This is a genomic window from Ruegeria sp. HKCCD4884, assembly GCF_013110855.1.
In the GTDB taxonomy this organism is placed as follows: domain Bacteria; phylum Pseudomonadota; class Alphaproteobacteria; order Rhodobacterales; family Rhodobacteraceae; genus Ruegeria.
In genome coordinates, this window is the sequence record NZ_WVRJ01000003.1 from 172669 (window position 1) to 227793 (window position 55125).

Below are 55125 nucleotides of genomic sequence, written 5' to 3' on the forward strand. Positions count from 1 at the left end.
CGCGAGATCAGCGACTACTTCGAAGCGGTTCGCGGACAGTATGCGGCGTTTGAATCCAGCCTGCAGGCCCCGGCGTCCGAAGTGTATCTGCACGAGATGCCCGGCGGTCAGTTCACCAACCTCAAGGCGCAGGCGCGCAGCTTGGGTTTGGAAGAGCGTTGGCACGAGGTCGCCCAGATGTATGCCGACGTGAACCAGATGTTCGGTGACATCGTGAAAGTGACACCGTCTTCCAAGGTTGTCGGCGACATGGCGCTGATGATGGTCAGCCAGGGCCTGACGCGCGACGATGTGGAAAGCCCGTCGACTGACGTGGCCTTCCCCGACTCGGTCGTGGACATGATGCGTGGCAATCTGGGTCAGCCTCCGGGCGGATTCCCTGACACGATCATCAAGAAGGTTCTGAAGGACGAAGCCCCCAACACCCAGCGCCCCGGCAAGGACGTGCCTGCGGTCGATCTGGAAGCCACGCGTGCCGAACTGTCCAAGCAATTGGAAGGCAAAGACGTCGATGACGAAGATCTGAACGGCTACCTGATGTATCCCAAGGTGTTCCTGGACTACATGGGTCGCCACCGGATCTATGGCCCGGTCCGTACTCTGCCCACGCGCACGTTCTTCTATGGAATGGAGCCGGGCGAGGAAATCACGGCCGAGATTGACCCGGGCAAAACGCTGGAAATCCGCTGTCAGGCGATTGGCGAAACCGATGAAAACGGCGAAGTCCGTGTGTTCTTTGAACTGAACGGCCAACCGCGCGTGATCCGGGTTCCGAACCGGATGGTTGCATCAAGCACACAAGCCCGGCCCAAAGCCGAAGTCGGCAACCCCAACCATGTCGGAGCCCCGATGCCTGGTGTTGTGGCCACCGTCGCCGTGACTGCCGGTCAACAGGTCAAGGAAGGCGACATGCTGCTGACCATCGAAGCGATGAAGATGGAAACCGGCATTCATGCCGAGCGTGATGCAACGGTCAAGGCCGTTCACGTCCAGCCCGGCGGCCAGATTGACGCTAAGGACCTGCTGGTCGAACTGGAATAACCGGTTTAGCATTTTAAGATTACAAGGGCCGTACGGGGAACCGGGCGGCCTTTTTCATTGACGGAAAGGAGACACACCTTGCTTTCAATCACTCCGATCTATGCGGCCCTGATCGCAGTTCTTTATGTGACGCTCAGCGTCAAAGTGATTCTGCAGCGTCGCAGTGACAAAATCTCGGTCGGGGATGGCGGCAGCAAAATGATGATCAAGGCGATAAGGACCCATTCCAATTGCGCCGAATACGCGCCTATCGGCCTTTTGCTGATTGCGATGGTTGAGTTGCAGGGCGCGGGTGGCTGGCTTGTGCATCTGCTGGGCCTGACGTTGCTGGCTGGACGTCTGTTGCACGCTTACGGGTTTGGCAGAACCCCGCAAATCATCATCCTACGACAGATCGGGATGGGGCTGACTTTCACTTCGATATTGATAGCTGCCATTGCGAATCTGGTTTTGGCGCTCTGACCATCTGCGGGATCAACTTGCCAAAACTCGCGTATCAACCGCCGGAGCTTGAATCAGAACCGGCTCGATCTCTGCCACCCTGTTTTCGTCCTGCGTGCAGATCACCGTTGTCAGCACGATCAAAACAGCCAACACCGCCATTTTCAGGTCTGTTGTTTTCGCCATTTCCTTCACTTAGCCCCTCTTGTTTTGTGATGCTCTGAAAATAGAACGCGCCTGAGGCGCATTTCCGTCGAAAGATTTTTCCTCTTTTTTGTGTTTTTCCGCTTGCAGCCCCGCGTGGGAATTTATACATCCCTCCTCACTCAAAGGCGCGGGCGTAGCTCAGGGGTAGAGCATAACCTTGCCAAGGTTAGGGTCGGGCGTTCGAATCGCCTCGCCCGCTCCATTGAGAGGTCTTTGGACCACATATGTATCTGATGCGGGCGTAGCTCAGGGGTAGAGCATAACCTTGCCAAGGTTAGGGTCGGGCGTTCGAATCGCCTCGCCCGCTCCAGATACCAAACTTTCTCAACATGCTGGTTCTTTACGCCACGTTGCGCCATTCTGATTGCATTACGCAATGCAGGATTACCCCATGTCTGATTATACCATTCGCCCGCTCACTGCCGCCGAAGTCCAGCACGCCGTAGATTGGGCCGGGCGCGAGGGATGGAACCCCGGCGTACATGACGCCGAGTGCTTTCGACCAACAGACCCGGACGGGTTCCTGGGTGGGTTCCTGGAAGGAGAGATGATTTCGTCGGTCTCGGCGGTGAATTACAACGCCGATTTCGCGTTTCTGGGCTTTTACATCGTGAAACCCGAGTTCCGGCACCATGGTCACGGGCTTGAGATCGCACAACATGCGCTTGCTCATTGCGGCGGTCGTAACATGGGTCTGGATGGGGTTGTCGAGCAACAGGACAATTATCGCAAGTCAGGCTTTACCTTTGCTTATAACAACTACCGATTTGCCGGAACAAAAACGCGGATGCTGGCGAAGCTGGGTACATCATCGAATGATCACGTCGCGGATCTGAGCAGCGCGTCAGATGAATTGAAAGCCTATGACCGCGACATGTTTCCCGCTTCACGCGATTTGTTCCTTGAAAGCTGGCTCAGCGCTTACAATCACGTATCAAAGGTCTATTCCGACAATGGCAGAATCCGAGGCTACGCAACGCTGCGCCCTTGCCTCACCGGGTACAAGGTTGGTCCGCTATTTGCGGACAATGCCGACATTGCAAGGGTTCTGTTAGCGGCGCTGCTGACGGCGATTCCCGAAGACCACAACGAGCATGAGGTTTTTGTGGACATGCCACAGCCCAACACATCAGCCTTCGCTTTGGCCGACGCGCTTGGGTTGGACAAAGTGTTTGAAACCGCCCGGATGTATTCCAGCCATCAGCCGGATATCGATCTGGACCGAATCTTTGGCGTGACGACGTTCGAGCTGGGCTAGAACGCCTTGAACGTCATGGTGGTCAAGGAGCGTTCGATGTTGGGAATAACCAACAGATGTTCGTTGATAAAATGGCCCACATCCTCGGTTTCGGGGATGTAGAGCTTGAGCAGAAGGTCGTATTCGCCGCTGGTGGAATACAGCTCGGAATGAATTTCGCGCAGGGCGATTTCCTCGGCCACCTTGTAAGTGGTGCCGGGTTTGCAGCGGATCTGGATGAAAACGCAGGTGGACATGGTGTGACCCCATCGGTTCGTGTTGCTTGCAAGCTGACACGGGGCACAGCCGGGCGCAATCCCCTGCAACAGTTTGGCCTGAATGCCACCTATGGTCTGGATAAGGCTACCCAACCCCGTCTATAAGCGCGCCTGTAGCAAAAGGAATTCGCCCATGCGCAGCGCTTCGATCAGCCGCAAGACCGCCGAAACCGAGATCTCGGTCCAGGTCAATCTGGATGGCACCGGCACCTATGACAACCAGACCGGTGTTGGCTTCTTTGACCACATGCTGGATCAGCTGGCGCGCCATTCGCTGATCGACATGACGATCAGCGCCAAGGGTGATTATCACATTGACGACCATCACACGGTCGAAGATACCGGCATCGCGCTGGGTCAGGCACTGACACAAGCTTTGGGCGACAAGAAAGGTATCCGCCGTTATGGCGAATGCCATCTGCCCATGGATGACGCGCAAGTGCGCTGTGCGCTGGATCTGTCGGGCCGTCCGTTCTTGATTTGGAATGTAGACTTGCCGACGCCTAAGATTGGCTCGTTCGACACCGAACTGGTGCGGGAGTTCTTTCAGGCCCTGAGTACCCATGGTGGCATCACCCTGCACATCGACCAGTTGCACGGCTTCAACAGCCACCACATTGCCGAGGCTGCGTTCAAAGCCGTCGCGCGTGCGCTGCGTGATGCGGTCGAAACAGACCCCCGCAAGGCGGATGCAATTCCGTCGACTAAAGGCGCGCTGTAAATGCTGACTGCCATTATCGACTACGAAAGCGGCAATCTTCACTCGGCAGAAAAAGCCTTTCAGCGCATGGCGCAAGAGGTCGGCGCCGGTGAGGTTGTTGTGACCTCGGACGCTGATGTTGTCGCCCGGGCGGACCGTTTGGTTTTACCCGGAGATGGAGCCTTTCCCGCATGTGCAGCTGAACTGCGTGGGCACAAGGGCATCTATGACGCGATGGTCGAGGCGGTTGAACAGAAAGGTCGCCCGTTTCTGGGAATATGCGTTGGGATGCAGCTGATGGCCTCTAAGGGCCATGAGTACAGCGAAACCGAAGGTTTGGGCTGGGTTGCGGGCGATGTTGTCCTAATCGAGCCTTCGGATGCTACCCTGAAAGTCCCCCACATGGGCTGGAACAATCTGGTCTTGGAAAGCGATCACCCAGTGTTCAACGGGGTGAAAACTGGCGATCACACTTATTTCGTCCACTCCTACCATTTTCGTGTGAACGACCCAGCACAGCGGCTGGCTTACGTGGACTATGGGCAAGAGGTCACGGCCGTGATCGGCCGCGACACGATGGTTGGGATGCAGTTCCACCCCGAGAAAAGTCAGGATGTTGGTCTGCGTATGCTGGGCAATTTCCTGACCTGGACACCCTGAGGATTACTGGACGCGCGTCCAGGTCTGACCCCGGCAGATCAAACCGCCAGCCACACACCCCTTGACGGTCAGCTTGTTCTGGCCGTCCAGCGACATTTTCGAATTGTAAGTCTTGTCGCGGTCCGGGGCCCAGATCTTACCGCTGTCATAGCTGCCGCCACCTTCAGGGACCATGTCCCAAATTATCTGTTTGCCCAGATTTTCATATTCCAACTGCTGGTTGCCATCTGCGTCAAATGCGCTGTCGATGGTGCCGCAAATCGCGCTCCCGCATTCAGAAATCGTGACATGCAGGTAACCGCCCGTGTCGCCAGGTGCGGTCTTCCACAAACCGTCGACAGGATCTGCTGCCAAAGCGCCAGTCGCAAGAAGCGACAAGCCCGCTGCAAAAGTGAATTTCTTCATGGTTTTCTCCCTGTTTTGAGGGCAGTCTGACCCGCCAAGGACCGACGGGCAAGAATGACCCAGCGTCGCGTTGCATCCCCTGCCCTGCCTGTGCGATATCCCACGCGTGTAACACAGATATAGGGCCGCTCGACATGATCCTCTACCCAGCCATCGATCTCAAAGACGGCCACGCCGTGCGCCTGCTGCGCGGTGAAATGGACAAGGCCACTGTGTTCAACGAAGACCCAGCCGCACAGGCTCGTGCCTTTTTCGAGGCCGGATGTGAGTGGTTGCATTTGGTGGATCTGAACGGCGCATTTGCGGGTGAGCCGGTCAATGCCGCCCCGGTTGAGGCGATTCTGAAAGCCTGCGACGTGCCTGCTCAGTTAGGCGGTGGTATCCGGGACATGGCCACGATCGAAACATGGATTGACAAGGGATTGGCGCGGGTCATTTTGGGTACAGTTGCGGTTGAAAACCCTGATCTGGTGCGCGAAGCGGCCAAAGCCTTCCCCGGCAAGGTCGCCGTGGGCATCGATGCGCGCAACGGCATGGTGGCGACCAAAGGCTGGGCCGAGGAGACTGATGTTCAGGTCACCGATCTGGCCCGCAGTTTCGAGGACGCAGGTGTCGCAGCCATCATTTATACCGACATCAACCGGGACGGCGCGATGCAGGGACCGAATGTCGAGGCCACCGCCGCGCTTGCACAGGCCGTATCCATCCCAGTTATCGCCTCGGGCGGTGTCAGCTCACTGGAAGACCTGATTGCTTTGCGCGATTGCGGTGTCGAGCTGAACGGCGCGATCTCGGGCCGGGCGCTCTATGATGGCGCGATCGACCTGGCTGAGGCCATTCGCGCCCTGTCTTGATGGATTACTGCGCGGCGGCGGCAGTCAGCTTGGCCAGTGCGCCGCGCATCTTTTCGATGACGGGTGAGTTTTCAACATCATCCAGTTCATCCATTGTTTCCTTGGGGTCTTCATAGGCCAGCCAGACCTGACCGTTGGCGTCCTCATAGGCCTGAACCTTAAGCGGCAGGAACAAACCGGCGCGTGGGTCGATCTGCATCGCGGGCGTGCCCAGCGCTGGATTGCCAAAAATCAGCACCTGATTGGCGGGAATGGGTGTACCGACCTTTTCCGCACCAGCTGCGTGGTCAATGCGGGCAAACACAGTGGCACCGGCATTGCCAATTGCAGCTTCCAGCGCATCCAGCGCTTCAGAAACGGATTTATCTGTTTGTACTTTGATGATGTCGTCAGCCATGGCGGACAGCGCGCCTCCGAACGTGAGAATTGAAGCAAGTATCAGTGTTCGCATATCGGATTTCCTTTTGTGAAATTCACCCCAATTGTCTCAAGTTTCACAATTCTCACAATCACAAGTCTGGCATCGGCAAAGCTTTGCCTGATTAAGAACGTCAAATTTACCCTCAAATTCGCGAACAATCCGGGCGAAAGTCCAACATTTCACCCACTCAAGCCCCAATTCAGCCGGAATTCGCGCCTAATTTACGCCTCAAACGATCCAATTCAGGTGGCGCGCGTGAGTTTTTCCAGCATTGATGTCCCGAACACATCCAGATTCAAAACCGCAACGGTTGCGATCTTCTGTGCGGCGATCTTTACAAGCGCGAGCTTGCTGTTCTTTGTGCAGCCCCTGTTTGCGAAACTGGTTCTACCCAAGATCGGAGGCGCACCGGCAGTCTGGACAACTGCGATGCTGTTCTTCCAGATCGTCCTGATTCTCGGCTACGTCTATGCGCACCTTTTAACCAAATACCTGCCGTTGCGCTGGCAGATCATTACACATTTCGCCTTTTGGGTCGCAGCGCTGACCTTTTTGCCGCTGTCCACCAGCGATATATGGAGCTACGACGCATCAACATCTACCGCGCTGCAAACGCTCGGCTTGTTTGCCATGGGCGTTGGTGTGCCATTTGCGGTTCTGTCTGCAAACGCGCCTTTGTTGCAGGCGTGGTACGCCAAATCGGGCGGGCCGTCGGCTGATGATCCCTATTTCCTGTACAGCGCCAGTAACGTTGGGTCTTTGCTGGCCTTGTTGGCCTTCCCTCTGGTCGCTGATCCGTTCTTCGGGGCAGGTGAAATCAGCTTTGCCTGGTTGATCGGGTTCGTCCTTTTCGGGGCACTATTACTCGGTAGCGGGTTGATCGCACTGCAAGGGTCTCGACAGGCCGAGACTTCAACGCGAGCAGCGCTCAAAACCAGTTTTCCAGCTCTGAAACAGATCGCCGTCTGGGTGTTTGTTGCCTTCATCCCCTCGTCTTTGATGTTGTCCTTCACGACACGGGTCAGCACGGATCTTGGCGCACTCCCACTAATCTGGGTTGTTCCTTTGGCGGTTTACATCCTATCCTTCGTCATTGCATTCGCCAAGTGGAAACACTTGACCCTGGATGCGTTGAACGTGCCAATGCTCGTTGCACTGGCTGTTGGCGTCGTGCTGGTGTCCAAGGTGGTCAGTGAACATGACGCACCTGTGGTCATCCTGCTCTACGTCCCCGTTCTATTCGTTGTCGCACTCTTCGCACACCGCATGCTCTACGACATGCGCCCGTCAGCCGAACAATTGACGGTGTTCTACATCGCCCTGTCCGTGGGCGGCGCAATCGGTGGGTTATTCAACTCGATTGTAGCGCCACTTGCCTTCACCCGAGAGCTTGAGGCGCCGATCACCATGATTCTGGCAGGGGGATTGTTCCTTGTTCGAGCACCCGTTTTTGCGTTGCGCCATGTCATCATTGGCGCCGCGGCCAGCGTATTCATCCTTGTCACCGCAGGTGCAACTCGCAGCATTGCGGCCCTGAGCGAAGACATTCCCCGCGCAGGCGCGCTGTTCGTGCTTATCTTTGCGGTTCTGTATCTATTCCGGGCTCAAGCCCTGCGCATCCCGGTCGTACTTGCCATCGTTTTGCTACCAGCCTTCGCAGTCAAGAACGATCCGGTTTTCGAAGATCGCAGCTTTTTTGGCGTGCATTCGGTCTATTCCAGCGCCGGCTACCGCGTCTACAAAAACGGCACCACGGTACATGGCTGGCAGCGCGAATCGGAATACGGTACACGGCCAACGCCGCTGTCTTATTATCACCCCGAAGGCCCGATGGCGCAGGTGATCACCTCTGAGTTTGGCAAACAATCTGACAGCATCGGAATTGTTGGCCTGGGCACAGGTGCGTTGGCCTGCTACCGCCAACCTAGCCAAAATTGGGATTTCTTCGAGATTGACGCAACCGTCGATCAGATCGCGCGCGATCCGTCGCTGTTCACTTACCTGTCTGAATGCACGCCCGATTCAGAAACACATCTGGGTGACGCCCGGATCGTACTGGAACAAATGCCGTTTGCCTTCGATATCCTTGTTCTGGATGCCTACAGTTCAGACGCGATCCCTCTGCACTTGATTACGCAGGAGGCGGTTGAGATGTATACGCGTCGCCTGAGTGAAGACGGAGTTCTGGTGTTTCATATCACCAACCGCTTCTACGATCTGGTTCCGCCATTGGCTCGCATTGCCGACAGCCTGAACCTGACAGCCGCGCATCAGCGGCTGGCCGTGGGCGAAGAGCAGGTTGAAACCGGGGCCGCCACCAGCAGTGTGGTAATCCTGAGCCCCGACGCGACCCGGATTAACGGTTTCGTGCAAGGTGGGAACTGGCAAATCGTCGAGACTGACGGCGCGCAACCCTGGACCGACGACAAGGCCAACCTGCTTTCAGCACTTAAGTTGCTGAAGGAAGGGGACAGCTAAAGCGGTTCTTCATGCGCCCGTGGCCCGCGCAATCCGGGCCATAGGCGTCAAAACGTCTGTGGCATCACTGGCGCTTTGCCGGTAAAGGTCCGGCAACAAAGGACGCCCACATGCTAAAAACCCGGATCATCCCCTGCCTTGATGTTGCTGACGGCCGCGTGGTCAAAGGCGTGAACTTCGTCGGCCTGCGCGATGCAGGAGACCCTGTAGAGTCAGCGAAAGCGTATGACGCCGCTGGAGCGGACGAAATCTGTTTTCTGGATATCCACGCGACGCACGAAAACCGCGGCACTATGTTTGATGTGGTGCAACGCACGGCCGAGCAATGCTTTGTGCCACTGACAGTGGGCGGTGGCGTGCGCACCAAGGATGATGTGCGTGCCCTGTTGCTGGCAGGGGCGGACAAGGTCAGTTTCAACTCGGCAGCCGTCGCCAACCCGGATGTGATCGCGGAATCGGCGGACCAGTTCGGCAGCCAATGCATCGTTTGCGCCATCGACGCCAAGACCGTCAGCCCCGGAAAGTGGGAGATTTTCACCCATGGCGGACGCAAGCCCACCGGTATTGATGCGGTCGAATTTGCCAAAACAGTTGTTGCCAAAGGGGCCGGGGAAATCCTTTTGACCTCGATGGATCGTGACGGCACCAAGGCAGGCTTCAACCTGCCCCTGACCCGCGCCATTTCCGACGCGGTGAATGTGCCGGTGATCGCCAGCGGCGGCGTCGGTAATCTGGACCATCTGGTCGAAGGTGTCACCAAAGGCGGTGCAAGCGCCGTACTGGCTGCTTCGATCTTCCATTTCGGCGAATACACCATCCGCGAGGCCAAGGAACACATGGCCGCTGCGGGCATTCCCATGAGGCTGACATGAGCATCCTGCACGATCTGGCCCGGACGATTGAAGACCGCAAAGACGCAGACCCGGACTCCAGCTGGACAGCCAAGCTGCTGGCCAAAGGTCCCGAGAAATGCGCCGAGAAGTTTGGCGAAGAAGCCGTTGAGGCGATCATCGAGGCCGTCAAGGATGACAAAGCCAAGCTGACCTCTGAGGCGGCTGATGTTCTGTATCACCTTCTGGTCATGTTGGCCGCGCGGGACGTGGCGCTGGATGATGTCCTGACCGAACTGGCACGTCGTCAGGGCGTCAGCGGCATCGCAGAAAAGGCGTCCCGCCCCAAGGGGTAACGCCTGGGTTCCGCGCTGCTGTTTAGGCCGCTATACTCGGACGTCAGATTGGCAGGCCGAGGGCGCGACATGATCCGAGTTTTGATGCTTGTGGCAACGCTTGCCATTGCTGCGGCCTGCTCTGCGCCACCACCCTCGACCGGGGACGAGGTTCAACGGCTGGCAACTCAAATCCAAAGCTTGGGTCCCGATGTAGATCCCGACGAAGCCCAACGCGCGGCGCAAGTCGCTTATGCCTACACCGCGCAACTTGTCGATGAATACCAGATCACCGATCCGCCATTGATCCACAATACAAAGGTCAACAAGGGTCTACGCCCGCGCGGCTTATGCTGGCACTGGGCCGAAGACATTGAGCGCCGCCTGAAACAGGAAAACTTTCAAACGTTGGAGATGCATCGCGCGATCGCCAATGCCGACAATCCGTTTAGGATCGACCACAGCACGGCAATCATCAGCCGCAAGGGGGAATCGCTGTACGACGGTGTTGTGCTGGACCCGTGGCGCTATGGTGGAATTTTGTTCTGGTCTCCACTGGTCGAGGATACCCGATACGAGTGGGTGCCGCGCGACGTGGTGCTAGAGAAACGGCGGCAGGAACAGGTGGCCCGGTTGAAACCCTATCAGCCCACAACGCCCTAAAGCTTGGACGAGATAATCCCAGTCGAAAACCCGCCCATACGCAGTTCGCCAAACAGGCGCTGATATTCGATCTTGGGACAGCGGTTCATCACCACCTCCACACCGCGGGCTTCGGCGAGGGCGGCTGCTTCGGGGTGTTCGACACCGATTTGCATCCAGATCGTGCTGAGGGAAGGGAAGGCCGCCAATGCTTCGTCAACAATAGGCGGCACAGCTTCGGACCGCCGGAAAATGTCGACCATGTCCACTGACCCGGATATCTCTGACAAACTGCCACGCACCGTCTGGCCAAACAGTTCCTTGCCCGCGTGTCCCGGATTGACGGGGATCACATCGAACCCCTTCAGCGAAAGATAGCGCGCCACGTAAAAGCTGGGCCGCACAGGGTTCATTGACACCCCAACAACGGCAACCGTCTTGGTCCGTTGCAGAATGTTCTTGAGGTGCTGATCGGAATAGTCTGGCATACCCTATCCTTAACAGGGTTCCCAAAAGAAAAAAGCGCCCAAGAAACCTTGGGCGCCAGTTGTTGGAACGAGGGACAGTGAAATGACCCGCGGCAGTTCCGTTCCGCGGTCACTGTGACATTTAGGCATGAGTTGGTTAAAAAAAAGAGGGGGCGCGCATTTTTGTGATGACTTTTCACAATTAGCTGATTCTCGCCTATTTCTGATACAAGATCACAGGCCAGTTTTCTTCTGCCATTTCAATGTACTCGGCCCTGTCTTGCCGCCACATCACTTCGATCTGCGGTGAATGCGTCAGGTACAGTCGACCATCGACAACCTGCCATGCGTTGGGATCCGTACTTTTCAGGACGCCGTTGGCCATCGCGTAAGAACAATATCCACCAAACTGCGGAGCAAAAGCGCGCGGGTTGCTTTCAAAACGCTCGCGGTTTTCGGCTGACGAAAAGTGCCATTTTGCCCCTTTCCACATCACCGCGTTTTCCGGGGCACCCATCACAGGCGTCGCGCCTTCGAAATAGGTCACGGGGTCATACCCGGCCAAGGCCACGCCTTCGGTGGCGAAATAAACGGGTTTATCCTGCGCAAACGCGACAGAAGAAAGGAAAAGGGCGCTCAGCGCGCCAAGGATGGTACGTCGGATCAGCATCGTCATGTCAGAATCTGCGTTCTTGAGAGTATCAAGATGCAAGTTTTCACGGGCAACGGAAGCCCTGTTGACAAGGATGTGATCGAGTTTCAACGCCAGGGAGATCAGTCGAAAATATCCTCAATCACATCCCAAGCCTCGTCGAACACGCGCGAGAACATGCTCTTTTTCTTCTTTTTGCGTTTCGCCTTAGGAGGCACCACATGAGACACAGCAGGTCGCGCCGGTTTGGTCTTCCCAGCCTTGCGCTTTGGCAGCATCTTCAAATCATGCAGCGGCGCACCGCAGCTTGAACAACTAAGCTCATGCCGCTCTTTTCCTTTCAGGACCAGAGCCGCACGGGTCCCGCAATAACAGCAGGTGGCGATTTTGGATGGGCCGGAAATGACGCTCTCCTTTGCTCAGGGACGAGATGCATATAAGGCGATTGCCGCCGCGTTTGAGACGTTCAGCGACCCAAACCCACCTGCTGCGTCAATTTTCACCAACTGATCCACCGTCTCTTTGGTTTTTTGCCGCAAGCCTGGGCCTTCCGCGCCAAGCACAAGGGCCACAGGGCGATCACGCCCCTCGCCCAGCGCGCCTTCGATCGTCACCTCGGCTTCGCCGTCCAGTCCAAGAACCAGAAAACCCATGCCCTGAAGTTCGATGATCGCATCCGCAAGATTGCGCACCCGCAGATAAGGTTGACGCTCAAGTGCGCCGCTGGCGGTTTTGGCCAGTGCGCCCGTTTCAGGTGCAGAGTGATGGCGCGTACCAATCACGGCGCTGGCCCCCAGAACTTCGGCTGAACGCAGAATCGCCCCGACGTTATGCGGATCGGTCACGCGATCCAGCAGGATGACGCGCGGGTTTTCCCGACCGATACAGTTTTCAGCCAGACCGCCCCAATCCAACGGTTTGACCTCAAGCGTCGCACCCTGGTGAACCGATCCCGCATCGATGGGCGCGGAAAACTTGCGCGGATCAACCACTTCGGCCTCGATCCCTGCAAAATCAATAGCTTCCGCCAGCTTGTCCCGCGCGTTTCGGGTCACGATTAAGCGCAATTTCTGACGATTTGGATTCATCAAAGCATCCCGAACCGCATGCAAGCCAAACAGCCAGACGGTTTCGGCGGCAGCAGCTTTGCGCGCCTGTTCCTTTTCGACGACCCATTTGGGTTTCTTCATTTTAGGGGCCTCCGGGCCGAGAATTCGGTTTCCTGCGTCAAAGCGGAATTTTCCTGTTGACGCTCCTTTGGTGCGCTAGTAATCACGCCTCCACGTCAGGTGCAACGCCTGACAGTGGGCGACAGGCCGCAAGGTGTGGCAGGGGACTGTAACTCCCTCGCGGAGACGCACGCCTGGTTCGATTCCAGGGTCGCCCACCATCTTCCAAAGATGCGTGATTCATTGCAACCTGCTGTTAATTCGGCAGGGTTTCCCATTCCTGTACAACAGCGCCGTCGCGCACAGCCAAAACCTTGCCGAATTGGTTCAACACCGCCTCGCTTTGTGTCGGGCGCAGCAAGGCAATTTCGCCGGGTTGTACAATACTTGACGCCGGGCCTGTCCAGACCTCCTGATTGCTGGATCGACCGAAGATTGAGGAATAGGAAAATCCCTCTGGATAAACCGGTTGCGCAAGAAAATGCCCGCCAAACACGGCAACATCCGTCTTGCGTCGCGGTAGGAACTCTAACCCGGGCAAAGCATTGCCGGGCATGGTCTTGAGTATTGGCGTCGCGATAAAAGCTGCAGGTTGAAAAGCCGCTGTCGAAGGATGGTCGAAATCCGAAGGCTTGACGAGAACCGAACCAAAGGCGACCTCGGTTGCGGAACCGGTTGCGCCATAAGCCTGAAAGGTCAGGCTGCCACCTGTATTTAGGCACAGCCCTGCGCCGCTGTGGGGCAGAGCTGCAACGGCTTGGCGATAGGCTTCGGCGCAGCGCCGCTCGGCTTGGGGCCTGAACAAATAAGGCAGCTTCGCCAGATGCGCCTCATATCCCATCGCGCCGCTCAACTGCGCCAACGGGTGTGCGACAATCGTTTTTACTACACTGGCAACCTGATCCGCGCTCAGGCCACCGCGATGCAACCCAATGTCCAATTCAAGCGACAAACGCAAAGACAAGCCGGTCTGGTCCGCAAGCGTCAGATAGTCCTGCAAGCGTTCTGGGGTGTCGATCAGCCACTGCACCCGTTCTGCGGCATCGGGGTTTGCCTGAAGCACACGCGCAGCAGAGCCAACGGGCAAAGGCTTGCCAATCAGGTGATCGGTGCCACCTTCGGCTTGCAACAAGGCGGTCAACATTGGTTCTGAGAACGTCATAAGCCCCGAGGTTGGGATCAGACTCCGGATTTGATCCAAAAGCGGCAAGCAGGGCAAAGATTTAGCAACCAAGCGTTTCTCAAGCCCAACATCAACACCGGCCATGGCCATCGCGCAATTGGACTCGAGCCGGTTCAGGTCAATTGCGATGACCGGATGATCCACACCGTAGTTTCGCAGCGATTGCGACAGACTGGCGACATACGGGTCGTTCATGGCTGAATCAGCTTCGACAAGGCAGGTGTCAGGAACTTGCCCTGCGGATCAAGCTGTTCACGCAAGGCGCAGAAGCGGTCGAAATCGGGGTAAAGGCCGGATAGTTCCCGGTATGTCAGGCTGTGCATCTTGCCCCAATGCGGGCGACCTCCGGCCTCGACAAAAAGCGGTTCCAGCGCGTTGAAATAGCGACTGTGGTCCTCATCCGCATCCGTGTGAATAGCAACAGAGATACGCGGGCCGCCCTGAAACGGCGAAAGGCACGCAGTGTCGCCTGCGGTCTGTCGTACCTCAATAGGGAAATAGATGTCCTTGTGGTCCCGTTCGAGACGGCGGAACACCTCAGCCAACACGTCGCTGGCGACCTCAGGGGGCAAGTGATACTCCATCTCTTTAAAGCGGATATGCCGGTCACTGCACAGAACCCGCCAGCTTTCGCCTACATAATCCTCGTCGGATTGCGCCATCGTCAAAAGTCTAAGCAATGCTGAGCGCAAACCACCGCTGAACCGCCCTGCGTTTCGGGCAAGTTTCAGAACCTTGACCGCCAGCATATCCAGATCACGCGGGGCCTTGGTTTCGGGCGCGTCGACCACTGAATGGCGAAGTTCGACGGCCTTGCCAGTAAAAGGAATGTAGAAAAATTCGAAGTTTCGGTTCTCAGCCCAGTTCTTGTGCATGTTCGCCAGACACTCAGGTAAATCGGTCAGTGTGACCTGACGGCGCAGATTGTACTTGGGCACAACATTGATGCGGGCTTCGGTCAGAACACCCAGCAACCCAAGCGTTACCTGTGCGATGTCCAAAGGAATATCGGCTGAGGTTAGGGTCTCACCGCTTGCACCGACAAAGCGCACATCCGTGATTTCTGCGGCAAGACAGGGCAACTCGCTCCCCGTGCCATGGGTCGCGGTCGAAACCGCCCCAGCCAGCGATTGAGTATTGATGTCGCCAAGATTGCGAAAAGCCAGCCCCCGGTCAGCCAAAGCAGGGGACAGATCGCGCAGGCGTGCGTTGGCGTTCACCCAGACCTGCCCGTCCTCAGCCGCACCGATTGTTGGGGCCTCAAGCTGCGACAGGTCCAGAATACGCTCGGCCCCTGCCACAATAGGTGTGAAAGAATGGCCCGCGCCAACGACCCTCAGGGTCTGAGGCGACATTACAGCGCGTTGCAACGCATCCAGTGTTGTCGGACGCATGACCGCAGTATTTGTGTTTTCGTTTCCTGCCCAGTTTGACCACATTCAGCTCATCCTCCGTAATGCGAGGATTGCAGCCCGAAGTCAGCGAAACAAGGCAGGGAATCAGCGTGTTACGTGACGTGACTTGGCTTAGGCCGCGGTGGCCTGCTGCGCGTTTACGCGCTCGAACCAAGCGACGATTGCGCTCAGGTCCGAGTCCAGCTGTTCCGCATCACCACCTGTGAAGTCCTGAAACTTCTCACTGTTCAGACCGTTCACACCCACTAGGACCGGGATGTCCTGTGCCAATGCTTCAGCGATCACCGGGCGAAACCCGCGGCCATCGGCCTCGTGCTTGCCGAACTTGTTGATGATCAACAGTTGAGGTGCGTCAGACAACGACGACGTTACATAGCCAACCGCCTGCTCCAGTGCAGCCGGATCCAGACGGCAACCGCGCGACTGTGTTCCCAGCGATTGCGAAATGCGGATGGTCTCTCCTTCGGGCAGCACGCGCACATCCATATCGCATTTGCTGCTGTCCGCACATTCGGTGTTGGTTTGAACAACGCCCGCCAATTTCGCGCCCGAAGCCAGCAGGTGTTCTGCTACAGCGCTTAACAGGCGATCAGTGGCACCGCGATCGGTGGTGGTGACATAGGCCAGATTCATCTTGGACCTCTTGTTTTTCATTGCGACATTTCAAATAGCACGCTCAGGTGCGTCCGACCACTCCCCCAGCTACGGAAGCGGAGACAGGCCGATCACAGGTGCGTGCAGGTGAAGTAGAACCGCATAAGCGGCCAATGCGGACAGCCAAACCCAGGGGCGCGGCCAAGGACGCGGCGCGCGGAGTGAAAAGCGCGCAGTATTTCGCGACAAACGAATCCATTCCATGCCCATTTCGCTATGTTTGCGGCGGTCGATCAAGGCCATGCCCATGGCCGCGAAACCGGCAAACAGGCCAAACAGGATGACATGCGACAGGCTGCCATTGGCCAGCAAGTGCGCCAATGCCCACATCATCAACGCGGCAAGGACCGGATGGCGGGTGGTGCGCAAGATACCAGGCTTCTCAGGATCAAAGGTCCGGTTGCCAAGCCCGCCGAACGAGAACGGATTTTGAATGGCAAGCCCCGCAAGGGCCAGCCAACAGACAACCGGCATGATCAAGACCGGCACCCAACGCAATACAGGAAACGGTGGAATGACCTCCACATAAGGTGCGTTTGCGGCTGCAATGATCAGCCAGGCCAGCACAGCCAGCGACAGGATGGAATACCCTGCAAAGTACCCACGATGCCCCAGCGTTCCGATCAACCACCCGCGCACCGTCGGCCGCACGGGAATCGCGTGACTGAGAAGAAATGTGACAAGCGCTGCAAGGAATAGAATCCAACCGGTCATGGTGATCTCCGAACGTATTGGGATCGGTCTAGATCAGGATGGCGGTGGGTTCCTTGTCCGAAATCAAGTTTTGCGCGGGGGCGGACATGCCGCCCATGCCCTGTATTAAAGGCCAAGTGCCGCGCGGCGTTCTTCGGCAAAGCCCTGCACGATGCGGTCTGCGATCAGTGCCAGAATCGCCATCGCAGCCCCGGCTGAGATCCCCAGCCCGACATCCGCCTGACCCAGCGCCAGATAGATCGACTGCCCCAAGCCAGTGGTCCCGATCAATGCCGCGATGACCAGCATCGCAAAGGCATAAAGGATGGTCTGGTTCAGCCCCAGCAGTATGGTCGGTGCAGCATAAGGCGCACGAACGTCTCGCATGATCTGCCACTCGGTCGCGCCGCTGGAGATTGCGGCCTCCATCATTTCCTCTGGCGTGTTGACCAGCCCGTGCCGTGTGTAACGGATCATCGGGACAATCGCGTAGGCACAAATTGCGAGGAACGCTGAAAATTCACCGATCTGGAACACCATCAGCACGGGGATCAGGAACACAAACAATGGAATCGTCTGCAACATATCGCAGATCGGGCGAACCACTTTCCAAACCGGCTCCCAAACAGCGCTGGCAAGGCCGATCAGACCGCCGACGACTGCGCAGGAAAACACTGCCGCACCACTGAGGTAGAGCGACAGAAGCGCCCTTTCCCAAAGACCCGAAACGAGAATGGTGCAAAGAAGCCCCACGCAAAGCGCCGCAAGACGCCACCCACCTGCGACCCAGCCCAAAGCAGCTGCGCCAGTCAGCACAAAGGGCCAAGGCAGGTTGGCAATGCCTGTTTCCAGCATGCCAATCAGGATCAGAACAATCAGCCCACCCGTTAGCCGCCCGCGCCACGCCATCAAAAGCACAATCACGGCACCTACGGCGAACAGGCCATAGCTCATGCCCGCTGTCCACTGAAAGCCCCAGGTGAAAGGCAGAACTGCCTGATCCAGCCCGATCCGCAACGGCAGCAGCACATAGAACAGCGAGTTGTTCTTAAGCGCATCAAGCCACGGGCCGTTGTTTTGCGTAAACTCCGTCAGGCCGCTGTCCACAGCTTCGGCCATTGGGTCCAGTAGGGTCAGCTCGGACGGGTTCGGCAGCCGCGCCCAGAAGGCGGCCGTGAAGACAACTGCAAAGCCCAGCATCGCCCAGACAACGCGGCTGTCATAGCGTTTGCGCTCGGTTGCCAGCGTGCCGCTCATCCGGTCGATCACCACGGCAAAGACCACGATGACCAGACCAGCCATCAGCGATTCACCGAACTGGGCCTTGCGCATGGTCAGCAGAACCTCCCACCCGATATCGTTGAAACCTCCGATAACGGCGGCAATGATGACCATCGACAGAGCGGCCATTAGACATTGGTTCACACCGACCATGATCTGCGTTGTGGCAGCAGGGATTTCGACCTGAAACAATTGCTGGAACCGGGTGCCACCAGACATGATGGCGGCTTCTTTGATCTCGGGCTCGACCCGCTCCAACCCCAACATCACATTGCGCGCCATAGGCGGCGCAGCGTAGATGGCCGAGGCGATCAGGCCAACAACAGGCCCAAAGCCGAACAGCAGCAAAAGCGGTGTCAGATACGCAAAAGTCGGCACCGTCTGCATCACATCCAGAACGGCTTGAACAAAGGTTTTAACCTTCGGCACTTCATTGGCAAGGATGCCGATACCACCCCCCAAAATAAGTGCCACCGGGACCGACACGGCAACAAGGGCCAGCGTATTCATACTCTCAGCCCAATACCCCGACGCCAGAACGAAACTAAGCCCCAGAAAACCCAACGCGGCCATGGGTAAGCCGCCCAGATACCACCCCAACGCGGTCACAATACCGATCAGAATGGGCCATGGCGTATTGCCTAACACGAAATTCGCCCAGTTCATTGGATAGGTCATCATGTCCGAGAACAGCCGCATCGCTGGTTTGATCAGGTTGAGAAACCAGTCAAGAAATGCCCCGACCCATTGGGTTGCAGGCAGTTCCCATGCTGCAGGCCATTTGACCAGCCACGGGGCGATGCCCTCAAGCGCAAGGCAAACCGCACCGACGGTGACCGTGATCAGCGCGGCTTTCGCGCCCGCTGTCACCTGCGCGCTGCGTTGCGTCGGAAGATCAGTGACAGCGGTCATGCTTCGTCCACCTGCAATGCGGCGGCCAGATCCGAGGGATGTACCGTGCCAACGACATTGCCTTTGGCATCCCGCACCGGCACGGGCTCGTACAGTTCCATGCAATGCGCAAGAGCGGCATCCAGCGTCATCGAAGTGGTCAGGCCGGGATCGTCTGGGCCACATTCCGCCTCGCTCCGCATGACCGAAGCGACCTTGGCGTGCTGACCCTTGGCCACATCCTTGGAAAACTCGCGCACATAATCGTCAACCGGTCGCAGCACGATATCAGTTGGGGTACCGATCTGAACGATCTTGCCGTCGCGCATGATCGCGATGCGGTCAGCGAGTTTCAGCGCCTCTTGAATATCGTGGGTGATGAAGACGATAGACTTCTTCAATGTCGCCTGAATGCGCAGAAACTCGTCCTGCAACTGGCGACGGATCAAGGGGTCAAGGGCCGAAAACGGCTCATCCAGAAACCAGATATCGGGGTTCACGGCCAACGACCGCGCTATACCCACACGCTGACGCTGACCCCCGGAAAGCTGGCGGGGGAAACTGGCTTCGCGACCTTCAAGTCCAACAAGTGAGATGACTTCTTGCGCTCTTGCCAGACGCTCCTTTTTGCTCACGCCCTGCACGCGCAGCGGATAAGCCACGTTTTCGGCAACAGTCATGTGCGGGAACAGGCCAAAGTGCTGGAACACCATGCCCAGCTTCTTTCGGCGCAACTCGGTCAGCGCCTTCTTTGAGGCTCCGATAACATTTTCACCGTCCACCCGAATCTCGCCACCCGTGCCGGGCAACAGTTGCGAGATACAACGGATCAAAGTGGATTTGCCCGAGCCCGACAGGCCCATGATGACGAACAACTCGCCTTCTTTGACCTCGAAATTGGCATCCTGCACCGCCGGGATGAACCCGTTTTCCCGCAGATCAGAGGCGGCTTTGTCAGCGTCATTCCCTGACCGAGACAGCGCGTCGGTCAGGGCCTTGTCAGCGCCGGGGCCAAAGACTTGCCAGAGACTCTGGCAGGCAATGGCTGGCGTCGTCGTATCAGTCACTTACGTGCTCACTGCGTCGCTGCGTCAACAACCGGACGCCACTTGCCTTCGTTCTCAGACATCCAAGCGGCAACAACTTCTTCAACCGAACCACCGTCAACGTCGATCGCGCCCATCATTGGCTGCTGGTCTTCGACCGCCAGTTGGTAGTTGGACAGGATTTCATAAGCGGCGGGCCATTTGTCTTCCATGCCGCTCCAGCTGGCTTTGAAGATGCGGGACGGCGAGAAGTCGCAATCGTTGACCGCATTGGGGTTCGGCCCCCATGCCGGATCGTTAAAGCACGCCTCTTCGCCCGCAGGCAGCTCAACGAACTGAACGTCATAGGCCGACATCGCCCAATGCGGCTGCCAGAACGTGATCAGCAGTGGCGATTTACGCTCGGTCGAGGCGCGCAGCTCGGCGATCAGGGCACCCTCGGACCCCGCCGGCACAGCTTTGAACGGCAACTCAAGCCCGGTCATACGGTCAGCGCCGGGTGTGCCCCAATCGGCCGGATAATCGACCAGGCGACCACCGGGCAGAGTTTCTGCCGTAGCAAATACCTGCGCGCAATCTTTCAACGCTTCCCATGCGGGCAGGCCCGGGCACAGATCAGCGACATGCGCGGGGTATGCTATGCCTTCCTTGGCATCCAGGCCCAGATCGCCGATTTCAACAACGGTTCCTTCGTCAACCTTCTTGGCGTACTCGTCCGACACGTTGGACGACCAGATTTCCAACGTCGCGTCGATGTCACCATCAGCCAGAGCCTGGAATTGGTTCATCATGCCCGCCGTCACGTATTCGACGTTATATCCTGCAGCCTTGAGCATCTCACCTGCCACATGAGTGGTCACGTGCTGGCCGGTCCATTCGTTGATCGCCAGTTTGATCGGCTCGTCCACGGCGCCCATATCCGCAGCTTGCACCGCGCCCGCGACGCTCAGAGCCATTAGGCTTACACTAAGTTTTTTCATGGACTTTCTCCCTGTCTTTTTTGTTTTGCCCACCCCGGCGAGGGTTATCCCGCCGGTATATTTGGTCGATGACAATACCATGTCGCAACATGCACAAATTTTGCCGGAAAAGGAAAGTGTCGCGACTATGAAAGACAGAAAGTGCTCCTCTGCCAAATCACTTTCGCCCCCCCGAGCGCGACGACCGCACTCAACCCGGCCCGTCGTAGTCCCACGGTCTGTGGCGCCGGACATTGACTGACGAGTCAATCAGAAACCAACTTTCGACTGTTTGTCGAGTATTTCTTTGAAAAAAGCGTACTTTTTCTTTTCCATCCAAAAAATTGGTCGCTGAATAGTCATGAACTGGCGGCTTTATTTTTTTGATTGCAAAGACGGAACAAAAGGCAAACACTCAAGAGGTGATATCTGAGGCTGGATAAATGCGCGCATTTGACGAAATATTCGAAATTGCTGCTGAACGACACGGCGGGCCAGATGCGTTGCAAGCTATGCTGTACAAACCCAAAACCAAGGATGAACTGGCAGCCCTGCCAGAAGATCGTTGGCTGGCCATCATTACAAAATGCGTCTTTCAGGCTGGGTTCAACTGGAAGGTCATCGAAAACAAATGGGATGGCTTCGAAGCCGCGTTTGACGGTTTTGATGTGGGGCCATGTGCCTTTATGGATGACGAAAAATTCGATGCGTTGTTGCAGGATACGCGAATCGTACGCAACGGCACCAAGATTTCGACGGTGCGTGACAACGCTGTTTTTCTTATGGAATTGCGTGAAGAGGGCGGCGCGGGCAAAGTGCTGGGTGGCTGGCCTTCGGAAGATTATATCGGCTTGCTGGCCATGTTGGCCAAGCGCGGCTCGCGTCTGGGCGGGGCGTCAGCACAATATGCTATGAGGTTTATTGGGCGCGACAGTTTCATTCTGTCCCAAGACGTTACCGCCCGGCTGATTGCCGAAGGCGTGATCGACAAACCTGCCACGTCCCAAAAGGCGATGGTGGCTGTCCAGCAAGCCTTTAACACTTGGATGGATCAATCCAGGCGATCCTTGACGGAAATCAGCCGGGTTCTGGCTATGAGCGTTTGAAAACGGTTTGCTGAACGGGCGCAGCAGACTAGGATTCTTCATATGGTTCGGCGCGTTTTTCTAGTTTCTCTCTTATTTCTATCGTCCTGCGGGCGTCCGTTGACAGAACCAGAGCGCGTGTTTGCAGAGAGCATTCAAGGCGACACACTGAATTTGGATAATGTGCGATTGGTCGAAGGTGCCCCAGTCGCACCGGTCACGTATTTCCGGGAAGAACGCCCACGTTTGGCCTGCCGTGAGCTTATTTTGCCGCCTGTCGAAGCGGGGTTTGTTACTGGCAAACCCGCAGCCGTCGCCCTGTTCAACAAGGTCTATTTTGCACGCGACTGGTATCTGGAAGATTACATGACCGACTTTCCCGATCAGATGAACCTGATCGCCGCGATGTTACTGGCTCATGAATTGACCCATGTATGGCAATGGCAGAATCGCGCAACCACCGGCTATCACCCCTTGCGAGCAGCGGCAGAACACGGCGGAAGACGGGATCCGTATCTGTTCGATCTGGATACCTCACCTGACTTTTTGTCCTATGGCTTCGAACAGCAGGGCGCGATTGTCGAGGAATACGTGTGTTGCCGTGCGCTGGACCCTCAGGCCGAGCGCACAGCAAGGCTCCACACTATGTTGGGTGCACATTTCGACCTGTCCCCGTTGCCGGAAAAAGGGCGCGAACGAGCGGTTCTTTTGCCATGGAGCGAGGCAGAAGTAGACGGAATTTGCAGTCAGTCCTGAAGCGTTTCCAGATAGGCAACCAGATCCACAATAGGCTGGCTTGTCAGGATCGGCTGGCCCTGCGGTGTTTTCATGGACGTGTCTTGCCCGTCGAAATACGGACCATAAACCGGCATCGGGCTGCCGTGGCTGACCAACGGGTCACGCCCATCGATTCGGGCAACCACACGTGCGGTTGGGAATACGCCGCCTTCGCCAGACAAGCTGGTCAGGTCACTCGGCTGCACAACCAGCACGCTGGCCATCGGCCCCTGCCCGGTCGCATCGATCCCGTGGCAAGTTGCACAATAGTGCATGTAAAGCTCTTCACCGATCTTGGCGTCTTGCGCAAAAACCGCCTGAGAGGTGGCGAGCGAAATTGATAAAACCAGCACACCAAGTTTTGCTTTGAACATCGTATCCTCCTGCCACGACAGCCATTTGCAGGGTTGCCCGGTGGACACCTTGGCGCAATGATCCAGATCAACGCAGGCGGGAGGATGCAGGACATGACACAATACGCAGCCATAATGTTGGCAGCCGGGATCGGAGTGCCAATTCTGGCCGCTTTGAACGCAGCCTTGGGCAAGTTGATCGGATCGCCGACCACTGCCGCCGTGATCCTGTTCGCAATCGCTTTTGCTGCGTCAGCGCTGGTGATGCTGCTGTTCCCGGGGTTCGAAGCGCTATCCAAGGTCGCTGAGGCCCCGAAACACCTGCTGCTGGCAGGCGTGCTGATCGCGTTCTACGTTCTTTCGATTACCCACGTCGCCCCGCATTTCGGAGTGGGCAACGCAGTGTTCTTTGTTTTGCTGGGCCAATTGATCAGCACAGCGGCCATTGACCATTTCGGCCTGTTTGGTGCTCAGGTCACGCCGCTGACATGGATGCGGGCCGGGGGTATTGCCGTGATGGCCGTTGGTGTTGCGATCACTCAACTGGCCTGAGCACCCCAGCCTCAAGTCTAACCGTCCGATCCATACGCGCCGCCAGTTCAAGGTTGTGCGTCGCGATCAAAGCCGACAACCCCTCGTCCCGGACCAGTGCCATCAGCGCATCAAACACCTGATCCGAGGTTACGGGGTCCAGATTTCCGGTCGGCTCATCCGCCAGCAAAACCCGCGGCTTGTTGGCCAGCGCCCGGCAAAAAGCCACGCGCTGTTGTTCACCACCCGACAATGCCGCAGGGCGGTGGTTGGCGCGCGGGGCAACGCCCACCCGGTCCAGAAGATCCATGGCCCGCTTTTGCGCGGCTTTTTCGGAAATACCGTTCGCCAGCTGCGGCAGAGTGATGTTTTCGAGCGCTGTAAACTCGGGCAGCAAGTGGTGGAACTGATAAACAAACCCGACATCTTGTCGGCGCAGCGCGGTTCTGGTTCGGTCGCCCTTTCCGCTTACGTTCTGCCCTCCGATTTCAACGGTTCCGTCGTCGGGCATATCCAACAGTCCTGCAATGTGCAGAAGCGTTGATTTACCCGCACCGGACGGGGCCACCATCGCCACGGCCTCACCCGCGCGCAGGTCCAGATCGACACCGCGCAGAACCTGTACTTCACCCGGCGTGCCCTTGAGGTAGGTTTTGGTCAGGCCATTCAGGCGCAATGTGACATCATTCATAGCGCAACGCCTCAACAGGGTTCAGACGCGCCGCACGACGCGCTGGAAAATAGGTGACGATGAAAGACAGACCAAGCGACAGCCCGATGGCTTTGAGCACGTCGCTCAGGTGCAGCTCGGCCGGTAAAGCATAGATGCCACGGATCGACGGATCCCAGACGCCGCCGCCCATCACATAATTCACGAAGGAAAAGATCGGATCGATATAGATCGCAAAGAGACATCCCAGAATGACTCCCATCGCCGTTCCAATCAGGCCGGTGAACGCCCCACATATAAAAAAGACCCGCAGAACCGACCCTTCGCTAAGTCCAATGGTGCGCAGGATGCCAATATCGCGCCCCTTGTTTTTGACCAGCATGATCAAGCCCGAAACGATATTCATCGCAGCGATCAGAACAAGGATCGACAAGATGATGAACATCACGTTGTCTTCAACTTCCAGCGCCCGCAGAAAGCCTCCCGACGCATCCTGCCAAGTCCATATCTGGCTGCGTTCGCCCGAGGCTTCGAGAATCGAGATCAGGATCGGGCCCAGTTCTTCAGGCTTTTCCACCATCACCTCAATCTCATCCGCCACACCTTCACGGTTGAAAAAACTCTGGGCCTGCGAGAACGGCATATACACGCGGGTGCGGTCGATATCATAACGACCTGCCGAGAACACATAAACGACGCGATACGCGTTCACGCGCGGCGAGGTGCCAAAGGCTGTTTTGACACCATTGGGCGAGGTCAGTTTTACAACATCCCCCACGGTGGCACCGATGCTACGCGCGACGCCGGATCCAATGGCAATGACATCTTCACCGCTTTGAAACTCAGTCAGATCTCCTGCAGACTGTTCTGCCTGCGCGATACTTGGCAGGTCGCGCAGATCGTCAGGTCGGATGCCAAACACCTCAACTCCGCTGCTGCGGTCGCGGTTGGTGATCAACACCTGTCCTTTGACCAAAGGCGCTGTTCTTTCAACACCGGGCACCTGCGCGATCCGGGCCGAGCGGTCTTCGTAATCGGCTATCGTTCGGTCGAGCCGACCCTGCGCGTCGATCTCACCTGAGGAATAAACCGTCACATGCGCGTTGGCCCCCAGAATGGTGCCCACAAATTCCGAACGGAAACCAGAGCGGACCGACAATGTCGCAATCAGCGCGAACACCGCGAGGGTGATCCCGATCAGTGAAATCCAAGTCATAACACTGACACCACCTTCGGCCCTGCGGGCCCTCAGGTAACGCCATGCAATCTTCCATTCAAAAGGGGCAAAGGGCGGGGGTGTGTTGGCCATGCCTGCTCCGGGGTGTTTCTTGTTTGCGGCGACAGTTTCGGCATTTCTGCCGATGGTCAAGCCGGTAGTCACCAAGACTTGGTTCCTCGACCTGAATGCGCAGTAGTGATTCGGGTCGCCGGGGACAAGTCGCGGCGAAACGGATGACTTCAAAACGTCGTGCTACACCGTGAGTTGTGAAGCCCTTCACAGACAAGGTGATATTGTTTCAGTTATGAAGTTAATCATCGCACTTTGTGAGTCTGTGAATCGAAAAGGCAACAATGAGGGCGAAATTTTATTACTCTTTTTGATTATTTTTAGAAACTTTGTCACCCTAACTACGGGGGAACACATTTAAAGAGCGGGGGTCGCTCAATGAATTTTCAAATCTCTAACAATGGCGCGGGCGCAATTCCGACCCGCAGGGCATCAACAGAACTGGATTGTGAGACAGCGGCACTGCTGCGCGCGGCCATTCGGCCGATCTTTGTCAGCGCAGCAAGCTGGAGCAATCTGGCTGATATCCTCAAGGAAAAAGGATACCGGCTGGCGTTCCGTCAGGGACGTTTGTGCATCACGGATCGGACGACCGACGCACGCGTATGCGGGCTGCGGTTTCTGGGTCTCGAGTTTCGCGAACTGGTCAGCCGTTTGGGCCGACCGATTGTGGTCGCGCGCGGCGACGGCGCCAATGGCGATGTTCTGGCAGAGCGCCCAACGGCAGACCAAGACTGATAGCAAAGCTAGGCCACCTGATTTGGCCGCAGTTGACGGCCAGATCGGAATGCTGGCCGCCTAGTTTGTTCTAATGAGTTCACGGTGACTGTTAATTGTGCACCTGAAGATTGCGATCAGGCGATCTTCTCATAGATTTCTGCAACCTTGGTGACTGCCGCTTCCGGGCTAAGCTCCTCGCTTTCGCCTGTACGGCGACAGGTCAGTTCAACCACACCGTTCTTCAGGCCGCGCGGTCCCACGGTAATGCGCCAGGGCAGACCAATCAGGTCCATGGTGGCGAACTTGCCCCCTGCCCGTTCGTTGCGATCATCATACAGCGGCTCCAGACCCAAGGCGGTCAGCGCCGAATAGATCTTGTCGCAGGCCGCATCTGCTTCTTCATCACCCTGCTTCAGGTTCACAATTCCGCAGTGGAACGGTGTTACGCCCTCGGGCCAGATGATGCCTTTGTCGTCATGACTGGCCTCGATGATCGCGCCGATCAGGCGGCTGACGCCGATACCATGGCTGCCCATATGAACAGGGACGGATTTTCCGTCAGGACCCTGAACCGTTGCACCCATCGCTTCAGAGTACTTGGTGCCGAAGTAAAAGATCTGACCAACCTCAATACCTCGGGCCACGCGACGGCGTTCTTCGGGGATTTGGTTGAACAATTCCTCATCATGCGTCTCGTCCGTGCGCGCGTATTTCGAGGTGAACTCTTCCAGAATAGCCTGGCACTGTTCGCGGTTGTCATAATCGATCTGGCGGTCGCCAAAAGTCAGGTCGGTGACTGCGCTGTCATAAAAGACCTCGGATTCGCCGGTATCAGCCAGCACAAGGAATTCATGCGTGTCATCGCCGCCGATCGGGCCTGAATCGGCGCGCATCGGAATGGCCTGCAGGCCCATGCGTTCGTAAGTGCGCAGATAGCTTACCAGATGACGGTTATAGGCGTGCAGCGCATCTTCCTTGGTCAGGTCGAAATTGTAGCCGTCCTTCATGTAGAACTCGCGCCCGCGCATCACGCCGAAACGCGGGCGGATTTCGTCGCGGAATTTCCACTGGATCTGATACAGCGTCAGCGGCAAATCCTTGTAGCTGTTGACGTGACCGCGAAAAATATCTGTCACCAGTTCCTCAGCGGTGGGCGTATACAGCATGTCGCGACCGTGACGGTCCTGCATGCGCAGCATTTCCTGACCGTAATCGTCATAGCGGCCGGATTCGCGCCACAGGTCGGCCGATTGCAGGATCGGCATCTGGATCGCGATGTGGCCTGCACGCGCCTGTTCTTCGTGCACAATGTTTTCCAGCTTGCGCAGCACTTTGAAGCCCAGCGGTAGCCACGAATAAATCCCGGCGGCGGCCTGCTTGATCATGCCCGCGCGCAGCATCAGCCTGTGGCTGACGATCTGGGCCTCAGACGGGTTTTCCTTGAGAACGGGCAGAAAGTAACGGCTCAGGCGCATGGATGGACCTTCAAAGGTAAGAATTCGACTGCACAGGTGATTATTCCAAAGCCCCGCCGGGGGCAATCGAACATTGGCAGTTTTGCGACTTCACGTCAGTCGGTTTTTTGATTGACCCGCCAATCGAGAGTTTCAATTGTAACAGAATTGCGAAACTCAAGAGGCGCCGATGCAAACTATTCAGGAACCCGCCCGCCAAATCCCTGTCATCCATCAGACCGACGTGTTGGTTGTTGGCTCTGGTCCCGCAGGGCTGGCCGCAGCACTGGCGGCGGCGCGGGCCGGAGCCGAAGTATCTCTGGTCGACCGCTTTGGTTGCATGGGCGGCAACATCACTGCTGTGGGCGTCGAGGGGTTTGCCTGGTATCGCCATGAACAGACGGTCGAGGCCGGCGGCATCGGCATGGAGTTCGAAACCCGCGCCAAAGAGATGGGCGCAGCGGTACCGGAAAGTCAGTCGCTGAGTTATGAGCTGGACAGCGAAGGGTTCAAGCTGGTGGCCGACAAGCTGGTCGAAGAGGCAGGCGTGCATCCAATGCTGCACCGTCAGTTTGTCGCGCCTATCATGGAGGGCGACCGGATCACCGGCATCATCACCGAATCCAAAGCCGGGCGCGAGGCGATCCTGGCCAAAGTGGTAATCGACGCCACCGGCGACGCGGATGTGGCGCACCGCGCAGGCGCACCGACCCACAAGACCCCGCGTGAAGACATGATGGCCGCCTCGGTCATGTTCCATCTGGCTGGCGTCGACAAGCGCGCGTTCATGGAGGGCGTGAAGGCCGACCCGCAGACCTACAAGGACTGGGGCGGCGGTGGTGAATGGAATATCGAGACAAGCGGCAAGGAAGACGACATGTTCTCGCCCTTTGTCTACAAGCCATTTCAGCAAGCCATAGATGAAGGGCTGATCCCGCCTCATCTGAACACCATTGCGGGCACCTGGGGCGCGATGCATGACACGGGTGAGCTGACGTATATGAACCTCATCCACCTGGCTGAGATCGACGGGACCGACCCCGACAGCCTGACACGCGGCGAGATCGAGGGCCGTCGCCAGTCGATGCTGGCTATTGACGCTTTGCGCCGGTTCATGCCGGGCTGTGAAAACGCGCGGCTTCGAAACTTCGGTATGACCATTGGCATCCGCGACACGCGCAAGATCGACGCGGTGTACAACATGACCGAAAACGATGCCCGCCATCAGGGTCGGTTTGAAGATACCATTGGCATCTATCCCGAATTCATCGACGGTTATGGCATTCTGATCCTGCCGACCACGGGACGTTACATGCAGGTTCCCTACCGGTCGATGCTGCCAAAGGGTATCAAGGGGTTGCTCGTTGCAGGCCGGTCGCATGGTGCAGATCGAGTAGCGCATGCCGCCACGCGCAACATGGCCTGTTGTGCCGTTATGGGTCAGGGTGCAGGCATTGCGGCAGCGCTGTCATTGAAAAGCAATCAGGACCTGGACCAGTTGAATTTGGCACCCGTTCACACGGAACTTGAACGCCAAGGGGTCAGGATTCACTAATGGACAGCATTCCAACAATCGACATCTCGCCTTTGACCGAACCAAAAACCGATGCGTACGAAGCAACGGTGCAGCGCATCCTTGAGGCTTGTACCGGGATCGGGTTCCTGTCCATCACCGGGACAGGCGTGGCTCAGGAAACTGTTGATCAAGTCGGACAGACGACCAGAGAGATTTTTGCCATCGATGAGTCGCGTAAATGGGATCAGGCCATTACCCGCGAAAACTATCGCGGCTATATCCCCATGGGGTTCTTCACACCCAACGATGGCTCGGGCAACGCGGACAAATACGAAGGCTACAAGCTGCATCACGAAGTCGCGGCAAATGCCCCGATACGCTCGGTCTGTTCTTTGTACGGGCCGAATCTGTGGCCGGACGAAGTACCCGGCGCCAAAGAGATCATTCTGGGTTACTGGAGCCAGCTGGACCGGGTCGCCGATCTTTTGCTCGGGGCGTTAGAGACAGGTCTGAACCTGAAGCCAAACACGCTGCGCAGTGCGTTCCAGGACCCGATGACCAACATGACCCTGCTACACTATCCGCCGCAGGCTGCGGACGAGGCTGGCTATGGCATCCATCCGCACAAGGACACGGACGCGCTGACCATCATCGCCCCAGATCCGGTGGGCGGACTTGAAGTACAGGCGCGCACTGGGGGATGGGTCACACCAAACTGCCCGCCGGGCGGATTTGTCGTCAATATCGGCGACATGCTGGAGCTTTGGTCAGGCGGCCGGTTGAAATCCACGCCGCACCGGGTGGTTAACCGGTCAGGCAAAGAGCGGTACTCTTTCCCCTACTTCGCCGTCCCCCGCCACGACGTCATTGTCGAACCTTTGTTGGCTGCGCTGCCTGGTTTCGACCGCCCTGCTGTTCATTGCGGACATTGGTCTGCAGAAATCTGGCGCACCAATTGGCCCGACGAGACCGCAGATGACAATACGCCGGAACTGGGGACACTTCAGGACTAAAGGCTGTAATTTCAGGCCAAATGAAGCGCTTGCATCACTCGCCTTGATACGCCAAGAACACCATCAAAGACCTGCAAAAGGGGATCGCGATGGCATTGCCGGTTAAGGATCAGATGAGATACTGGGGCGTCGTCGCTTTTGTTTTTGTATTGATCCTCTGGGCTTTAGGAGATGTCCTGCTGCCGTTTGTTATCGGCGGGGCCATTGCCTATTTCCTTGATCCCGTCGCTGATCGGCTTGAACGGCTTGGCCTGTCGCGCATGGCGGCCACAGCAATCATTACCGTTGTTGGCATTCTGGGGTTTGTGTTGGCTATCCTGATGGTCGTGCCAGCCCTGATCACCCAGTTGCTGGATCTTGTGGACGTGATGCCTGAGCTTTTCAAGCAATTGCGCGGCTTCGTAGAAAAACAGTTCCCATCCCTGTTGGACCGGGAATCCAGCACGCACCAGATGCTCGTGTCTTTTGGCGAAACGCTCAAGTCTAAAACCGGGGACGTTTTGCAAACGGTGCTGACCTCGCTGGGGTCTGCCATCAACATCGTGGTTCTTCTGGTGATCGTGCCGGTTGTTGCAGTCTACCTTCTGTTGGACTGGGATCGCATGATCGCCCGGATTGGAGAGTTGCTACCACGCGATCACGCCCCAACCATCAAACGGTTAGCGGGCGAGATTGATGCCGTTCTGGCCTCTTTCGTGCGCGGGATGGGTACGGTCTGTCTGATCCTTGGCACGTATTATGCGGTGGCTCTGATGCTCGCGGGTCTGCAATTCGGCCTGATCGTAGGCTTCATTGCGGGGTTGGTCACGTTCATTCCCTATCTGGGTGCTTTAATCGGTGGCACGCTGGCCATCGGACTGGCACTGTTCCAGTTCTGGGGCGACTGGGCTCATATCGGCCTGATCGCGGGTATTTTTGCCATTGGGCAAGTGACCGAGGGCAATTTTCTGACACCCAAACTGGTCGGAAACTCCGTTGGGCTTCACCCGGTTTGGCTGTTGCTGGCGCTGTCGGTCTTTGGCGCGCTGTTTGGCTTTGTCGGGATGTTGGTTGCCGTTCCGGTCGCAGCGGCCCTTGGCGTTTTGGCTCGGTTTGGAACCTCGCTCTATCTGGACAGCCGCCTGTACACCGGTCTTGAAAGCCAGGATCAGGAAACCGAGTAAATGGCCCGACAACTCAGCTTTGATCTGCCCGCCAAAACTGCGCTTGGGCGCGAGGACTTCTTTGTTTCGCCTGCCAATGCTTTGGCCGTTGCAATGATCTCGGCCACGTCCTGGCCCGGAAACAAACTTGTGCTGAGCGGCCCTGCTGGCGCCGGCAAAACCCACCTGGCGCATGTTTGGGCCGCTGAAACCGGCGGTCGCATCATTCAAGCGTCTGAATTGCGCTATGACGATGTACCAGAACTGGCGCGCAAGCCGATTGCGGTCGAAGACGTGCCGATGGTTGCCGGTGATCTGGAACAGCAGAAAACGCTGTTTCACCTGCACAATCTGGTTCTGGCCGAGGGGCACGCCCTGTTGATGACCGGCAGGCTTGCGCCGAAGTTCTGGGAAATGCCGCTGGCAGATCTGCAAAGCCGGGTTGAAGGGGCCCACCACGTCGCGTTGGATCCGCCCGACGATGCGCTGCTGGGCGCAGTGCTGGCCAAGCTGTTTGTGGACCGTCAGTTGAATCCCGGCCCCGAGGTCATTGCCTATCTTGTCAAGCATATGGACCGCCGGTTTGAAACCGCCGCAAATGTTGTCAAACAGCTGGACCACCTGGCATTGACGGAAAAACGTGACATCACACGCGCATTGGCTGTCCGGGTTTTGAACACAAGCCCGGATGAGATCGAGACGGGTGATTGACCCGCAAGCTCCAATTTCGCATCCTCTGACTGCAGTATCTGGAAGACACATGGATCAGACCGTCGAAACCGACATCCCGGACTGGGGACCATTCGGAAAACCATTGTTCGACGACCCTGGCACGCGGGCTCTGTCACGGGTCGGGGTGGTCGATGTTGGGTCGAACTCAGTTCGAATGGTCATCTTCGACGGGGCGGCCCGATCACCCGCATATTTCTACAACGAAAAGGTGATGTGCGAACTCGGCGCGGGCCTGTCCGAGACAGGGCGTTTGAACCCGCGCGGACGCGACCGCGCGCTGGCGGCGCTGCGCAGGTTCCAGCATCTGGCAATGGATTTGGATCTGCCCGGGCTACACGTGGTGGCCACAGCCGCCGTGCGAGAGGCCGAAGACGGCCCGGATTTCTGCGCGCAGGTCAAGGCGGAAACCGGGCTGCATGTGGCCGTGATCGACGGCGCTGAAGAGGCCCGCCTGTCAGCGCAAGGCGTGTTGTTGGGCTGGCCTGGTGCGTATGGCCTGATCTGCGATATTGGCGGCTCGTCCATGGAATTGGCCGAAATCGGCGATGGGCAGGTCGGCCGCCGTGTGACTTCAGCCCTTGGACCGCTGAAGCTGCGCGACATCAAGGGCGGGCGACGGGCGCGTAAGGGGCATATCAAGTCAACAATGGAAGAACTGCGCGACCAGATGGGCCCGCAGCGGGATCGTCTGTTTCTGGTCGGTGGCAGTTGGCGCGCCTTTGCGCGACTGGACATGCTGCGGCGGGGCTATCCGCTGAACGTGCTGCACGAATACCGCATGACCACCAAACAGGTGCGTGAAACGATCAAGCTCATCGAAAAGAACGATCCCGACAAGCTGCGCAGCCAAGCTGGGGTCTCAAGCTCGCGCATGTCATTGATTCCTTATGCGATGGACGTGCTGGCGCGGTTGATCCGAACGTTCAAGCCCAAGGATATCGCGATTTCAAGTTATGGCATCCGCGAAGGTCTGCTTTACGAACAGATGTCACAGGAACTGCGCGACCGCGACCCGTTGATCGAAGCCAGTCGCTTTTCCGAAGCCAAAGATGCGCGCCTGCCCGGCTTTGGTCGCCACCTTTATGATTTTGTGATGCCCTTGTTCCGGTCAGCACCGCCCAGCCGGGTACGCCTGATCAAGGCGGCCTGCCTGCTGCACGACGTCACTTGGAGGGCCCACCCGGATTACCGGGCCGAAGCATGTTTCGACTATGTCACCCGCGCAAATCTTGGTGGCCTCAAGCATTCCGAGCGTGTCTTTATCGGGCTTGCACTACAACACCGCTATCGAAACAAACGTGAAGGCAATCGGTTTGCCCCGTTGTATGAGTTACTGGACGAGAAAGACCAGAAACAGGCCGAGATTCTGGGCAAAGCCATGCGATTTGGCGCGATGCTGTGGATGCACAACGATGCCAATATGGGACGACTGAAACTCTATCCCAAAAAACGCGAGCTAGAGCTGTATCTGCCCGAAGCTGCGGCACCATTGTTCAGCGAAGTGGCCGAAGCGCGCCTGAATTCACTGGCAAGCGCACTGAAATCCGAAATGCGCGTGATCATCAAGAACTGAGATTGTCTCAGATATCAGTTGCGCCTTCGGGAACCTCTTCATCCTTGTCTTCAGGCTCGGGCAGATCTTCAATCGGTTTTTTACGGATGATAATGTCACCGTTGGGCAGGATTTCCGGCACTTCATAAGCGCTCCAATCCTTGACCTCAGCCGCCAGTTCCGCCAGCGCGGGGCCCATCTCTTGCAGGAAAGATTGCATGGCCGGCCCAAACTCGTCCGCCATCCCAAGCAACTCATCCAGTGCCGGTTCCATTTCCTTGCGCAGCCCTTCGAAAAACAGCTCGGCCCCCTGCTCCATCAGGGATTTTCCAGTGTCTTCTTGTGCCAGTGTCGGCACCGCCAAAGACGCCCACACGACGCTGATCAAAACAATCCGTTTCATAACGTTGATATAAGCCTTCAGACGCAAGCTGCAAAGGCTACAGATCAATATCCAGAGTGACTGGGAAATGGTCCGAGGCTGTCAACAGCGCTTGCCGCAACTCTGGTTCAGACCAGCATGCAACATCCCGAAACGGGTGCCATATGCGCCAAGCTGGATCAAAGGCACGCAAATCCTCTGAGATCATGATGTAGTCCAACAACGCCTCAAGAAACCGGCCTTCGTCGGGGCGCGCGAAACGTGCAGTGGACGGCACTGATCCAGGCCTGAACTCATGCGCCCTGACCGCATGCGGGTCATACAGCCCCGCTTGCAACAAAATCTCAACCGACGACCGTCCGAACAGATGTTCAAACTCATCCAGGCCCGGCCCGTCATTCAGATCGCCCAGCAAGACTACAGACTCATTCTGCGCCAAATGCGCCTCGACCCTTCGGGCCAGCCAAACCGCCTGCGCAAGTTGTTTGCGGCGATTGGCAATCGAAATGCGGATCGCCTCATCCCTTGAATCTGCCCCATGCGGCGCTTTTGACTTTAGGTGTGCCCCGATCAACCTGACGTCCTTGCCCGCTCGTGTTGTCAGAGCCAGTTCCATTGGCGGTTTGGAAAATCGGACGATGTCTTCAGTCGCATCAACATCCAGGTCAATTTTGAATTCACCATCGAACCGAGGGGCGGACAGGTCGTCGGCGTCTCCTTTTGGGTCGTGGCGCACGTCCAGAACTGACCTGTCATACAACAATGCCAACTCCTGGTGTGTGTCATTGGCAAAACCCATCACCGCGTCAGAAGTGCGAAGATCGAATGCCTCGGCAAAGGCCTGTAATGCGCGCACCGTGTTCTGGCGTTTGCCGGTGTTCGGTGCCTCAACGATCAGAACCGCATCAGCATCTATCGCGGTCAGAACCTTGGCAATTGCCTCGACCTGCTGGGCCTTGGTGACGTCGTGCCTGCCCGACCAGCTTTCATCGACAATGAGGGCGTCGTTTTTGTCGAAAAGATTGGCGAACCATTCGATATTATAGGTCGCCAGCCGCATCTTCTCAGGCCGCCGCGCCGTTGATTTCATCCCAGGCGCGGTTGATATCGATCATCTTTTTTTCAGCCAAACGGATCGCTTCTTCGGGGACACCGCGTGCCATCATCGCATCCGGATGAGTCTCGCGTACCAGTTGACGCCAGACTTTGCGGATCTCAGTTACCGGCATGTCCCGTGATACGCCCAGCACCACGTAAGGGTCATTGGGTGCCTCGGGTACAAACCGCGCGCGCAAGGCCAGAAACTGCGCGTCGGTCTGACCAAAGATGCGACTGACCTCTTCCAGGAATTCGTTTTCATTGGGATGATAAAACCCGTCTGCCATAGCGATGTGGAACAGCCCTTCCATCAGGTCGCAGAGGGTCGTGTTGTCTTCGGAAAACATCCGAGCGATCTTGCGGGCATAGTCCTGGTATCCGGCAACATCCGTGCGCGCCATATTGAAAACCCGCGCAGCGCCTTCTTCATCCTCGCGCGCAATCTGGAACACGTCGCGGAAGGCCGTGACCTCGTCCCGTGTCACCTGCCCGTCCGCTTTGGCCATTTTTGCGCCCAGCGCAATGACGGCAATCGTGAACGCAACCGAGCGTTCAGGCGGCGAGCGTAGCTTTTCAAAAACAGCGGTCAGGCTTTCGCCCTGTGCAAGAGCGCTGAGCGCGTCAGATATGCGGGTCCAGATCGACATGGCCGTACCCTAGCGCCACAATCCGGGACTGTCAGGTGCGATAGATCATTCCGGTGAAAGAATTTTCTGCATCAGCACAAGATCCAGCCACTGCCCCCATTTGTAACCGACTTGAGGCATATGTCCGACCTGTTCGAACCCCAACGCTGTGTGGAATGCAATGGCAGACGGGTTTGCGGACGAGATGCCAGCAACCAGCACATGGACGCCTTCGGCACGCGCGGCCTTTTCAAGTGCCGCCATCAGGGCGCGGCCAGCACCCTTGCCGCGCGCGTCGGGTGCCAGTTGGATCGAGTGTTCCGAGCTGTGGACATACCCGGGGCCTGAGCGGAAAGGCCCAAAGGTCGCAAACCCGACCACGCGGCCTTCAATTTCTGCAACCAGAAACCCGGGACCTCGGGCGAGGATATCTTCGGCGATACTCTCAACGCTGCGGGTATCGGTTGTGAACGTCACCAACGTCTCGCGAATGATCTGATTGGTGATCTCGGCAATCGCGTGTGCATCTGCAGGCTGCGCCTGTCGGACCTTCATTCCAACACACGCACGCCGTGCGGGGTTTCAAACTCGGCCCGCAAAGCGGCTGGCCCAGTGTCGAACACCACCCAGTCCAACGCGCCAAGATGCGTGGCTAAGGTCAGCGCATCCGGGTGGAACACGACCAACCTGCGAAGACTGCAGCCGCTGTCCTGCAACATCTGCGCCGGGTGCAGATCCCCCTGCCACTGAATCAGCGCGGGAAACAGGTTGTCAAAGGGAAGTCGGCCGGTCGGTGGCACGGCCATGCGCCAACTCAAAGCGCCGCGTGTCAGATCAATCGGCGTTCCAACACCATCGGGAAACACCGAAAGAGACGCCTCGATATCCGGCACGCGACAAATCCAATTGGTCAGCCGCGGTTTACCTGTGAACCGGTCCAGATCGAACCAGCGGGTCCGTTCCGGCGTGGGCGCGTCGGGATCAATGGCAATTGCCTCAAGATACAGGCCGTCCTTGAGTCCCAGCAATCGATTATAGGTGCCAAACTTCTCGTGTTTGCCGCCCGCCTGCAGCGCAACGCCCAAAGCCTGTTCGACATGCGCGGATGCTTCTACCAGCGTTTCTCCGGCGACGGCCAGATGATCGAGCAACATGCGCCCCTCCTAAAAACAATTCGACCAGACCCAATCAGGTCTGGTCGCATGTTTCCGCCATCGGCGCGCGATCACAAGATTTTTCGACGAAAAACCTTAGCCACTGTTTAGCCGCGCGCTTCACTAATCAGACGCAGGATGTCCTGCGCAGCTTCGGGGATATTGGTGCCCGGCCCAAAGATCGCTTTCACCCCATGATCATACAGGAACTGATAATCCTGCTGCGGGATCACGCCACCGCAGATGACGATGATGTCCTCGGCACCAGCTTTCTTCAGCTCTTCCACCAACTGCGGGGCCAGCGTCTTGTGCCCTGCAGCTTGCGAGGAAATCCCAACCACATGCACGTCATTGTCCACGGCATCCTGCGCGGCCTCGGCGGGTGTCTGGAACAAAGGCCCAACGTCGACGTCAAACCCAATGTCGGCAAAGGCCGTGGCGATAACCTTGGCCCCCCGGTCATGCCCATCCTGTCCCATCTTGACCACCAGCAAACGAGGGCGCCGCCCTTCAGCTTCGGCAAACTCCTCAATGGACTTCTGGATCGCGGCAAAGCCTTCGTCACCTTCGTAAGCCGCGCCATACACACCGGCCAGGGTTTTCACCTCGGCACGGTGGCGACCGAATTCCTTTTCCATTGCCATGCTGATCTCTCCTACGGATGCGCGGGCGCGGGCGGCCTCGACCGCAGCAGCCAGCAGGTTGCCACCCTCGCGGGCAGTTGCGGTCAGCGCGTCCAGCGCAGCCTGACACGCTGCCTCGGCGCGGGTTGCGCGGATACGTTCCAGTCGCGCGACCTGTGCTTCGCGCACCGCAACGTTGTCGACATCCAGAATGTCGATCGGGTCTTCCTGTTCTTTGCGGTATTTGTTGACACCGACGATCACCTCGTCGCCCCTGTCGATCATCGCCTGACGACGTGCAGCGCTTTCCTCGATCCGCAGTTTGGGCATGCCGCTGGCCACGGCTTTGGTCATGCCGCCCATCTCCTCGACCTCTTGCATCAAGGCCCAGGCCTTTTCGACCAGTTCGTTGGTCAGGCTTTCGATGTAATAGGAGCCCGCCAGCGGATCGACCACGTCGGTCACGCCGGTTTCTTCCTGCAAAACCAACTGCGTGTTCCGCGCGATACGCGCCGAGAAATCGGTGGGCAGTGCAATCGCCTCGTCCAACGCGTTGGTGTGCAAGCTTTGCGTTCCGCCCAGAACCGCACTCATTGCCTCATAGGCCGTGCGGATCACGTTGTTATAGGGGTCTTGCTCTTGCAACGACACGCCCGAGGTCTGGCAATGGGTACGCAGCATCTTTGACCGCTCGGATTTTGCACCGAATTCGGTCATCACGCGATGCCATAGGGTCCGCGCCGCACGCAGTTTGGCGATCTCCATAAAGAAGTTCATGCCGATGGCAAAGAAGAACGACAAACGTCCTGCGAACTTGTCCACGTCCATCCCGGCCTCAGTCGCGGCGCGCACGTATTCGCGTCCGTCCGCCAACGTATAGGCCAATTCCTGCACCAGGTTCGCCCCGGCCTCTTGCATGTGGTAGCCCGAGATCGAGATCGAGTTGAACCTGGGCATCTCGTTCGAGGTGTATTCGATGATGTCCGAGATGATCTTCATCGACGGTTCAGGGGGATAGATATAGGTGTTACGCACCATGAACTCTTTCAGAATGTCATTCTGAATTGTGCCAGACAGGACCGATTTGTCATGGCCCTGCTCTTCGCCCGCAACGATGAAACTGGCCAAGATCGGAACCACCGCGCCGTTCATGGTCATCGAGACCGAGACCTTGTCCAACGGAATGCCGTCGAACAGGATCTTCATATCCTCGACGCTGTCGATGGCCACACCGGCCTTGCCCACATCGCCCACAACACGCGGGTGATCACTGTCATAACCACGGTGCGTGGCCAGATCGAAAGCGACCGAAACACCCTGCTGACCAGCTGCCAGGTTACGGCGGTAAAAGGCGTTTGATTCCTCGGCCGTCGAAAAGCCCGCATACTGGCGGATCGTCCACGGACGCCCGGCATACATCGTCGCCTTCACCCCGCGTGTGAACGGACCAAACCCGGGCAGAGAGCCCATATGCGGCAAGTCAGCGGTATCTTCCTGCGTATAAAGTGGTTTGACGGCGATGCCTTCCAGCGTTTCCTTGGTCAGATCGTCCAACGGACGTCCGCGCAGCTCTTTCTCGGCCAGCGCTTTCCAGTCCTTCGTGTCGGTCATTTGAATTTCCTCTCGTCAACTCGGGTGGCGGCCGCAAAAAGCGTCCGCATTGAGGTCCTGCGCTTGACCATTGCGTCGGGGCGCAAGCGCGAAATTTTGAGCGTTCTGTGTAAATCGTCAGTCGCAATCGCGGAGACAGGGGCTATATTCGAAAGAACAGGAGGCCACATGACTCGCACGCTTGCCTTTGTTTTCTCGGCACTAATCCCTCTGGCCGCTTGGGCGGCGGACGGCACGGCGCCCTCGGATGACAGCTTTGTTCGCCCGGTCGGGGACAGCGAACTCAGCGAATTTCTATGGGTCAACCGGCCTATCGTAGTTTTTGCGGACACACCTGCCGACCCGCGCTTCCAACAACAGATCGACATGCTGCTGGACGGCGAAGAGGCCATGCGTGACCGGGATGTGGTGGTTTTGACCGATACCGACCCATCGGCGCGGTCTCCGATTCGGTCACAGTTGCGTCCACGTGGTTTCCAGATGGTGTTCGTCGACAAGGACGGTGTGGTCAAACTGCGCAAACCTGCCCCTTGGAGCGTGCGAGAAATCGGCCGGTCCATCGACAAGACACCCCTGCGTGAGCGCGAAATCCGCGACCGGCGCGAGGGCGGTTGAGCGCTTTCGCAATACCACGCAGCTCCGGCGCAGAACGCCGGAGACCGTCGGAGGTATAGTGAAAGCACTGGCATGATCACTCGAACTCGATGATCACTTCGTCCACGGCAAGGCTGTCGCCGGGGCCAGCGTTGATCTTTGCAACCGTGCCCTTCTTCTCGGCCCGCAAGATGTTTTCCATCTTCATCGCCTCGATGGTGCACAGCGCCTGACCTTCCTGCACCTCCTGCCCCACTTCGACATCGATTTTCACGACCAGACCAGGCATCGGGCACAGCAGCATTTTCGAGGTATCCGGCGGCAATTTTTCCGGCATCAGTTTGGCCAGCTCTGCCTGTCGCGGACGGCGCACCAGAACCTTCAGGTCGGCCCCACGGTTGCGAATGCGGAACCCGCCCGAAACCTTGCCGACCTTCAGAACCAACGGGCTGCCATCGACATCTAGTATGGCCAGCTGATCACCCGGCGTCCAGTCCGAGGCCACACGCAGGGTCGACCCATCTTCGAACTTGACGGTCGCACCTTCTTTGTCAGCGTTGACCTGAACCTGGAACTCGTGGCCTTCCAGCGATACAACCCAGCGTTTGCCGACTTTACGTTCGTGATTGTCCATCCGGCCCGACACGCGGGTCCGGCGGATCTCGGCCACGCGATGCATTGCTGCGCAGGAGGCTGCAATCCGGCGCAGATCAGCTTCGGGCAAGGATACGCCCTCGAACCCATCGGGATATTCTTCGGCAATGAAAGCCGTGGTCATGTCGCCGCTGATGAATTTCGGGTGGTCCATCACAGCCGACAGGAACGGCAGGTTGTGACCAATGCCTTCAACCTCGAAACTGTCCAGGGCAACGCGCATCGCCTCAATCGCGGCTTCACGGGTCGGGGCCCAGGTGCAGAGTTTTGCGATCATCGGGTCGTAATACATGCTGATCTCGCCGCCCTCATAGACGCCGGTATCGTTGCGTACTGCCGCTTCGCCTTCAGGCGCGTCGCCCTGCCATTTGCCGTTGACCAGCATCGGACCGGCCGCAGTTTCCTGCGGAGGACGATACCGGGTCAGACGGCCAATCGACGGCAAGAAGTTCCGGTACGGGTCTTCCGCATATAGGCGGTTTTCAATGGCCCAACCGGTCAGCGTCACGTCATCCTGTGTGATCGTCAAAGGCTCACCCGCCGCCACACGGATCATCTGCTCCACCAGATCGACGCCGGTGATCAGCTCGGTGACCGGGTGTTCCACCTGCAGGCGGGTGTTCATTTCAAGGAAGTAGAAGTTCTTTTCACCGTCAACGATGAATTCCACCGTGCCTGCGCTGGAATAGCCAACCGCCTTAGCCAAGGCCACGGCTTGTTCGCCCATCGCCTTACGCGTTGCTTCATCAAGGAATGGCGACGGCGCCTCTTCAACCACCTTCTGGTTCCGGCGCTGGATCGAGCATTCGCGCTCGCCCAGATAGATACCATTTCCATGGCTGTCACACAGAACCTGAATTTCGATGTGGCGCGGCTGGGTCACGAATTTCTCGATAAAAATCCGGTCATCCCCAAACGAGTTCGCAGCTTCGTTCTTGGACGACTGAAAGCCCTCGCGCGCCTCTTCGTCGTTCCACGCGATCCGCATGCCTTTACCACCGCCACCGGCGCTGGCTTTGATCATGACCGGATAGCCGATCTCATTCGAGATTTTGACCGCCTCATCTGCATCCTCGATCAACCCCATATAGCCCGGAACCGTCGACACGTTTGCGTCCTGAGCGATTTTCTTCGACGTGATCTTGTCGCCCATCGCCTCGATTGCACCTTTCGGGGGACCGACAAAGGCCACACCTTCAGCTTCCAGCGCTTCGGCGAATTTGGCGTTTTCCGACAGGAACCCGTAACCCGGATGCACCGCCTGCGCACCGCTTTGGCGAATGGCATCCATGACCTTGTCGATCACGATGTAAGACTGGTTCGCCGGGGGCGGGCCAATATGCACGGCTTCATCCGCCATCGACACATGCAGCGCGTTCTTGTCCGCATCCGAATAAATAGCAACTGTGCCGATACCCATTTTGCGGGCGGTCTTGATGACTCGGCAGGCGATCTCGCCCCGGTTGGCGATCAGGATCTTATTGAACATGGAACGTCCTTTGGCTTGGTGTTCTGGAAACGCAAAACGCCGCCGCAGGGAGCGATCCCCACGACGGCGTGATGCGAGATGACGGACGAGGCGACAGGCGCCCCGAAAAAGATGCGTTAGTTACAGGTGTTCTGTGTTTTGCAATACAGTACGTTGCCCGCTGCGCCGACGGCCGCGCCGAAAAGTGGGTCTGCGTTGAGAACGGCTGCGCCGACAGCGCCGGCCCCGCCACCCAAGATTGCCTGTTCGCCCGTGGTGTCACCGCAAGCCGCCAAGCCCGCGCAGGCCGCTGCAACGAGGATAAGTTTTGAGATTCGCATTGTGACTGCCCTTCTGGTTGTCTTGTTTCGTTTGCGCTCTGATGCGCGAAACGCGACGTGTTATTCAATATCAGAGGGCGCACAGGCAACTTTTGTGCAGGTTTTTGCCTCTTTTTGCGCGTTGCGCGCAAAAAGAAAAACGCGGACAGGTTTTTGTGGGGAACACAAGCCTGCCCGCGTAAGGAAGGGGTACGGAATAGTAGGTGCATGTGCGGCGCAGGCAAAGTAGAGCCGCACGGCCCACTCACTGTGCACGCCACAATATCACCTGCAAACACTGTATTGTTTCCGCACGATAACTCGGCTGGTTTCTGCCCACGCTGAGACAACTCACGCAAATTCGTGCCGATCCAGGATCTCTGGTAAATCGGTGAAAACCCCTGCCTACCCGTCACATTGCCGTTACATTTACCTAAACAGAGGCGGCCGTTTGCACGTGCGGCATCACGCAGCGACATTTTTCTGCACTGCAAAAGTGCATTCACATTCATATGGTTGACAGATCGGTTCAGCCTGACGTGATTTTTCCAGGGCCGAGTCGCACATTTCCTTGAGATATTTGGGCTTTTTCGTCCCATTCTCGTGATTCCCGTCGTCACGGGGCGCGTGAAACGGTGCGGATGCACACTCGCACACAAGGAAACACCCACATGATGACGACACGAATGAAGGCACTCCTGCTTGCTGCCTCGGCGCTTAGTGTGACCGGCACGCTTGCCTATGCTCAGGATGCCCAGACTCAAGCCGAACTCGATGCTTTGCGCGCACGAGTCGAGGCGCTGGAATCCGCCGATAGCAGCCCCGCTGAGGGAGATTTTCGGATCGGCAACACCACTTTGGACGTTTATGGCTACGTCAAGGCCGACTTCTTCTACGATTTCGACTTTGATCAGGGCGATACTGCCTTTGTGAACGTCATCGGTGAACCGTCTGCGGCAACCGATGGCACCTTTGGTGCGACCGTACGCCAATCGCGGATTGGCCTGCGGACCACCACGCCAAGTGGGATCGGTGACATCGGGGGTCAGCTGGAGCTTGATCTGTTCGGCTCGGGTGGCACCGCCGAACTGCGCATACGCCACGCAAACATCACGATCGGTGATCAGTTCCTGATCGGCCAGTACTGGACCAACTTCCAGCCGCTGGACACCTATCCTACCTCGGTGGAATTCAATGGCCCGGTCGGTATTGCCTTCGCCCGTGTTCCGCAGCTGCGATACACCGGGCAACTTGGGGGCAACGCTCAGTTCGCCGTTTCGCTGGAAGAAAATGTCAGCGGTTCGAACTCTGACGATCCGGTCTTGACGGCTTCGGCGGAATACAATGACGGCACATATATTGCGCGGGGCGCGGTACTGTATGGCAAAGCCAATTCCGGCAGTGTGGAAGTTGACCAAACGGGTTTCACTGCCTCTGCCTCGGTTCGCCCGTGGCAAGGAGGGCTGTTCCAAGTCAACTACGTGACGGGTGAGGCCCTTGGCCCCTATCTGATCGGCCTTGGCGATGCGATTGTCGGCGGGCAAGCGAACGATGTGGATGGCTATACTGTCGAGTTCAGGCAAGACCTGAGTCCAAAATGGAATGTCGGCATTGCGTATGGTCGCGAGAATTATGATCTTCCCACCTCGACCGGCACATTGTCCTTCACCGAGTTGGAGACGATCCATGTCAACGCCTTCTACAAGGCAACTGACAACCTGACGCTCAGCGCCGAGTACATCTATGGTGAGCGGAACGACGCGCCCACTGGCCGTACCTTTGACGGTAGCCGCGTTCAGCTGGCCGCTCAGCTCAACTTCTGATACCGCACACAGATCCTGCCCAGTTGCGGGCAGGATCGCCGCGACGCCGGGTTCAGCATACTGATATGCGGCAGCCGATAACAAAGTCAGCCCATCCCATCGATGATTTCGGGAAAAGATGCGCGGGCCACATCCACATCAATGACCAAAAGCGCGTCATAGCTGGACGGATCAAACGGGTTCTCTGCAGGCACAACTTCGCGCCCGAACAACCAGCTCAGGCGACCCGCGTCCAGATTGCCCCGTTCGAAGGGCTGATCCCCGAAATGCGCCCAAAGCGCTTCCATGAACGCGGTATCCGCACGCTTGTCGGCAGGCTTACGGTCGCGGAACCGTTCCCGACGCGTCAAAGGTGTCACGCCCTTGGGATTGGCCCGGCGAATGGTAAACTGAAAATCCGTGCCAGACAGACGCCCGGGGAAGCCGCGATGCTTCAGCATGGCAATACCTCCGGCTTAACGCTGACAGACAAAGAAATATCAAACCCGAAAAGGGATGGGATCATGTTACGCACCTCCGAAGCCGCACCGTTGGTCTGAGATGCTCTGACGTCATAAAAGAAAGAGTTCATGGTCAAAGCCCCTCCCAGATACACCGGGACTGCTCCAGCCGGTAGGCTTCAAAAAACTGCGTCGCGTCCGGGGCGGCATCGCCAAATTCTACCGGTCGGTCCGCCAATGAAATAACGACCCGCACAGGCTGTAAGTCATGCTGGGCCACATAGGGAACGGCCAGTATTTGGCACAGATGCTCCATGTCTTTGGACGCAACATCGTAAGTGATCCGTCCTACCGTCGCGCCAATTTTTGGAGCGATGAAGCGAAAGCGAACCCAAAGCTCCCCCGGATTGTTGTCGAGCAGGACGTCATCCAAATGCACAGGTTGGCCAGACGGCACCGGCAACGGCGTATCTGATTGAGCAAAGACGGGTGAGCAGACCAGGCAGATCATCAGACAAATGGCGCGATCCCGGACCCGCCAAGGGCGAGCTCCTCCTTCCGGGATCGCGCGCGCAGTGCTTGTGAACTGCGCTGTTCTATGTCTGACGGGTCGGATCATTCAACTATTTGCCGATTCTTGTCAATTCCGCCTCAATTTTGAGCGGGTTTTGCCCAGTTTTTAGCCTGACGACGCACAGGAACACCGGAGCGGCCTGACCGCCCCAGGTCGGTTACAACGGAATATTGTCGTGCTTTTTCCATGGGTTCTTCAGTTGCTTACCCCGCAAGCTGGCAAACGCTCTGGACACACGACGACGGGTCGATTGCGGCATGATCACTTCATCGACAAAGCCGCGCTCGGCCGCGACGAAGGGGTTGGCAAACCGATCTTCGTAATCTGCAACGTGCTGCGCGGTCTTTTCCGCATCCCCAAGATCTGCACGATGGATGATTTCGGTTGCGCCTTTTGCCCCCATCACCGCAATCTCAGCTGTGGGCCAGGCATAGTTAAAATCACCACGCAAATGCTTGGACGCCATAACCACATAAGCACCGCCATATGCTTTCCGCGTAATCACGGTCACTTTGGGCACTGTGGCCTCACCATAGGCATAAAGCAGCTTGGCACCGTGTTTGATCACACCGCTATATTCCTGCTGCGTGCCCGGCAGGAAGCCCGGAACATCCACAAAGGTCAGGATCGGGATTTCAAAACAATCGCAGAAGCGCACAAAGCGCGCCGCCTTGCGCGAGCTGTCAATGTCCAGACATCCCGCCAGAACCATCGGCTGGTTGGCAACGACCCCAACGGTCTGGCCCTCCAGGCGGATAAAACCGGTGATGATGTTCTTGGCAAAGTCTTCCTGAATCTCGTAGAAGTCGCCCTCATCCGCCACTTTGGTGATAAGTTCCTTCATGTCGTAAGGCGTGTTGGGATTGTCGGGCACCAAGGTATCCAGCGACGGCTCAAGCCGTCCGGGCTCGTCAAAGAACGGACGGACCGGGGGTTTCTCGCGGTTGTTAAGGGGCAGGAAATCCACCAGTCGGCGCACTTCGGCCAACGCCTCGACATCGTTTTCAAACGCCGCGTCCGCAACCGAAGACTTCTTGGTGTGTGTCGACGCACCACCCAGCTCCTCGGCAGTCACCACTTCGTTTGTAACCGTTTTTACCACGTCGGGACCGGTCACAAACATGTAAGACGAGTCTTTGACCATGAAGATAAAGTCGGTCATCGCCGGGCTGTAAACAGCGCCACCGGCACAGGGGCCCATGATCACACTGATCTGCGGGACAACGCCCGATGCCGTAATGTTACGCTGAAACACTTCGGCATACCCAGCCAGCGACGCAACACCCTCTTGGATTCGCGCCCCGCCCGAGTCATTGATCCCTATGACCGGCGCTCCGTTCTGCACAGCCATATCCATGATCTTGCAAATCTTCTGCGCGTGGGTTTCCGAGAGCGACCCGCCGAAAACGGTAAAGTCCTGGCTGAAAACATAGACCATACGACCGTTGATTGTGCCCCACCCGGTCACGACCCCATCACCCGCAGGCTTTTGGTTTTCCATACCGAATTCAGTGCAGCGGTGGCTGACAAACATATCGAATTCTTCGAAGCTGCCTTCATCCAGCAGCAATTCGATCCGTTCACGTGCTGTCAGTTTGCCGCGTGAATGTTGGGCATCGATCCTTCTTTGCCCACCGCCCAGTCGTGCCTCATCTCGGCGATTTTCCAACTCCGAAAGGATGTCTTTCATGACGCGTATCCCTTTTAAAATTTGACGGGACACTACCTGCTAGACAGTCTGAGCCAAAGCTCTTTTCGGCAAATTTGCAAAGTATCAGCAACAACATTCTGGATAACTGCAAATTAGCTAAGTATCGAATTGATTTTTCTCAACGACTGGCATTCCGAATTTCAATAGCTATACATGTGAACTATGCAGTTCAGCTTAGGCGCCGCGCAGCGCACACCACCCACATTGGCAACACTTGTCTTGCTCTCAGGCCTATCCGCCCTGAGCATGAACCTGTTCCTACCCAGCCTTCCAAACATGGCCGTGTACTTCGACACCGACTACAAGGTCATGCAACTCTCGATTGCCTTGTACTTGCTGATCAATGCCGTTTTGCAAATCGTGATTGGCCCAATTGCCGACAAGGCGGGTCGTAGACCGGTTTTGCTTTGGGGGCTCGCGCTTTTCCTACTGGCCACTTTGGGATGCATTTACGCGCCGAACGCCGAGATATTCCTGGTCTTCAGGATGTGTCAGGCAGTCATTGTCGTAGGTATCGTGCTAAGTCGCGCGGCCGTGAGGGATATGTACGATCAAGACCAGGCCGCATCCATGATCGGTTATGTGACCATGGGCATGGCCGTGGTCCCCATGATCGGACCTGCAATTGGCGGCATTCTCGAAGAGGCGTTCGGCTGGAAAGCAAACTTCTGGCTGCCATTCGCCATTGGCGCCTTGACGCTTTTCCTGACATTTACGGATTTTGGCGAAACGGCAGCAAAAAGCGGAAAATCACTCATACAGCAATTCAAAGAATACCCCGAATTGCTAACCTCGCCTCGCTTCTGGGGTTACTCACTGGCCTGCGCATTCTCGTCGGGAGCGTTCTTTGCTTATCTGGGTGGCGCACCATTTATTGGAACTGAATTATTCGGACTGAGCGCCGCGCAAGTTGGCATCTATTTTGGCGCACCTGCCGTTGGGTACTTCGCGGGGAACTTCATCAGCGGGCGCTATTCGATGCGCGTCGGCGTGAACCGCATGGTTTTTTGGGGCAGCCTGCTAAATGCTTTCGGCGTCGCCCTATCGGCATCGCTTTTTCTTGTGGGCAGCGGAACGGCGCTCAGCTTCTTTGGACTCATGACCTTTGTCGGCATCGGAAATGGCATGGTCATTCCCAATGCAACTGCCGGCTCACTGTCTGTCCGCCCGCACCTGGCTGCAACCGCATCAGGTTTGAGCGGTGCCATCATGTTGGGCGGCGGCGCAGGTCTAAGCGCATTGGCGGGCGCGCTATTGACACACGAAACCGGCGCTATACCTCTTTTATGGTTGATGCTGACAACAGCCCTTTTGGCTATTTGTGCGATTGCAGCAGTCATCCGGCGGGAACGGCAACTTGGGCTCTAATCGATTGCGCGGATCACTTTGCAAAGTTAGGATTTGGATTTAGGAAACTTGCAAAGGCCCCCAATGGCGACTCAAAAACTCTATGCCGGCGCAAAGCTCCGCGAGATGCGCACACGTCTGACTCTGACCCAGCGTGAATTCGCAGCCAAACTGGGTGTTTCCCTGCCCTACCTGAACCAGATGGAGAACAACAACAGACCGATTTCGACGACGGTTGTGTTAGCCTTGGCGCAGGAATTCGGCATGGACGTGACCGAACTCAGCACCGGCGACAGTGAGCGGCTTGTATCTGACATGCGTGAGGCATTGGCCGACCCGGTGTTCGCCGATGCCCAACCTCCACTGGCTGATCTGCGCCTGACCGCATCCAACGCCCCCGCCTTGGCGCGTGCCTTTATTGAGTTACACAAAACCTACCGCCAAACACACGAACGCCTTGCGTCACTGGACGAAGCCTTGGGGCGCGAAGATGCGCGAATTCAGGCCAGCCCGTGGGAAGAAGTGCGCGATTTCTTTCATTATTGCGACAACTATATCGACGCTGTGGACAGGGCGGCAGAATTGTTCGCCAATCGGGCAGACGGCCCCGGAGGGATACGGCAGGCCGCCCTGAACAGCCTGTCAGCGCGCGGTATTCAGGTCGTTTTTTCAGATATGGACCCACTGCGCAGTTATGACGCCGAAAGCAAGATTCTGCGCCTGTCCTCGCGCGCTGCGCCGCAAACCCAAGTGTTCCAATTGCTGTTGCAGGTTGCATTGATCAGCCAGGACAAGCTGTTGGAAGCAACGCTGGATTTTGCAAAGTTCCAAAGCGACGAGGCCCGGTCGATTGCAAAGATCGGCCTTGCCAACTATTTCGCAGGCGCGTCTTTGATGCCTTATTCCGTCTTCCTGACCGCCGCGCAAGAAGAGCGCCACGATCTGGAACTGCTCAGCAATCGGTTCGGAGCTTCAATCGAGCAGATTGCCCATCGGCTATCGACGCTTCAGCGCCCAGGAGCAAAGGGTATCCCTTTCTTCTTTGTTCGGGTGGATCAGGCCGGCACGATTACCAAACGACACTCGGCCACGCGCCTGCAATTTGCGCGGTTTGGCGGTGCGTGCCCCTTGTGGAACGTGCACCGCGCCTTTGAAACACCGGGGCACTTTCTTCGCCAACTGGCAGAAACACCAGATGGGGTTCGTTATATTTCTCTTGCACGTGACGTATCAAAGTCCGGCGGGTCCTTCGGCGCCCCTGTCCGGCGCTATGCGATCGCTTTGGGGTGTGAAGTGCGACACGCACCTGCGCTCGTCTATGCCGATAATCTCGATATCAATAACGCCAGTGCATACGAACCGATCGGCATCTCTTGCCGCATCTGCGAACGGCAAACCTGCCACCAGCGCTCGGTTCCGCCCTTGGAACGTCGCCTAAGCATAGACACCCATCTGCGCGGCACTCTGCCCTACGAAGTCACCTGATCTTCACCTGGCCCAAAATACCTCGGGGAAGTCGCGACACAGGCCGCGACGGGGGCAGAGCCCCCATCTTTTTGCTTAGGCTTTGGACAGGATCGCCCAGATCTCATCCTTCAAGGCCGCGCGTTTTTTGCGCAGCTCAACCTCAGCCAGATCTTCCATTGGTTCGACGTTCGTTTCTGCCCGATGAACCACGCGGTTGATTTCATGGTACTCGTCGGCCAGCCGGGCAAAATGCGCGTCCGATTGCTTGAGCTGGCTCATCAATTCAACTTTGTCCGGAAATTCTTCAGCCAGTTCATGCGGGGTGTGGGACATATCCGTTCGCTCCATAATAAGTCGTTGCAAATCAGGCGTACACGCGCTCAGACGAACCCGCTTTGACCCGGATCAATTTCATACAGGATTCATACAAATTTCGACGCCGTGACGCGCGCCATCCTGCGGCGCGGGCGGCAACGACAGAATAGAACCAACGCTCGCCGCTTGATGTATTGATGCGGGTATTGGCATAGAAGGTCTGGCCAGGGATGTGGTATATCTTTTCGCCCTTGGCCGAGATGTTTCCTTTGATCCGGCACCCGTTTGATGACGCGGACTTCCTGGCGGCGCGATGCACCCAAGGCACTTGAACCTGCTGCCGATGCAGCCCGACATGCCGTGCCTTTGCCTCTTTCTCAGCGCTTTCATAGGCATGTGAATACTTGCGATAGGCAAAGGCCAAACCCAGGCGCACCAATTGATCGGCTGCATCTTGTACACCGTACATGCATCTTGCGACAACGCGGCCATATCGATCCCGGTCCACCGGCATGCAAGATGCTGTTTTTCCCTGGAATAACTGGCGAACCTCCTGCGTCACCCAAGCACCGCATGGCCAAGTTGATCCTTCGTCGTCCTGACAGGCTTGATCCAGCTCGGGCGCATCGATTCCATGCAAGCGAACTCGGATGCCGCCGACGTCCCAAGTATCCGCATCTATTACATTAACCTGGCCTGAAAGACGTTCAGCGGCCAGTGTCACAGATGGCAGGAGAAGAACAAAAACTAAACAAATCCTTAACATGCCCCCGATATGCGCCTGAAATCACGCATATTCAACCGGGGGCATGTCAAAGGGTTAACGCTGTGCCGTCGCCCAGTTCGGGTGGATCCAAGGCCGGTCATTGGCCTTGGGCAACGGGTCTTTGCCCAGCAGGGAATCCGATACTTTCTCACCCACCATGATCGACGGCGCGTTGAGGTTACCGTTGGTGATCTGAGGAAAGATCGAGCTGTCAGCAACGCGCAGCCCATCCACACCGATCACACGGCCTTCGGGATCAACCACGGCGTTTTTGTCATCCGCGCGCCCCATCCGACAGGTGCCACAGGGGTGATAAGCGCTTTCGGCATGTTCCGCGATAAAGCCGTTCAGCTCTTCATCTGATTGCACGGCGGCACCCGGTTGAATTTCCTTGCCGGCGTAGGGCTTGAATGCATTCTGACCAAAGATTTCCCGAGTCAGACGGATACAGGTGCGGAAATCTTCCCAGTCCTGTTCATGGCTCATGTAGTTGAACTTGATCACTGGCGCGTCCGCGGCTTGTGCGGACCGCAGTGTCACAGCCCCACGCGACGGAGACCGCATCGGACCTACATGCGCCTGGAACCCGTGGCCTTCCGCTGCTGCCTGCCCGTCATAACGAACCGCGATGGGCAGGAAATGGTACTGAATGTCAGGGTATTCTACGCCCGGCTTCGACCGGATGAAGGCCGCGCTTTCAAACTGGTTCGACGCGCCCAGACCGGTTTTTGTGAACAGCCATTGTGCCCCGATCAGACCTTTGCTGAACAGGTTCCAATGCTTGTACAGCGTGATCGGCTGTAGTGAGGCTTGCTGGATGTAAAGCTCCAGATGGTCCTGCAGGTTGGCACCAACGCCCGGTCGATCCGCAACAACGTCAATCCCGTGCTCGGCCAGATGCGCAGCCGGGCCGATGCCGGACAACATCAACAGCTTGGGCGAGTTGATCGAGGACGCTGCCAAAACGACCTCACGCCGGGCTTTGATGACTTCAGACTTGCCGCCGCGGATCAACTCCACCCCGGTGGCGCGCCCGTTTTCCATCACAACCCGAGACGCAAGGCCCCGTACGATATCGCAATTGTCGCGCTTGAGCGCTGGTTTCAGATAGGCATTTGCCGCCGACCAACGCCGCCCTTTCCAGACGGTCTGTTCCATCGGGCCAAAGCCTTCCTGCTTTTCGCCATTATAGTCGCCCGTGACCTCGTATCCGGCCTGCTGGCCCGCGTCGACAAACGCTTTGAACAAGGGATTTTCGCGTGGACCGCGCGAGACATGCAGCGGACCGTTCGTGCCACGCCATGCCGGATCACCACCGTGCCCCCCGTCGTGCCAGCTTTCCATGCGTTTATAGTATGGCAGGACATCAGCATAGGACCAGCCATCTGCACCCATCTCGGCCCATGTATCGAAATCACGTGCGTGGCCGCGAACGTAGACCATGCCATTGATCGAAGACGAGCCCCCGATCACCTTACCACGCGGACAAGCCAGACGACGGTTGTTCAGGTGCGGCTCGGGCTCGGACTGATAGCCCCAGTCATACCGGGACATGTTCATCGGATAGCTCAACGCGGCTGGCATCTGAATAAACGGTCCCGCGTCTGTCCCGCCGTGTTCAATCACCAGGACCGAGGCCCCGGCTTCGCTAAGGCGATATGCCATTGCGCAGCCTGCGGACCCTGCGCCTACGATGACAAAATCTGCTTCCATTTCCACAACTCCTGTCCCGCCGAGAAGGTTGGATGCCTCCGGCGGGAGTATTTTCGAAAAGATGAAGAGGTTATTCGCCGCGTGGGAACCGGGCGTTTTCCTCGACGATGTTCAGATCCATGTGATTGCGCATGTAGCGTTCCGATGCTTTTTGCAGCGGCTGGTAATCCCATGGGTAATATCCCCCTTGCCGCAGCGCTTCGTACACGACCCAGCGCCGCGCCTGGCTGGCGCGGACGTCGGCGTCGAAGCGGGCCAGATCCCAACGGGCTTCGGATTTAGCACGCAAGGTTTGCAGCGTACCCGCATGTTCGGGGCTGTCTGCCAGATTGGTCATCTCGTGCGGGTCGGCCTCGAGATCAAAAAGCTGGTCCGGGTCCAACGCGCAGCGGTTGTATTTCCACTTGCCATAGCGCAGCGATACCAGCGGCGCGTAGGATGCCTCGGCAGCGTATTCCATGGCCACCGGCGCGGTGCGTTCGACACCTTTCGCCAGCGGAACGAGGTTTTCGCCATCCGTCCATGGCGCGATTTCATCCATGTCGACACCTGCCAATGCCCCAAGGGTTGGCGTTACATCGATTGTGGAAACCGGCGTGTCGATCCGCCCGGCAGGCAGATCAGGGGATGAAATCATCAGCGGCACACGCGCGGAACCTTCGTAGAAGTTCATTTTGAACCACAAGCCACGTTCGCCCAGCATGTCACCGTGATCCGAGACAAACAGGATGATCGCCTCTTGACGGGTTGTTTCCAATACTTCGATGATCTCGCCGATCTTGTCGTCCAGATAGGAGATATTGGCGAAATAGGCGCGGCGGGATTTGCGAATGTCTTCTTCGGTGATGTTAAAACTGCGCCAATCATTGGCGTCGAAGATACGCTTGGCGTGCGGGTCCTGATTGTCGTAGCCGATATCAGCGACCTCGGGCAGAAGATGCTCACAATCCTCGTACAAGTCCCAATACTTGCGGCGGGCGACGTATGGGTCGTGGGGATGCGTAAAGCTGACGGTCACACACCATGGACGTTCATCCTTGCCGCGCGCCAGATCATAAAGCTTGGCCTTGGCGTTATAGGCAACCTCGTCATCGTACTCCATCTGGTTGGAGATTTCGGCAACACCCGCGCCGGTGACGGAACCCATGTTGTGATACCACCAGTCGATCCGCTCGCCCGGTTTGCGGTAATCCGGCGTCCAGCCGAAATCGGCCGGGTAGATGTCGGTGGTCAGACGATCCTCGAACCCGTGCATCTGGTCGGGGCCGACGAAATGCATTTTGCCGGACAGGCAGGTATAGTATCCCGCCCTGCGCAGGTGGTGTGCATAGGTGGGGATGTCGCTGCGGAACTCGGCTGCGTTGTCATAGACGCCGGTGCGCGAAGGCAGTTGGCCGGACATGAAGCTGGCCCGCCCCGGTGCGCATAACGGCGAGGCCGTGTAAGCGTTGGCAAACCGGGTCGACCGTTCGGCCAGCTTCTTCAGGTTCGGGGCATGAAGCCAGTCTGCGGGACCGTCGGGAAAGAGGGTTCCGTTCAGCTGATCCACCATCAGGATCAGAATGTTTGGTTTTGTCATTTTTCGGCCTCGAGCAGAGTGTTGAGCACGCGCATTGCGTGGTTCACCGCCAATTGCGGCTCTTCCGGGGCGCTGAGAGCCGCTCGGATGTATAACCCATCAATCAAGGCGATCATGTTTTCGGCCGCCTCAACCGGATCCTTCATCTTGGGGCGAAGCGCATCAATAAGGTTCGAACGGATGCGCGCCTGATAGACCTGCCAAAGGCGCAGCGCGTCATCATTGGTTTGCGCCAGAACATAAAAGGTCATCCACGCGGCAATCACGTCCGGTGTGAAACATGAGGGGGCAAAGCACGCCTGAATGATTGCTTTTGCTCGCTCCTCGGGCGCGGCCGCCTTCAATTTGGCACGCGCCTCTTCGCCAAAATCCGTCAGGATTTGACGCATGGCTGCCAAAAATATCTGATCCTTGCCGCCAAAATAGTGATGCGCCAGTGCACTGGACATGCCTGCTCGTTTCGCAATCTGGCTGACTGTCACATCAAGGGATTTCTGCACGCCCAATTCGGCAATCGTGGCACGGACAATTGCATCCCGGCGGATCGGCTCCATTCCTACTTTAGGCATCATTCCCCCCTGAACAGGCGTTATGATCCCAAATTAGGAGTTTTTTATTGACTCGTCAATCAATGAAAGGCGCGGTAGGACCTACCTCATAGCTTCGGCGCAATACTCGGAGGCGTCAAGTCTCGGCGATTCAGCACGGCTTCGCGCCATGAGATGAAGCTGACAGCGCATAAGATCAAAGTTCCACCGGCAACGACCCAAACATCCACGCTTTCGTGGAACACAACAGCGCCCAACAATGTGGCCCAGATTAGCTGAAGAAAAGTAATCGGCTGCGTGACAGCCACAGGTGCAGCTTGCAAAGCGAGGGTCATGAAATAATGCCCCGCAGTGGCAAAACAGGCCACCAGAAACAGAACCCCGAGATCGCGTAAGCTGGGCTGAGTCCAGACCGCAACAGCAAAGGGGATCAGCGCCAGTGTCACCCAAATCGAAAGATGCGCAACAACGACCGAAGGTGGTACATCGCGCACCAACAGCTTAGCCAGCAGGTACGAACCGCCCAGCGTCAAAGCTGTG

Annotated in this window: 59 protein-coding genes and 3 tRNA genes (2 of these 62 cut by a window edge); 26 read left to right on the top strand and 36 right to left on the bottom strand. The window is 57.3% G+C overall.

What is annotated here, in order from left to right; all coding sequences use genetic code 11:
• Nucleotides 1–1041, top strand: the end of a protein-coding gene (locus GS636_RS05605; protein WP_171668748.1) for a pyruvate carboxylase. It extends 2397 nt beyond the left edge of the window; 1041 of the gene's 3438 nt are visible here — the last part of the coding sequence; its start codon lies off the left edge, out of view; the stop codon is at nucleotides 1039–1041.
• Between the two features lie 78 nt (nucleotides 1042–1119).
• On the top strand, nucleotides 1120–1503 hold the full coding sequence (locus tag GS636_RS05610; RefSeq protein ID WP_171185016.1) for an MAPEG family protein: 384 nt from the start codon (nucleotides 1120–1122) through the stop codon (nucleotides 1501–1503).
• A gap of 12 nt (nucleotides 1504–1515) precedes the next feature.
• Here the strand turns inward: GS636_RS05610 and GS636_RS05615 are convergent, their stop codons facing one another.
• Complete coding sequence (locus GS636_RS05615; protein WP_171185018.1) at nucleotides 1516–1668, bottom strand: hypothetical protein; 153 nt, start codon at nucleotides 1666–1668, stop codon at nucleotides 1516–1518.
• 148 nt (nucleotides 1669–1816) lie between these two features.
• Here GS636_RS05615 and GS636_RS05620 point away from each other — a divergent pair.
• From GS636_RS05620 to GS636_RS05630, 3 genes are all read left to right on the top strand, one after another.
• Nucleotides 1817–1891 (top strand) — tRNA-Gly (locus GS636_RS05620).
• A gap of 33 nt (nucleotides 1892–1924) precedes the next feature.
• A tRNA-Gly gene (locus GS636_RS05625) sits at nucleotides 1925–1999 on the top strand.
• A gap of 81 nt (nucleotides 2000–2080) precedes the next feature.
• A complete protein-coding gene (locus tag GS636_RS05630) occupies nucleotides 2081–2947 on the top strand; it encodes a GNAT family N-acetyltransferase (RefSeq protein WP_216602833.1) in 867 nt (288 codons plus the stop codon).
• Here the strand turns inward: GS636_RS05630 and GS636_RS05635 are convergent.
• The gene (locus GS636_RS05635; protein ID WP_050602861.1) at nucleotides 2944–3183 is read right to left on the bottom strand and encodes an Lrp/AsnC family transcriptional regulator; all 240 of its coding nucleotides are present in this window, start codon (nucleotides 3181–3183) and stop codon (nucleotides 2944–2946) included. The genes GS636_RS05630 and GS636_RS05635 overlap by 4 nt on opposite strands.
• Before the next feature lie 154 nt (nucleotides 3184–3337).
• On the opposite strand from GS636_RS05635, the gene hisB reads away from it, so the two are divergent.
• Both hisB and hisH read left to right on the top strand, forming a co-directional pair.
• Nucleotides 3338–3925, top strand: coding sequence for an imidazoleglycerol-phosphate dehydratase HisB (gene hisB / locus GS636_RS05640; RefSeq protein WP_171092381.1), 588 nt, complete (start codon nucleotides 3338–3340; stop codon nucleotides 3923–3925).
• Nucleotides 3926–4564, top strand: coding sequence for an imidazole glycerol phosphate synthase subunit HisH (gene hisH / locus GS636_RS05645; protein WP_171185022.1), 639 nt, complete (start codon nucleotides 3926–3928; stop codon nucleotides 4562–4564). It abuts the gene before it with no gap.
• Nucleotides 4565–4567: 3 nt separating this feature from the next.
• Here hisH and GS636_RS05650 read toward each other — a convergent pair whose 3' ends face one another.
• On the bottom strand, nucleotides 4568–4969 hold the full coding sequence (locus GS636_RS05650; RefSeq protein ID WP_171092385.1) for a DUF2147 domain-containing protein: 402 nt from the start codon (nucleotides 4967–4969) through the stop codon (nucleotides 4568–4570).
• Nucleotides 4970–5103: 134 nt separating this feature from the next.
• Here GS636_RS05650 and hisA point away from each other — a divergent pair, with 134 nt between their 5' ends.
• Nucleotides 5104–5823 (top strand): 1-(5-phosphoribosyl)-5-[(5-phosphoribosylamino)methylideneamino]imidazole-4-carboxamide isomerase, encoded by a 720-nt coding sequence (hisA, locus tag GS636_RS05655; protein WP_171668750.1) that lies wholly within the window; start codon nucleotides 5104–5106, stop codon nucleotides 5821–5823.
• A gap of 4 nt (nucleotides 5824–5827) precedes the next feature.
• Here hisA and GS636_RS05660 read toward each other — a convergent pair whose 3' ends face one another.
• Nucleotides 5828–6274: a DUF302 domain-containing protein gene (locus GS636_RS05660; protein WP_253762656.1), complete on the bottom strand. Its 447-nt coding sequence runs from the start codon at nucleotides 6272–6274 to the stop codon at nucleotides 5828–5830.
• A 225-nt stretch (nucleotides 6275–6499) separates the two neighbouring features.
• Between GS636_RS05660 and GS636_RS05665 the strand changes: the two genes are divergently transcribed.
• The 4 genes from GS636_RS05665 (at nucleotide 6500) to GS636_RS05680 (ending at nucleotide 10550) form a co-directional block, all read left to right on the top strand.
• The gene (locus tag GS636_RS05665; RefSeq protein ID WP_371808695.1) at nucleotides 6500–8722 is read left to right on the top strand and encodes a spermidine synthase; all 2223 of its coding nucleotides are present in this window, start codon (nucleotides 6500–6502) and stop codon (nucleotides 8720–8722) included.
• Between the two features lie 110 nt (nucleotides 8723–8832).
• Complete coding sequence (gene hisF / locus GS636_RS05670; RefSeq protein WP_171185026.1) at nucleotides 8833–9594, top strand: imidazole glycerol phosphate synthase subunit HisF; 762 nt, start codon at nucleotides 8833–8835, stop codon at nucleotides 9592–9594.
• Nucleotides 9591–9908, top strand: a complete 318-nt coding sequence (locus GS636_RS05675; RefSeq protein ID WP_171092391.1) for a phosphoribosyl-ATP diphosphatase — start codon at nucleotides 9591–9593, stop codon at nucleotides 9906–9908. The genes hisF and GS636_RS05675 overlap by 4 nt, the downstream gene beginning before the upstream one ends.
• Before the next feature lie 69 nt (nucleotides 9909–9977).
• Nucleotides 9978–10550 (top strand): hypothetical protein, encoded by a 573-nt coding sequence (locus GS636_RS05680; RefSeq protein WP_171668751.1) that lies wholly within the window; start codon nucleotides 9978–9980, stop codon nucleotides 10548–10550.
• Here GS636_RS05680 and GS636_RS05685 read toward each other — a convergent pair.
• From GS636_RS05685 to rlmB, 4 genes are all read right to left on the bottom strand, one after another.
• Nucleotides 10547–11017, bottom strand: coding sequence for a CoA-binding protein (locus GS636_RS05685; RefSeq protein WP_171668752.1), 471 nt, complete (start codon nucleotides 11015–11017; stop codon nucleotides 10547–10549). The genes GS636_RS05680 and GS636_RS05685 overlap by 4 nt on opposite strands.
• A gap of 196 nt (nucleotides 11018–11213) precedes the next feature.
• Nucleotides 11214–11672 (bottom strand): YHS domain-containing (seleno)protein, encoded by a 459-nt coding sequence (locus GS636_RS05690; RefSeq protein ID WP_171668753.1) that lies wholly within the window; start codon nucleotides 11670–11672, stop codon nucleotides 11214–11216.
• Nucleotides 11673–11770: 98 nt separating this feature from the next.
• Nucleotides 11771–12052 (bottom strand): hypothetical protein, encoded by a 282-nt coding sequence (locus tag GS636_RS05695; RefSeq protein WP_171668955.1) that lies wholly within the window; start codon nucleotides 12050–12052, stop codon nucleotides 11771–11773.
• Between the two features lie 15 nt (nucleotides 12053–12067).
• Complete coding sequence (rlmB, locus tag GS636_RS05700; RefSeq protein WP_171668754.1) at nucleotides 12068–12838, bottom strand: 23S rRNA (guanosine(2251)-2'-O)-methyltransferase RlmB; 771 nt, start codon at nucleotides 12836–12838, stop codon at nucleotides 12068–12070.
• A 116-nt stretch (nucleotides 12839–12954) separates the two neighbouring features.
• Between rlmB and GS636_RS05705 the strand changes: the two genes are divergently transcribed.
• Nucleotides 12955–13038: transfer RNA gene (locus GS636_RS05705), tRNA-Tyr, on the top strand.
• A 35-nt stretch (nucleotides 13039–13073) separates the two neighbouring features.
• On the opposite strand, the gene GS636_RS05710 is transcribed toward GS636_RS05705, so the two are convergent.
• The 7 genes from GS636_RS05710 to GS636_RS05740 all read right to left on the bottom strand — a co-directional run bounded on the left by GS636_RS05710 (nucleotide 13074) and on the right by GS636_RS05740 (nucleotide 20960).
• Nucleotides 13074–14195 carry an alanine racemase gene (locus tag GS636_RS05710; protein ID WP_171668755.1) on the bottom strand — a complete coding sequence of 374 codons (1122 nt, stop codon included), beginning with the start codon at nucleotides 14193–14195 and terminating at the stop codon, nucleotides 13074–13076.
• Entirely contained in the window at nucleotides 14192–15439 is a 1248-nt protein-coding gene (locus GS636_RS05715) for a D-arabinono-1,4-lactone oxidase (RefSeq protein ID WP_171668756.1), read from the bottom strand. Before GS636_RS05715 ends, GS636_RS05710 begins: the two co-directional genes overlap by 4 nt.
• 87 nt (nucleotides 15440–15526) lie before the next feature.
• Nucleotides 15527–16048, bottom strand: coding sequence for a DUF2478 domain-containing protein (locus tag GS636_RS05720; protein WP_171092651.1), 522 nt, complete (start codon nucleotides 16046–16048; stop codon nucleotides 15527–15529).
• Nucleotides 16049–16117: 69 nt separating this feature from the next.
• Complete coding sequence (locus GS636_RS05725; RefSeq protein ID WP_171668757.1) at nucleotides 16118–16783, bottom strand: NnrU family protein; 666 nt, start codon at nucleotides 16781–16783, stop codon at nucleotides 16118–16120.
• A gap of 105 nt (nucleotides 16784–16888) precedes the next feature.
• Complete coding sequence (locus GS636_RS05730; RefSeq protein ID WP_171185041.1) at nucleotides 16889–18955, bottom strand: proline/glycine betaine ABC transporter permease; 2067 nt, start codon at nucleotides 18953–18955, stop codon at nucleotides 16889–16891.
• Nucleotides 18952–20001 carry a betaine/proline/choline family ABC transporter ATP-binding protein gene (locus GS636_RS05735; protein ID WP_171668758.1) on the bottom strand — a complete coding sequence of 350 codons (1050 nt, stop codon included), beginning with the start codon at nucleotides 19999–20001 and terminating at the stop codon, nucleotides 18952–18954. The genes GS636_RS05730 and GS636_RS05735 overlap by 4 nt, the downstream gene beginning before the upstream one ends.
• 8 nt (nucleotides 20002–20009) lie before the next feature.
• Nucleotides 20010–20960, bottom strand: a complete 951-nt coding sequence (locus tag GS636_RS05740; protein ID WP_171185046.1) for an ABC transporter substrate-binding protein — start codon at nucleotides 20958–20960, stop codon at nucleotides 20010–20012.
• A gap of 422 nt (nucleotides 20961–21382) precedes the next feature.
• Here GS636_RS05740 and GS636_RS05745 point away from each other — a divergent pair, with 422 nt between their 5' ends.
• Together GS636_RS05745 and GS636_RS05750 are read left to right on the top strand one after the other, a co-directional pair.
• Nucleotides 21383–22045 (top strand): DNA-3-methyladenine glycosylase I, encoded by a 663-nt coding sequence (locus GS636_RS05745; RefSeq protein WP_171668759.1) that lies wholly within the window; start codon nucleotides 21383–21385, stop codon nucleotides 22043–22045.
• A gap of 42 nt (nucleotides 22046–22087) precedes the next feature.
• Nucleotides 22088–22780: a hypothetical protein gene (locus GS636_RS05750; RefSeq protein WP_171668760.1), complete on the top strand. Its 693-nt coding sequence runs from the start codon at nucleotides 22088–22090 to the stop codon at nucleotides 22778–22780.
• Here the strand turns inward: GS636_RS05750 and GS636_RS05755 are convergent.
• Nucleotides 22771–23175 carry a cytochrome c gene (locus tag GS636_RS05755; protein WP_171668761.1) on the bottom strand — a complete coding sequence of 135 codons (405 nt, stop codon included), beginning with the start codon at nucleotides 23173–23175 and terminating at the stop codon, nucleotides 22771–22773. The two genes, GS636_RS05750 and GS636_RS05755, sit on opposite strands and share 10 nt — an antisense overlap.
• A gap of 93 nt (nucleotides 23176–23268) precedes the next feature.
• Between GS636_RS05755 and GS636_RS05760 the strand changes: the two genes are divergently transcribed.
• Complete coding sequence (locus tag GS636_RS05760; protein WP_171668762.1) at nucleotides 23269–23706, top strand: DMT family transporter; 438 nt, start codon at nucleotides 23269–23271, stop codon at nucleotides 23704–23706.
• Here GS636_RS05760 and GS636_RS05765 read toward each other — a convergent pair.
• The gene (locus GS636_RS05765; RefSeq protein ID WP_171668763.1) at nucleotides 23690–24376 is read right to left on the bottom strand and encodes an ABC transporter ATP-binding protein; all 687 of its coding nucleotides are present in this window, start codon (nucleotides 24374–24376) and stop codon (nucleotides 23690–23692) included. The genes GS636_RS05760 and GS636_RS05765 overlap by 17 nt on opposite strands.
• Nucleotides 24369–25664 (bottom strand): lipoprotein-releasing ABC transporter permease subunit, encoded by a 1296-nt coding sequence (locus GS636_RS05770; RefSeq protein ID WP_171668956.1) that lies wholly within the window; start codon nucleotides 25662–25664, stop codon nucleotides 24369–24371. The genes GS636_RS05765 and GS636_RS05770 overlap by 8 nt, the downstream gene beginning before the upstream one ends.
• A 357-nt stretch (nucleotides 25665–26021) precedes the next feature.
• Between GS636_RS05770 and GS636_RS05775 the strand changes: the two genes are divergently transcribed.
• The gene (locus tag GS636_RS05775) at nucleotides 26022–26381 is read left to right on the top strand and encodes a hypothetical protein (protein WP_171092418.1); all 360 of its coding nucleotides are present in this window, start codon (nucleotides 26022–26024) and stop codon (nucleotides 26379–26381) included.
• A gap of 116 nt (nucleotides 26382–26497) precedes the next feature.
• Here GS636_RS05775 and proS read toward each other — a convergent pair whose 3' ends face one another.
• Nucleotides 26498–27838: a proline--tRNA ligase gene (gene proS, locus GS636_RS05780; protein WP_171668764.1), complete on the bottom strand. Its 1341-nt coding sequence runs from the start codon at nucleotides 27836–27838 to the stop codon at nucleotides 26498–26500.
• A gap of 169 nt (nucleotides 27839–28007) precedes the next feature.
• Here proS and GS636_RS05785 point away from each other — a divergent pair, with 169 nt between their 5' ends.
• From GS636_RS05785 to GS636_RS05805, 5 genes are all read left to right on the top strand, one after another.
• On the top strand, nucleotides 28008–29372 hold the full coding sequence (locus tag GS636_RS05785) for an FAD-dependent oxidoreductase (RefSeq protein WP_171668765.1): 1365 nt from the start codon (nucleotides 28008–28010) through the stop codon (nucleotides 29370–29372).
• Nucleotides 29372–30346, top strand: coding sequence for an isopenicillin N synthase family oxygenase (locus tag GS636_RS05790; protein WP_171668766.1), 975 nt, complete (start codon nucleotides 29372–29374; stop codon nucleotides 30344–30346). The genes GS636_RS05785 and GS636_RS05790 overlap by 1 nt, the downstream gene beginning before the upstream one ends.
• Nucleotides 30347–30435: 89 nt before the next feature.
• The gene (locus GS636_RS05795) at nucleotides 30436–31509 is read left to right on the top strand and encodes an AI-2E family transporter (RefSeq protein ID WP_171668767.1); all 1074 of its coding nucleotides are present in this window, start codon (nucleotides 30436–30438) and stop codon (nucleotides 31507–31509) included.
• Nucleotides 31510–32199, top strand: a complete 690-nt coding sequence (locus GS636_RS05800; protein WP_171092427.1) for a DnaA ATPase domain-containing protein — start codon at nucleotides 31510–31512, stop codon at nucleotides 32197–32199.
• A 49-nt stretch (nucleotides 32200–32248) separates the two neighbouring features.
• Nucleotides 32249–33793 (top strand): Ppx/GppA family phosphatase, encoded by a 1545-nt coding sequence (locus tag GS636_RS05805; protein ID WP_171668768.1) that lies wholly within the window; start codon nucleotides 32249–32251, stop codon nucleotides 33791–33793.
• Nucleotides 33794–33800: 7 nt separating this feature from the next.
• On the opposite strand, the gene GS636_RS05810 is transcribed toward GS636_RS05805, so the two are convergent.
• The 6 genes from GS636_RS05810 to scpA form a co-directional block, all read right to left on the bottom strand.
• Nucleotides 33801–34175 carry a hypothetical protein gene (locus tag GS636_RS05810; RefSeq protein ID WP_171092430.1) on the bottom strand — a complete coding sequence of 125 codons (375 nt, stop codon included), beginning with the start codon at nucleotides 34173–34175 and terminating at the stop codon, nucleotides 33801–33803.
• 37 nt (nucleotides 34176–34212) lie between these two features.
• Nucleotides 34213–35214: an endonuclease/exonuclease/phosphatase family protein gene (locus GS636_RS05815; RefSeq protein WP_171668957.1), complete on the bottom strand. Its 1002-nt coding sequence runs from the start codon at nucleotides 35212–35214 to the stop codon at nucleotides 34213–34215.
• A gap of 4 nt (nucleotides 35215–35218) precedes the next feature.
• Nucleotides 35219–35899, bottom strand: coding sequence for a molecular chaperone DjiA (locus GS636_RS05820; protein WP_171092432.1), 681 nt, complete (start codon nucleotides 35897–35899; stop codon nucleotides 35219–35221).
• A 45-nt stretch (nucleotides 35900–35944) separates the two neighbouring features.
• A complete protein-coding gene (locus tag GS636_RS05825) occupies nucleotides 35945–36433 on the bottom strand; it encodes a GNAT family N-acetyltransferase (protein WP_171185062.1) in 489 nt (162 codons plus the stop codon).
• Entirely contained in the window at nucleotides 36430–37032 is a 603-nt protein-coding gene (locus GS636_RS05830; protein ID WP_171668769.1) for a VOC family protein, read from the bottom strand. Before GS636_RS05830 ends, GS636_RS05825 begins: the two co-directional genes overlap by 4 nt.
• 107 nt (nucleotides 37033–37139) lie before the next feature.
• Nucleotides 37140–39266 carry a methylmalonyl-CoA mutase gene (gene scpA, locus GS636_RS05835; RefSeq protein WP_171668770.1) on the bottom strand — a complete coding sequence of 709 codons (2127 nt, stop codon included), beginning with the start codon at nucleotides 39264–39266 and terminating at the stop codon, nucleotides 37140–37142.
• A 168-nt stretch (nucleotides 39267–39434) separates the two neighbouring features.
• Between scpA and GS636_RS05840 the strand changes: the two genes are divergently transcribed.
• Entirely contained in the window at nucleotides 39435–39881 is a 447-nt protein-coding gene (locus GS636_RS05840; protein WP_171092440.1) for a DUF4174 domain-containing protein, read from the top strand.
• A gap of 76 nt (nucleotides 39882–39957) precedes the next feature.
• Here the strand turns inward: GS636_RS05840 and GS636_RS05845 are convergent, their stop codons facing one another.
• A complete protein-coding gene (locus GS636_RS05845; RefSeq protein WP_171668771.1) occupies nucleotides 39958–42003 on the bottom strand; it encodes an acetyl/propionyl/methylcrotonyl-CoA carboxylase subunit alpha in 2046 nt (681 codons plus the stop codon).
• A 116-nt stretch (nucleotides 42004–42119) separates the two neighbouring features.
• Entirely contained in the window at nucleotides 42120–42323 is a 204-nt protein-coding gene (locus tag GS636_RS05850) for a hypothetical protein (protein WP_171185070.1), read from the bottom strand.
• Nucleotides 42324–42973: 650 nt separating this feature from the next.
• Between GS636_RS05850 and GS636_RS05855 the strand changes: the two genes are divergently transcribed.
• Complete coding sequence (locus GS636_RS05855; RefSeq protein ID WP_253762657.1) at nucleotides 42974–44125, top strand: DcaP family trimeric outer membrane transporter; 1152 nt, start codon at nucleotides 42974–42976, stop codon at nucleotides 44123–44125.
• 86 nt (nucleotides 44126–44211) lie between these two features.
• On the opposite strand, the gene GS636_RS05860 is transcribed toward GS636_RS05855, so the two are convergent.
• The 3 genes from GS636_RS05860 to GS636_RS05870 all read right to left on the bottom strand — a co-directional run bounded on the left by GS636_RS05860 (nucleotide 44212) and on the right by GS636_RS05870 (nucleotide 46829).
• Nucleotides 44212–44565, bottom strand: coding sequence for a hypothetical protein (locus tag GS636_RS05860; protein WP_171668772.1), 354 nt, complete (start codon nucleotides 44563–44565; stop codon nucleotides 44212–44214).
• 133 nt (nucleotides 44566–44698) lie between these two features.
• Nucleotides 44699–45184, bottom strand: coding sequence for a DUF6497 family protein (locus tag GS636_RS05865; RefSeq protein WP_171668773.1), 486 nt, complete (start codon nucleotides 45182–45184; stop codon nucleotides 44699–44701).
• Between the two features lie 112 nt (nucleotides 45185–45296).
• Nucleotides 45297–46829 carry an acyl-CoA carboxylase subunit beta gene (locus tag GS636_RS05870; RefSeq protein ID WP_171092450.1) on the bottom strand — a complete coding sequence of 511 codons (1533 nt, stop codon included), beginning with the start codon at nucleotides 46827–46829 and terminating at the stop codon, nucleotides 45297–45299.
• Between the two features lie 183 nt (nucleotides 46830–47012).
• On the opposite strand from GS636_RS05870, the gene GS636_RS05875 reads away from it, so the two are divergent.
• A complete protein-coding gene (locus GS636_RS05875) occupies nucleotides 47013–48218 on the top strand; it encodes a multidrug effflux MFS transporter (RefSeq protein ID WP_171668774.1) in 1206 nt (401 codons plus the stop codon).
• A gap of 63 nt (nucleotides 48219–48281) precedes the next feature.
• Nucleotides 48282–49682: a short-chain fatty acyl-CoA regulator family protein gene (locus GS636_RS05880; protein ID WP_171668775.1), complete on the top strand. Its 1401-nt coding sequence runs from the start codon at nucleotides 48282–48284 to the stop codon at nucleotides 49680–49682.
• A 75-nt stretch (nucleotides 49683–49757) separates the two neighbouring features.
• Here the strand turns inward: GS636_RS05880 and GS636_RS05885 are convergent, their stop codons facing one another.
• The 6 genes from GS636_RS05885 to GS636_RS05910 form a co-directional block, all read right to left on the bottom strand.
• Nucleotides 49758–49997: a YdcH family protein gene (locus GS636_RS05885; RefSeq protein WP_171185079.1), complete on the bottom strand. Its 240-nt coding sequence runs from the start codon at nucleotides 49995–49997 to the stop codon at nucleotides 49758–49760.
• Between the two features lie 31 nt (nucleotides 49998–50028).
• Nucleotides 50029–50745 (bottom strand): thermonuclease family protein, encoded by a 717-nt coding sequence (locus GS636_RS05890; RefSeq protein ID WP_171668776.1) that lies wholly within the window; start codon nucleotides 50743–50745, stop codon nucleotides 50029–50031.
• Between the two features lie 54 nt (nucleotides 50746–50799).
• On the bottom strand, nucleotides 50800–52458 hold the full coding sequence (betA, locus tag GS636_RS05895; protein WP_171668777.1) for a choline dehydrogenase: 1659 nt from the start codon (nucleotides 52456–52458) through the stop codon (nucleotides 50800–50802).
• Nucleotides 52459–52528: 70 nt separating this feature from the next.
• Nucleotides 52529–54037, bottom strand: a complete 1509-nt coding sequence (betC, locus tag GS636_RS05900; protein WP_171185083.1) for a choline-sulfatase — start codon at nucleotides 54035–54037, stop codon at nucleotides 52529–52531.
• The gene (betI, locus tag GS636_RS05905; RefSeq protein ID WP_171092463.1) at nucleotides 54034–54606 is read right to left on the bottom strand and encodes a transcriptional regulator BetI; all 573 of its coding nucleotides are present in this window, start codon (nucleotides 54604–54606) and stop codon (nucleotides 54034–54036) included. Before betI ends, betC begins: the two co-directional genes overlap by 4 nt.
• An 86-nt stretch (nucleotides 54607–54692) precedes the next feature.
• On the bottom strand, nucleotides 54693–55125 hold the 3' end of the coding sequence (locus tag GS636_RS05910; RefSeq protein ID WP_171092466.1) for a DMT family transporter. Its footprint extends 476 nt past the window's final position; 433 of the gene's 909 nt are visible here — the last part of the coding sequence; the start codon falls outside the window, past its right edge; its stop codon occupies nucleotides 54693–54695.

Bases quoted from the DNA above. Each gene is read 5' to 3' on its own strand.
- GS636_RS05615 (WP_171185018.1), bottom strand. From the start codon at position 1,668: ATGGCGAAAACAACAGACCTGAAAATGGCGGTGTTGGCTGTTTTGATC.
- GS636_RS05630 (WP_216602833.1), top strand. From the start codon at position 2,081: ATGTCTGATTATACCATTCGCCCGCTCACTGCCGCCGAAGTCCAGCAC.
- GS636_RS05635 (WP_050602861.1), bottom strand. From the start codon at position 3,183: ATGTCCACCTGCGTTTTCATCCAGATCCGCTGCAAACCCGGCACCACT.
- hisB (WP_171092381.1), top strand. From the start codon at position 3,338: ATGCGCAGCGCTTCGATCAGCCGCAAGACCGCCGAAACCGAGATCTCG.
- hisH (WP_171185022.1), top strand. From the start codon at position 3,926: ATGCTGACTGCCATTATCGACTACGAAAGCGGCAATCTTCACTCGGCA.
- GS636_RS05650 (WP_171092385.1), bottom strand. From the start codon at position 4,969: ATGAAGAAATTCACTTTTGCAGCGGGCTTGTCGCTTCTTGCGACTGGC.
- hisA (WP_171668750.1), top strand. From the start codon at position 5,104: ATGATCCTCTACCCAGCCATCGATCTCAAAGACGGCCACGCCGTGCGC.
- GS636_RS05660 (WP_253762656.1), bottom strand. From the start codon at position 6,274: ATGCGAACACTGATACTTGCTTCAATTCTCACGTTCGGAGGCGCGCTG.
- hisF (WP_171185026.1), top strand. From the start codon at position 8,833: ATGCTAAAAACCCGGATCATCCCCTGCCTTGATGTTGCTGACGGCCGC.
- GS636_RS05675 (WP_171092391.1), top strand. From the start codon at position 9,591: ATGAGCATCCTGCACGATCTGGCCCGGACGATTGAAGACCGCAAAGAC.
- GS636_RS05680 (WP_171668751.1), top strand. From the start codon at position 9,978: ATGATCCGAGTTTTGATGCTTGTGGCAACGCTTGCCATTGCTGCGGCC.
- GS636_RS05685 (WP_171668752.1), bottom strand. From the start codon at position 11,017: ATGCCAGACTATTCCGATCAGCACCTCAAGAACATTCTGCAACGGACC.
- GS636_RS05690 (WP_171668753.1), bottom strand. From the start codon at position 11,672: ATGACGATGCTGATCCGACGTACCATCCTTGGCGCGCTGAGCGCCCTT.
- rlmB (WP_171668754.1), bottom strand. From the start codon at position 12,838: ATGAAGAAACCCAAATGGGTCGTCGAAAAGGAACAGGCGCGCAAAGCT.
- GS636_RS05710 (WP_171668755.1), bottom strand. From the start codon at position 14,195: ATGAACGACCCGTATGTCGCCAGTCTGTCGCAATCGCTGCGAAACTAC.
- GS636_RS05715 (WP_171668756.1), bottom strand. From the start codon at position 15,439: ATGTGGTCAAACTGGGCAGGAAACGAAAACACAAATACTGCGGTCATG.
- GS636_RS05720 (WP_171092651.1), bottom strand. From the start codon at position 16,048: ATGAATCTGGCCTATGTCACCACCACCGATCGCGGTGCCACTGATCGC.
- GS636_RS05725 (WP_171668757.1), bottom strand. From the start codon at position 16,783: ATGACCGGTTGGATTCTATTCCTTGCAGCGCTTGTCACATTTCTTCTC.
- GS636_RS05730 (WP_171185041.1), bottom strand. From the start codon at position 18,955: ATGACCGCTGTCACTGATCTTCCGACGCAACGCAGCGCGCAGGTGACA.
- GS636_RS05740 (WP_171185046.1), bottom strand. From the start codon at position 20,960: ATGAAAAAACTTAGTGTAAGCCTAATGGCTCTGAGCGTCGCGGGCGCG.
- GS636_RS05745 (WP_171668759.1), top strand. From the start codon at position 21,383: ATGCGCGCATTTGACGAAATATTCGAAATTGCTGCTGAACGACACGGC.
- GS636_RS05750 (WP_171668760.1), top strand. From the start codon at position 22,088: ATGGTTCGGCGCGTTTTTCTAGTTTCTCTCTTATTTCTATCGTCCTGC.
- GS636_RS05755 (WP_171668761.1), bottom strand. From the start codon at position 23,175: ATGTTCAAAGCAAAACTTGGTGTGCTGGTTTTATCAATTTCGCTCGCC.
- GS636_RS05760 (WP_171668762.1), top strand. From the start codon at position 23,269: ATGACACAATACGCAGCCATAATGTTGGCAGCCGGGATCGGAGTGCCA.
- GS636_RS05765 (WP_171668763.1), bottom strand. From the start codon at position 24,376: ATGAATGATGTCACATTGCGCCTGAATGGCCTGACCAAAACCTACCTC.
- GS636_RS05770 (WP_171668956.1), bottom strand. From the start codon at position 25,664: ATGGCCAACACACCCCCGCCCTTTGCCCCTTTTGAATGGAAGATTGCA.
- GS636_RS05775 (WP_171092418.1), top strand. From the start codon at position 26,022: ATGAATTTTCAAATCTCTAACAATGGCGCGGGCGCAATTCCGACCCGC.
- proS (WP_171668764.1), bottom strand. From the start codon at position 27,838: ATGCGCCTGAGCCGTTACTTTCTGCCCGTTCTCAAGGAAAACCCGTCT.
- GS636_RS05785 (WP_171668765.1), top strand. From the start codon at position 28,008: ATGCAAACTATTCAGGAACCCGCCCGCCAAATCCCTGTCATCCATCAG.
- GS636_RS05790 (WP_171668766.1), top strand. From the start codon at position 29,372: ATGGACAGCATTCCAACAATCGACATCTCGCCTTTGACCGAACCAAAA.
- GS636_RS05795 (WP_171668767.1), top strand. From the start codon at position 30,436: ATGGCATTGCCGGTTAAGGATCAGATGAGATACTGGGGCGTCGTCGCT.
- GS636_RS05800 (WP_171092427.1), top strand. From the start codon at position 31,510: ATGGCCCGACAACTCAGCTTTGATCTGCCCGCCAAAACTGCGCTTGGG.
- GS636_RS05805 (WP_171668768.1), top strand. From the start codon at position 32,249: ATGGATCAGACCGTCGAAACCGACATCCCGGACTGGGGACCATTCGGA.
- GS636_RS05810 (WP_171092430.1), bottom strand. From the start codon at position 34,175: ATGAAACGGATTGTTTTGATCAGCGTCGTGTGGGCGTCTTTGGCGGTG.
- GS636_RS05815 (WP_171668957.1), bottom strand. From the start codon at position 35,214: ATGCGGCTGGCGACCTATAATATCGAATGGTTCGCCAATCTTTTCGAC.
- GS636_RS05820 (WP_171092432.1), bottom strand. From the start codon at position 35,899: ATGTCGATCTGGACCCGCATATCTGACGCGCTCAGCGCTCTTGCACAG.
- GS636_RS05825 (WP_171185062.1), bottom strand. From the start codon at position 36,433: ATGAAGGTCCGACAGGCGCAGCCTGCAGATGCACACGCGATTGCCGAG.
- GS636_RS05830 (WP_171668769.1), bottom strand. From the start codon at position 37,032: ATGTTGCTCGATCATCTGGCCGTCGCCGGAGAAACGCTGGTAGAAGCA.
- scpA (WP_171668770.1), bottom strand. From the start codon at position 39,266: ATGACCGACACGAAGGACTGGAAAGCGCTGGCCGAGAAAGAGCTGCGC.
- GS636_RS05840 (WP_171092440.1), top strand. From the start codon at position 39,435: ATGACTCGCACGCTTGCCTTTGTTTTCTCGGCACTAATCCCTCTGGCC.
- GS636_RS05845 (WP_171668771.1), bottom strand. From the start codon at position 42,003: ATGTTCAATAAGATCCTGATCGCCAACCGGGGCGAGATCGCCTGCCGA.
- GS636_RS05850 (WP_171185070.1), bottom strand. From the start codon at position 42,323: ATGCGAATCTCAAAACTTATCCTCGTTGCAGCGGCCTGCGCGGGCTTG.
- GS636_RS05855 (WP_253762657.1), top strand. From the start codon at position 42,974: ATGATGACGACACGAATGAAGGCACTCCTGCTTGCTGCCTCGGCGCTT.
- GS636_RS05860 (WP_171668772.1), bottom strand. From the start codon at position 44,565: ATGCTGAAGCATCGCGGCTTCCCCGGGCGTCTGTCTGGCACGGATTTT.
- GS636_RS05865 (WP_171668773.1), bottom strand. From the start codon at position 45,184: ATGATCCGACCCGTCAGACATAGAACAGCGCAGTTCACAAGCACTGCG.
- GS636_RS05870 (WP_171092450.1), bottom strand. From the start codon at position 46,829: ATGAAAGACATCCTTTCGGAGTTGGAAAATCGCCGAGATGAGGCACGA.
- GS636_RS05875 (WP_171668774.1), top strand. From the start codon at position 47,013: ATGCAGTTCAGCTTAGGCGCCGCGCAGCGCACACCACCCACATTGGCA.
- GS636_RS05880 (WP_171668775.1), top strand. From the start codon at position 48,282: ATGGCGACTCAAAAACTCTATGCCGGCGCAAAGCTCCGCGAGATGCGC.
- GS636_RS05885 (WP_171185079.1), bottom strand. From the start codon at position 49,997: ATGTCCCACACCCCGCATGAACTGGCTGAAGAATTTCCGGACAAAGTT.
- GS636_RS05890 (WP_171668776.1), bottom strand. From the start codon at position 50,745: ATGTTAAGGATTTGTTTAGTTTTTGTTCTTCTCCTGCCATCTGTGACA.
- betA (WP_171668777.1), bottom strand. From the start codon at position 52,458: ATGGAAGCAGATTTTGTCATCGTAGGCGCAGGGTCCGCAGGCTGCGCA.
- betC (WP_171185083.1), bottom strand. From the start codon at position 54,037: ATGACAAAACCAAACATTCTGATCCTGATGGTGGATCAGCTGAACGGA.
- betI (WP_171092463.1), bottom strand. From the start codon at position 54,606: ATGCCTAAAGTAGGAATGGAGCCGATCCGCCGGGATGCAATTGTCCGT.